Origin of the sequence: Neisseria sp. P0020.S003 (assembly GCF_051957095.1) — a bacterium.
GTDB lineage: Bacteria > Pseudomonadota > Gammaproteobacteria > Burkholderiales > Neisseriaceae > Neisseria > Neisseria subflava.
Genome location: NZ_JBQCWU010000017.1, coordinates 1 through 45,868 on the forward strand (window position 1 = coordinate 1; position 45,868 = coordinate 45,868).

A 45,868-nucleotide genomic window follows, 5' to 3' on the forward strand; every position below is an offset into this window, starting at 1 on the left:
TTATCGAAAATTTCAACCAACTGTGTTATACTGTCTGCTTCGTTTTCTTCACCGCGTCAGCAGCGAAGAACCGAACTATACGCCTCACAACAAAACCAGTCAACACCTTTCGCAAAATTATTTCTAGAAATTTAATCACCACCCTGTTTTAACAGGGTTTTTATTTTATGAAAAATACAATCAAACTCCCTATACAATCCATACATACAAAAAAATACATAAAAAAGGCCGTCTGAAATTTTGGTCTCAGACGGCCTTTTGAGGTTTCTATATCTATATTCTTAGTCGGCGAACTGTTTTTTCATTCGTTCGCGGCGCTCTTGCGCTTCTACGGACAATGTCGCGGTCGGACGTGCCAGCAGGCGTTTGAGGCCGATGGGTTCGCCGGTATCGGCACAAAAACCGTAATTACCTTCGTCGATGCTGCGGATAGTCGCTTGCACTTTATTGAGAAGTTTACGCTCGCGGTCGCGGGTGCGCAGTTCTAAAGCGTACTCTTCTTCTTGAGTAGCTCGGTCGGCAGGATCGGGGGCGGATTCGTGCTCTTGAAGATGGCCGGTAGTGGTGTTTGCATTTTCAATCAGCTCTTCTTGCATTTTAACCAGTAGTTCGCGGAAGAAGGCCAATTGGTCGCTGTTCATGTAGTCCTCTTCAGGACCATTCCAGTTTAAAATATCTTGTTCTGTCAGCTTTGCCATGGTGTCTGCTTTCGGTTTGTTGTTAATGATTTGGATGCTACGGGTTTGCTTTTATTGGGTTTTCTTAAATTTCCGTTTTGGAAATTGGGCGAATCATATCATGTTTTACCTATTCATTTGTTCTTTATATTTCGATTTGCACTTTTTTGCACTACCTTACACCTAAATGTATTAAAGCGCTTTTTAGGACGTTGTATTTTTGGTCGTTAATGCCTGCTGCGCTTTCAGACGGCCTATTGAAGCAACCATAAGTTGGTTTGCTGGATAAGTTGGGGAAACCATCGGGCCAGCCACAACCATAATAAGAGCGCTAACAAACTGCCTGAAAAATCGTATCGCCCTGCGCGCAAGAAGGAAAACGGTTTGAGCAATGGCTGCAGGATTCGTTCGATGGCATAAGTCAACGGGGAATAGCGGCCTTGTATGCTGGCCACCATTCTAATAATCAGACCGATAAGTAATGTATAGGCCGCGGCTTTCAGCATATGGAGTGCGGCAAACCAAAAGTTTGCCAAAATCAGCTTATTGCTGATGGACAGCGCCGGCGAGATGAAAATAATGGCGGTGCAGGCAAGGTAGTACACCAGAAAACCTGAAGGCAGGCAGTACCAATCGGTTTCCGCGCCGGATGGAAATGCTTTTTGCCAAGGTTTGGTCAGCCAGCCCGTAGCCTGTATGCTGAATTTGAGCAGGGGATATTCTGCTGCCAATCCTGCGTATCGGAGCAAAAAGCGTGTGATACACAGGATGGCAATAGCGTCTGCCAATAATAAGAGCAAGTCGCCGCGCATATTCAGACGGCCTTATATTGTTGCGCCATTTCTTGCGAACGTTTAACGCAGGCTTCTACGCCCTGTTCGATGGCTTCGGCAACGTGACGTGCTTTGAAGGTTTCGATGGCTTCGTGTGTCGTGCCGCCTTTGGAAGTCACGTTTTGCTGTAATTGTGCGAATGCTTCGCCGGTTTGTTCGGCCAAAGCCACTGCGCCTTTAAATGTAGCGAGGCTCAGTTCGCGTGCGTCTTGCTCGTTGAAACCTTGTGCCAAAGCCGCGTTTTGGAGCGCGCCCAAAAGATAGAAAACATAGGCAGGGCCGCTGCCGCTGATGCCGGTAATATTGTGGAGTTGCTCTTCTTCGTTCAGCCAAACGGTTGTGCCGACAGAGCGCATGATGCCGTCGGCGGCTGCACGGTCGGCTTCTGAAACGCCTGCATCGGCAAACATACCGGATACGCCCAAACCGATTTTAGCCGGCGTATTGGGCATGATGCGCACGATACGGCGTGTACCGCCCAGATAATGGCTGAGGGTATCGATGGACAAACCAGCCGCTACGGACAACACCAGCGCGCCATTCAAACGGATGTTTTGACAGGCTGCCTGCATGTCTTGCGGTTTGACGGCGAGAATGAGGACATCGTCCGTACTCAATTCGGGCAGGTTTTCAGAAGTGGCTACGCCCAATTCTTGCACCAGTTGCTCCCGTCTTTCTGCACCGCGTTCGACAATGTGGACACGATAACCGTCTTGTTTGACCAAACCGCCTGCAATGGCAGTCGCCATATTGCCGCCGCCGAGAAAATAGATATTCATATATATGTTACTCCTTTGTGATATCGATCAGGTCGTCTGAAACTGCTGTCTACCCTGTTCAGACGGCCTATTACTTTTATTGAGGATAATGCCGCTTGCCGAAAATCGCGCTGCCGATGCGGACATGGGTTGCGCCGCATTCTACCGCGATTGGCATATCGCCGGACATACCCATAGACAAAACATCTGCTTCGACGCCTGCCGCGTTCAGCTCAGCCAACAGCCGTTGCATGGTGTGAAACTGGCTGCGCAACTCATCGTCGCTGCTGTCGGCCTTGGCCACACACATCAATCCGCGCACTTTAATATTCGGCAACTGGGCCACCTCAAGGGCCAGCGCAACCGCTTCAGCGGGCGCCACACCGTGTTTCGCCTCTTCCGCGGCAATGTTCACTTCAATGCACACCTGCAACGGCGGCATTTCAGACGGCCTTTGTTCACTCAAGCGCCGCGCCGTTTTCAGACGGCCTATCGTATGCACCCAATATGCGCGTTCGGCCACAAATTTGGTTTTATTGGACTGCACATCGCCGATAACGTGCCAAACAATATCCGGCAAATCGGCCAACGTTTCCGTTTTTTCAAACCATTCTTGAATATAGTTCTCGCCAAAATCGCGCTGACCGGCCGCATATACTTCGCGGATGTCGTCTGCAGGAAACGTCTTGCTGACCGCTACCAGCTTCACCGCATCCGCAGGCCGTCCTGCAGCCTCAGCCGCCTGTTCAACCGCCCGGCATACGTCCTGATAGTTTTGTTGCAATACCGACATGGTTTTCTCCTTTAACCCGTTCATCACTCGGTATTTTGAAAATTTTACTTGGTTGAACGGGTTTATCTATTTAAAATAAAGCAATTTTATTATTCTAAACCAAAACAAGGCCACATTATGCAGATTACCGACTTACTCGCGTTCGGCGTGAAAAACAAAGCCTCCGACCTCCATTTGAGTTCGGGTATTTCCCCTATGATACGCGTACACGGCGACATCCGCCGCATCAACCTGCCCGAGATGAGCTCGGAAGAAGTCGGTACCATGATTACCTCGGTCATGAACGACCACCAGCGCAAGCTCTATCAACAGGATTTTGAAGTCGATTTCTCATTTGAGCTGCCTAATGTTGCCCGTTTCCGTGTCAACGCCTTTATGACCGAACGCGGCCCGGCCGCCGTATTCCGTACCATTCCGGGCACCGTCCTGACGCTGGAAGAATTACGTGCGCCGCGCATTTTCCAAAAAATTGCCGAAAATCCGCGCGGTTTAGTCTTGGTAACCGGCCCGACCGGTTCGGGTAAATCCACCACGCTGGCGGCGATGGTCAACTACATCAACGAAACCCAACCGGCACACATTCTGACCATCGAAGACCCGATTGAGTTCGTCCACCAAAGCAAAAAGGCGCTCATCAACCAGCGCGAGCTGCATCAGCACACCAACAGCTTTACCAACGCCCTGCGTTCCGCCCTGCGCGAAGACCCCGACGTGATTTTGATCGGTGAGATGCGCGACCCTGAAACCATCTCCCTCGCCCTGACCGCCGCCGAAACCGGCCACTTGGTTTTCGGTACGCTGCACACGACCGGCGCCGCCAAAACCATCGACCGTATTGTCGACGTATTCCCTGCAGGCGAAAAAGAAATCGTGCGCTCCATGTTGTCCGAATCCTTGCGCGCCATCATTTCCCAAACCCTGCTGAAAACCCGCGACGGCAACGGCCGTGTCGCCGCACACGAGATCCTGATTTCTACACCGGCCGTGCGCAACCTCATCCGCGAGAACAAAATCGCCCAAATCAACGCCGCCCTCCAAACCGGTCAGGCCCACGGTATGCAAACCCTCGATCAAGCCCTGCAAACCCTTGTCCGCCAAGGCACCATCAGCCCCGAGCTGGCACGCAGCAAGGCGCAAAACATCGAAAACCTCTCTGTTTTCTAAACCATACTCAGGCCGTCTGAACCCCATCATCCCGTTTTCAGACGGCCTTTCAGCCTGACCGAATACCCGTTTTAAAGAGAATCATCATGAGCGACCTCGCCCCTCTGCACGACCTGTTAAGCGAAATGGTGCAAGCCTACTCACAAAAAAACCAAGCACCGCACATCCCCACCCCGGCCGAAATCGGCACGCATCTTCACCCCCTGCTCGACCGCATGTGTGAAGAGGCCGAAAAACGCAACGCATCCGACATCTTCATCAGCGCAGACTTTCCCCCTGCCATCAAAGTCGGCGGCACCCTCACGCCCATGCCCCACAAAGCACTGACCGGTGCGGACACCGCCGCCATCGCCGAATCCACCATGAACCCCGACCAGCTCGAAGCCTTCAACCGCGACTGGGAAATCAACTATTCTGTCCAATCGCGCAGCAACACGCGCTACCGCGTCAACGCCTACCACGAGCAAGGCCGCGTCGGCATGGTATTGCGCCGCGTCAGCCAAGACATTCCCGAAATGAAGACCCTCGGTTTACCCGAAAAGCTCCAAGAGCTTGCACTCGCACCGCGTGGCCTGCTGATCCTCGCCGGCCCGAACGGTTCGGGTAAATCCACCACCATGGCCTCCATGCTCAACTACCGCAACCAAAAGCTGCCCGGCCATATCGTTACCATCGAAGACCCCATCGAGTTTATCTACAAACCTTGCCGCAGCATCTTCACCCAGCGCGAAATCGGCATCGATACCGACAACTGGAAAATCGCCGTTCAAAGCGCCATGCGTCAAGCGCCCGATGTCGTCTGTATCGGCGAAGTCCGCAGCGAAGAAAGCATGAAATACGCCCTCCAACTGGCTCAAACCGGCCATCTGTGCGTTTTCACCATCCATGCCAACACGGCTTCCCAAACCATCGAGCGCATCATCAACTTCTATCCGGAAGACCGCCGCCAACAGGTTTTGATAGATTTGGCGTTAAACCTCGTCGGCATTATCGGCCAACGCCTCACCATCAAGAAAAACCGCCAACGTACGGCCGTTACCGACCTCCTGCTCAACACTCCGGCCATGCAGGACTTGATTTTCCAAGGCGAATTGCTGGAAATCCGCGACTTGATGGCACGCTCCGGTAGCAACGGCATGCAGACGTTCGACCAAAACCTCTTCAACCTCTACGCACAAGGCCAAATCGAACTCAGCGAAGCCCTGCGCCAAGCGGTATCCGCCAACGATTTACGCCTGCGCATTCAAATGCACGACGAGGGCAACAATACCGAACGCCTCTACGACCGCATCAGCGACCTCAACCTGATGACCTAATAGCGCAAGCCAAAAAAGGCCGTCTGAACGGGTGTGGAAACGAAATCAAGTATTTCCCCGTATCCGTTCAGACGGCTTTATCTCATTTAAAGCATTCTGAAACCGACTGAAAATCCTGTTAAAATCCAATCATTCACCTCATAACGAATAATAAACAACAACATCATGAAAACTCCGCCGCTCAAACCTCTGATCATTGCCTCCCTGCCCGTCTTCGCCAGCGTGTTCATCGCCGCCACCCTCGTTTGGCACTTCGACACGCCCAAACTGGTTATGCCATTCGTGCTCGGCATTATTGCCGGCGGTTTGGTCGATTTGGACAACCGCCTCACAGGCCGTCTGAAAAACATCGTCATCACCGTTGCCCTGTTTACCCTCTCCTCATTGCTTGCCCAAAGCACCATCGGCACAGGCGTTCCCTTCATCTTGGCCATGACCCTGATGACTTTCGGCTTCACCATCCTCGGCACCGTCGGCCTCAAATACCGCACCTTCGCTTTCGGTGCGCTTGCCGTCGCCACCTACACCACGCTGACCTACACCCCCGAGACCTACTGGCTGACCAACCCCGTCATGATTCTGCTGGGTACTGTCCTATACAGCGTCAACATCCTGATCTTCCAAATCATCCTGCCCCACCGCCCCGTCCAAGAAACCGTCGCCAATGCCTACGATGCACTCAGCAACTACTTCGATGCCAAAGCCGACTTTTTCGACCCCGACGAAGCCGCATGGTTGGGCAACCGCCAAATCGACTTGGCCATGAGCAACACCGGCGTGATTACCGCCTTCAACCAATGCCGCGGCGCCCTTTTCTACCGATTGCGCGGCCAACACCGCCATCCGCGTACCGCCAAAATGCTGCGCTACTACCTCTGCGCGCAAGACATGCACGAACGCATCAGCTCCGCCCACGTCGATTACAGCGAAATGGCCGAGCAGCTCAAAAATACCGACCTTATCTTCCGCATCCGCCGCCTGCTCGAAATGCAAGGCCAGGCGTGCCGCAACGTTGCCTCCTCCCTGCGCAACAACAAACCCTACGCATACAGCAAACGCCTCGGCCGCGCCATGGAAGGCTGCCGCCAATCCCTCAGCCATTTTGCCGAGACCCATGCCGACAATGCCAACCTCCACAATATCCGCCGCCTGCTCGACAACCTCAGCAGTGTCGATTACCAACTGCGGCAACTGCAAAACGATGCGTCCCTTGCCGAAAACGACAACGCCGATACCCGCATCGCCGCCCTTGAAAACACCAAGTTCCGCAATATCGGCGAGACCGTCCTCAGCCAGCTCAATTTCGACTCCGGCGTCTTCCGCCATGCCACCCGCCTCTCCATTGTCGTGGCCGCGGCCTGCATCATTGTCGAAATCCTCCATCTCAACCTCGGCTACTGGATTCTGCTGACCGCCCTTTTCGTCTGCCAACCCAACTACACCGCCACCAAAAGCCGCGTGTACCAACGCATTGCCGGTACAATTCTCGGCGTGATTGTCGGTTCGCTCGTCCCCTACTTCACCCCGTCTGTTGAAACCAAGCTCTGGATTGTCATCGCCAGCACCACCCTGTTCTTCATGACCCGAAGCTACAAATACAGCTTCTCCACCTTTTTCATCACCATCCAAGCCCTGACCAGCCTCTCGCTTGCCGGTTTGGACGTGTACCACGCCATGCCCATCCGCATCATCGACACCATCGTCGGTTCCGTTATCGCATGGGCCGCCGCCACCTACCTCTGGCCCGATTGGCGTTACCTCACCCTCAGCCACACCGCCGCCCAAACCATCACTGCCAACGGCCGCTATCTCGATGCCATCCTCGACCAGCTGCAAAACGGCAGCCGCGACGATTTCGACTACCGCCTCACCCGCCGCCAAGCACACGAAAGCACCGCCGCCCTCAGCAGCACCCTGTCCGACATGAGCAGCAACCCGAAAAAATACCAAGACCGCCTGCAAGACGGTTTTACCCTGCTCAAAACCAGCTATGCGCTGACCGGCCACATTTCTGCGCTCGGCGCATACCGCGACCAAGTCCGAATCGACGGCAACGACGGCTTTGCACCCTATGCCAAGCTGACCCACCACATCGCCGAGTTGCTGACCCAAATGCCCCAAACCGACCCCGAGTCTTTTGAAACGGCCATGACCCAAATCCGTCAGGAATTTGCCGAGCTTGAACAAAACACACAAGCGCAGCAAGACCACATCCTCAAACACCAGCTCGACCTGATTATCCGCCAGCTTACCCCGTGCTATCAGGCATTGCACCGACAAGCCGACGTAGAGGCCGTCTGAAAAGAGCCGAATGCTTTCCAGCCTGTTTAGCAACAAGTCTGCCAATCATCGGCGTTAAATACAGCTAAACACTTCCTCGAATAAAAACCAAAACAAAAGGCCGTCTGAAACCTGATTTCCAGATTTCAGACGGCCTTTATTTTTAACAATCGATTTTAAAACCGATTATGCGCCGCGTTTTTCCAAAGCGGCTACGGCAGGCAACTCTTTGCCTTCCAAGAATTCGAGGAACGCACCGCCGCCGGTAGAAATGTAGCTGATTTGATCGGTTACGCCGAATTTGGCAATCGCCGCCAAAGTGTCGCCGCCGCCGGCAATCGAGAACGCATCGCTTTGGGCAATCGCTTCGGCCAATACTTTAGTACCGCCGGCAAATTGGTCAAACTCAAACACGCCGACCGGACCGTTCCATACAACCGTACCGGCGGCTTTGAGCAGCTCGGCCAAAGCAGCGGCGGATTTCGGGCCGATGTCCAAAATCATGTCGTCTTCGGCAACGTCGGCAATGTCTTTCACCACAGCTTCGGCATCGGCGGCAAAGGCTTTAGCGACAACCACATCGGTCGGCAGCGGAACAGAGCCACCTTTGGCCGCCATTTTCGCCATGATTTTTTTGGATTCTTCCACCAAATCGTGTTCGGCCAAAGATTTACCGATGGCTTTGCCTTCTGCCAACAGGAAGGTATTGGCAATGCCGCCGCCGACGATGAGTTGGTCGACTTTGTCGGCCAAAGATTCGAGGATGGTCAGTTTGGTAGACACTTTGCTGCCGGCGACAATCGCCACCATCGGGCGCGCAGGCTGTTTCAGGGCTTTGCCCAAAGCGTCGAGTTCGCCCGCCATCAATACGCCGGCGCAGGCAACGGGTGCGGCTTGGGCGACGGCTTCGGTCGAGGCTTGGGCGCGGTGGGCGGTGCCGAACGCGTCGTTGACGAACACGTCGCACAAGGCGGCATAGGCTTTGCCCAGTTCCAAATCGTTTTTCTTCTCGCCTTTGTTGATGCGCACGTTTTGCAGCATGACGACATCGCCCGCGTTCAGGGCGGGTTTGTTTTCACGCCAGTCGTTCAATACTTTCACGTCTTTGCCCAACAGTTTGCCCAAATGCGCGGCAACAGGCGCTACATCGTCTTCAGGATGGAATTCGCCTTCGGTCGGACGGCCGAGGTGGGTCATCACGATCACAGACGCGCCGTTGTCCAAGCAGTATTTAATGGATGCGAGCGAAGCGCGGATACGGGTGTCGTCGCTGATGTTGCCGTCTTTAAACGGTACGTTCATATCGGCGCGGATCAGAACGGTTTTGCCTTGAACATTTTGTTCGGTCAGTTTCAAAAATGCCATGATGATTCCTTTGTGATGGTTGGAAACGGGAATGTTTGGGATTATCCGCGAATGAGGCGCGACGGTAAAGATTGGCAACGGCCGCGCTTGATGTGAATCAGCAGATAAAGCCCAGGCCGTCTGAAACATTCGGCCAATCTTTCAGATTTTCCGCTATACTTTGGCGATTGATTTTCATTTTACGGATTAAACCATGTTACGCCGAATTGCTTTAATGCTTACCTTCGCGCTGCCTGCCGCCTCATGGGCGCAGACGCTTTCTGAAACCCTGCCCAACGGTCTGAAAATCATCGTCAAAGAAGACCACCGCGCGCCCGTAGCCGTTTCGCAGATTTGGTACAAAATCGGCAGCGTGGATGAAAAACCGGGCAAAAGCGGCCTGAGCCACGCTTTGGAACACATGATGTTTAAAGGCACGAAAGACGTTCCCTCCGGCGAGTTTAACCGCCGCGTGTCCGAGCTGGGCGGACAAAACAATGCCTACACCAACCGAAATGAAACGGTGTATTACGAAAACGTCGCCGCCGCCAACCTGCCCGAGATTCTGAAGCTCGAAGCCGACCGCATGCACAACCTCAACTTCAGCGACAAAGAATTCCTCAACGAGATGAACGTCATCCGTGAAGAACGCCGCCAGCGCACGGAAGACACGGCCGACGGCAAAATGTGGGAGCAAGCCTATCTTGCCGCCTTTACCCAACCGTCGATGCGCGCCTCCGTCATCGGCTACATGAAAGATTTGCACACCCTAAAAGCCGACGACCTGCGCGCGTGGTACAAACAGTATTACGCGCCCAACAATGCCGTATTGGTCATTGTCGGCGATGTCGATGCCAAACAAACGCTTCAGACGGCCGCCAAACTCTTTGGCGATATTCCGGCCAAAGCCCAGCCGCCGCGCAACAAACTCCATACCGAACCCTATTTGCGCAAGCCTGTTACGGTCAAAGCCACTTCTCCGGTTACACACCAGCCGCTGATTGCCATCAACTTCCGTGTACCGAAACTCCAAAAACTCGATGACACGATGCCTTTCGCCCTCGACATCCTCTCCGATATTTTGGCAGGCAACGCATCCAGCCGTTTTGATAAAAACCTCGTGCGCGGCAAGCAAACCGCATTGAACGCAGGAACGCATTACGACATCATCAGCCGTGAAATGCCGCTGTTCAGCGTCATGGCCATGCCTGCCGAAGGCGTGAAAACCGATACTCTGATTGCCCAGCTGCGCCAAGAAATCAAAGACATTGCCGACAACGGCGTTTCCGAAGAAGAATTGCAGCGCGTCAAAACCCAGGCAGCAGTCAACGAAATCTACGCCAAAGACTCCATGTCTTCCCAAGCCTCCATGATGGGGCGCCTCGAAGCGCGCGGTTTCCAATATACCGACGAACAAGAAATCCACCGCCGCTTACAGGCAGTCAGCGCGCAAGAAGTACAGGTCGCCGCCCGGATGTTGACCGACGAGCGCATGAGTACCGTCATCATCGAGCCGCAAAAAACAGCCACCGCGCCAAGCAAAAAAGCTGCCAAACGCCGATAAACATCAGGCCGTCTGAAAGCCCATACCCTTTCAGACGGCCTTAACAGAAAGCCACAACATGAAACCCATCCTGCTCGCCCTTGCCCTACTCCTGCCCTTAAGCGTCCAAGCCGCCACCGACATCCAACGCTGGCGCAACCGCGACGGCACCCAAATCCTCCTTGTCGAACGCCACGAAAACCCCATCATCGACCTTGAAATCAGCTTCAAGGGCGCAGGCAGCGTCGCCAATCCGGACGGCAAAAGCCAAGTTGCCGAATTTACCGCCGCCCTCCTGACCGACGGCACCCAAGAGCTGGACGAAGAAGCCTTCAATGCCGAAGCCGACAACATCGGCGCACAAATCAGCAGCGACAGCAATACCGAAAGCGCATCCGCAGGCTTCCGCAGCCTCAGCAAAGCCGACATCCGCGACAAAGCCGCCAACTTGCTCAACCACTCGCTGACCCGTCCGCGCTTTGACGAAGCCGTTTTCCGCCGCCGCCAAACCCAATCCATTACCGGCTTGCAACAACAGGAAACCACCCCCGACTACACCGCCACGCGCGAACTGACCAAACTCATCTACCCGAACCACCCCTACGGCAGCGGCGCAAACATAACCGTTGACAGCCTCAAACGCGTCAACCTCGACGACATCCGCGCCTTCCACCGCACCCACTACGGCAAAGACAACGCCATCGTTGCCATCGTCGGCGACCTCAACCGTAAACAGGCAGAGCAACTGGTCGAGCGCGTCCTCAAAGACCTGCCGGCCAAAGCCACCGCAACCCACGCCATCCCGCCCGTTCTCAAACAAACCGCCCAACGCCGCGACATCCCCTTTGCCGGTACACAGGCACAAGTCCTGCTCGGCACCTCCCTCATCAAACGCCACGACCCCGACTATTACGCCCTCGTTGCCGGCAACTACATCCTCGGCGGCGGCGGTTTCGACAGCCGCCTCATGAAAGTTTTGCGCGACCAACACGGCTACACCTACGGCGTATACAGCAGCCTCGCCCCGGCAACAGAAGAAGGCACGTTTGCCGTTTCCTACTCCACCCAAAAGAAAAACACCAAAGCCTCACTGGCTGACACCCAAGCCGTCATTGAACAGTTTATCGCCGAAGGCCCAACCGAAGCCGAGCTGAAACAGGCCAAAGCCAACATCGTCGGCGGCTTCCCCCTGCGCTACGACTCCAACGACAAACTGCTCAACTACCTGAGCCTGATCGGCCTCTACGACCTGCCCAACGACTACTTGGAAGCCTACCCCAAAGCCATCAACAGCCTGACCGTCGAACAAGTCCGCGACGCATGGCAACGCCGCGTCAAATTCAAAGACCTCAACACCGTCGTTGTCGGTGCAGAATAAAACGCTTTAAAACGACAGGCCGTCTGAAAGATTTTTCAGACGGCCTGTTGTCATTCTGTCGGTTTGCTGATCTTGTCATCAGAGGCAACTTTAATCAATAAAATATTGGTCACAATCAACTGTTGTTGTACATTTATAATGAAAGCAAAGACATCATAAATAGCATTTCTATTACTGAAACCGACAAATAAAAAGGCCGTCTGAAACCTTAAAACAGGTTTCAGACGGCCTTTTTTAATCGGTTTATTGTTTATTCAACCGTTACCGATTTCGCCAGGTTGCGCGGTTTGTCCACATCCGTGCCGCGTGCGAGGGCGGCGTGGTAGGACAGGAGCTGCACGGGGATGGTATGCACGATCGGCGAGAGTACGCCGACGTGGCGCGTGGCGCGGATGACGTGCACGCCGTCGGTGGCGTTGAAATTGCTGTCCAAATCGGCGAAGACGAAGAGTTCGCCGCCGCGTGCGCCGACTTCCTGCATATTGGCTTTGACTTTGTCCAACAAACCGTCGTTCGGCGCGATGACGACGACGGGCATGTTTTCGTCCACCAATGCCAGCGGGCCGTGTTTCAATTCGCCTGCGGGATAGGCTTCGGCGTGGATGTAGGTGATTTCTTTCAGCTTCAACGCGCCTTCGAGGGCAATCGGGAAGTGGATGCCACGGCCCAAGAAGAGTGCGCTGGTTTTCTTGGCGAATTTTTGCGCCCACGCGGCGATTTGCGGCTCAAGGTTGAGGGCGTGTTGGATGCTGCCGGGCAGTTGGCGCAGTTCTTCGACGTATTCATGCGCTTTTTCGGCGGAAACCAAGCCGCGCTGTTTGCCCAGCGTTACCGCCAAGCCAAACAATACAACCAGTTGCGTAGTGAACGCTTTGGTGGAGGCGACGCCGATTTCCGCGCCGGCGCGGGTGTACAGCACCAATTCGCTTTCGCGCGGCAGGGCGGATTCCATGACGTTGCAGATGGACAGGCTGTGTTTGTGTCCCAAAGACTGCGCGTATTTCAGGGCTTCCATGGTGTCCAAGGTTTCGCCGGATTGGGAAATGGTGATGACCAATTGTTTCGGATCGGCAATCACGTCGCGGTAGCGGTATTCGCTGGCGATTTCGACGTCGGTCGGGATTTTGGCGATGGATTCGAGCCAGTATTTGGCGGTCAGCGCGGCGTAGTAGGACGTGCCGCAGGCGAGGATTTTGATGCTGCGGATGTCGTCAAACACTTCGCGTGCGTTCGCGCCGAAGTTTTCGGGTTCGAAGCCGCCGTCAAGGAAGACTTCGGCGGTATCGGCGATGGCGCGCGGCTGTTCGTGGATTTCTTTTTGCATGAAGTGGCTGTATGGACCCAATTCCAGCGACGCGAGCGACAGTTCGGATACTTTGACGGTGCGTTGGGTATCGGCACCGGTTTTGTCGATCAGTTTTTCAATACCGTTCGCGCTCAATACGGCGATGTCGCCGTCTTCCAAATAGGCGATGCGGCGGGTAAAGGCGATGACGGCGGATACGTCGGAGGCGATGAAGGTTTCTTGATCGCCCAATGCCACCAACAGCGGGCAGCCCATGCGTGCAACCACCATTTCTTCGGGTTTGTCCTGCGCCATCACGGCGATGGCATACGCGCCGTGGAAACGGGCGGTGGCGGCGCGGACGGCTTCAAACAGTTTGCCGCCGTTTTGGGTGTATTCGTGATTGACGCTGTGGGCGATGACTTCGGTGTCGGTTTGCGATTCGAAGGTGTAACCCAAGGCTTTGAGGCGTTCGCGTTCGGCTTCGAAGTTTTCGATGATGCCGTTGTGGACGACGGCAATCATGCCGCCGGAGATGTGGGGATGGGCGTTGGGTTCGGTTACGCCGCCGTGGGTCGCCCAACGGGTATGGCCGATGCCGATGTGTCCGAACACGCCTTTTTCGCGCGCGGCGTCTTCCATCAGTTGCACGCGGCCGACACGGCGCACGCGCTTGATTTTGCCGTCCATGTTTACGGCAATACCCGACGAGTCATAGCCCCGATATTCAAGGCGTTTGAGACCGTCGGTCAGAAAATCGACTACATTGTGATTGGCGCGGATGGCGCCTACGATACCGCACATATAAGTTCCTTAGTATCAAAAGATTAACGAAATAACTGCCGTTCCGGCTCCCGGAGGCGGCAGCGGTAAAAAGCCGTTTTACATTATCCGAACGGCGCGGATTTGGGTTTCAGACGGCCTTTTGGTTTTGAAGGCCGTCTGAAAAAGATAGAAACCGGCCGAACCTTATTTCTTATCGCCCTTTTCCGGACGCACCCAGCCTTCGATGACGGTTTGGCGGGCGCGGGCGAGGGCGAGTTTGTTGTCTTCGACGTTTTTGGTAATCGCGCTGCCTGCGCCTGTGGTTACTTTGTTGCCGAGGGTGACGGGGGCGACTAGGACACAGTTGGAGCCGATGCGGACTTCGTCGCCGATGACGGTTTTGTATTTGTTCACGCCGTCGTAGTTGGCAATGATCGTGCCTGCGCCGAAGTTGGTTTTGCTGCCGACTTCGGCGTCGCCGATGTAGGTGAGGTGGTTGGCTTTGGTGCCTTTGCCGATGGCGGCGTTTTTGATTTCGACGAAGTTGCCGACGTGTACGTCGTCTGAAAGGCGGGCTTGCGGACGCAGGCGGGCGTAGGGACCGATTTGGTTGTTTTGTCCGACTTCGCAGTCTTCGAGGTGGGAGAAGGGGGCGATTTTGCTGTTTGCGCCGATTTTGGCGTTTTTGATGAAGCAGTTTGCGCCGATTTCGACGTTGTCGCCGATTTCGATGTCGCCTTCGAGGACGACGTTGACGTCAATCACGACGTCTTGTCCGTGTTTCAGACGACCTCTTAAGTCGAAGCGGGCGGGGTCGCGCAGGGTGACGCCTGCTTTGAGCAATTCTTGCGCTTGTTCGGTTTGGAAGATGCGTTCGAGTTCGGCGAGCTGGAGTTTGTTGTTCACGCCGGCGGCGAGGTGGGAGGCGCGCACTTGGACGGGATGGACTTTGATGCCGTCGGCAACAGCTTTGGCGATGAGGTCGGTCAGGTAGTATTCGCCTTGGGCGTTGTTGCTGGAGAGGCTGTTCAGCCAGTTTTCGAGTTTGGCGTTGGGCAGGACGAGGATGCCTGTGTTGATTTCGCGGACGGCTTTTTGGGCGGCATCGGCGTCTTTTTCTTCGACGATGGCGGTTACGCTGCCTTGGCTGTCGCGGATGATGCGGCCCAAGCCTGTCGGGTCGGCGGGAACGTCGGTCAACAGTCCGACTTCGCTGCCGGCGGCTTCGAGCAGGGTTTCGAGGGTGGCGGTGTCAATCAGGGGAACGTCGCCGTACAGCACCAGCGTGCGGCCTTCGGCGGCAAGGTGGGGCAGGGCGGTTTTGACGGCGTGGCCGGTGCCGAGTTGTTCGGTTTGTTCGACCCAGACGACGTTGCGTTTGACGGTGTCTAAGACTTGGTCTTTGCCGTGTCCGATGACGACGCAGATGTTTTGAGGATGGAGCGCAGCGGCGGTGTCGATAACGCGCTCGACCATGGGCTTGCCGCCGATGCGGTGCAGCACTTTGGGCATTTTGGAATACATGCGCGTGCCTTTGCCGGCGGCGAGGATGACGATGTTTAAAGCTGTCTGAGCCATGATACGGTTTCCGTTGTCGTTGTTTGAGGCCGTCTGAAAAGTGTGGCAACAAATGTTGATTGTTTTTCACTCCGTTTCAGACGGCCTTGGGGATATTGTTATTCGGTTACTGGCTGTTGGTTGGCAAATTGCGGTTTTTGCCAGTGCTGGCCGCGTTCGCCGTGTTCAGCATGATCCGCTTGGTTGGATTGGACGGCGCGGCGCTCAGGACGGAATTGGTTGTAATTCATGTTTTTAGAATAAGTACCGTCCTGATAAACGATAGGTGTGCCGGTAGCATATTTTTGGCGTACGGCGGTACGGCCGGATTCGTTGGTGTAGGTTTCCCAAGAGCAACCGGCCAAAACAGCGGCGGCGGTCATAATTAAAGCGAGTTTACGCATGATGTTGTCCTTGTTTTTAAATGTCGGCAATACCGTGTATTGTACTTGTTTTTGCAAAACTTCACGGCAGTTTTGTGCAAACTTCAAGCAAACCCTGCATATCTTTCGCTATGCCGTCGGCAAATGGCAACGGATGGGCTTTTTCGCCGTACCAAACGGTCTTCATGCCCAAGGCTTTGGCTTGGTGCAGATTGTCGGCGCTGTCGTCCACCATAATGCACTGTTCGGGTTTGACGCCCAACAGGCGGCAGACGTTGAAATAGGCCTGCGGATTGGGTTTGTAGAGCAGGCCGAAGTCGTCCGTGCCAAACAAGCCGTCAAAATGCGCTTCCAAGCCCAACTCCTCAACCAATGCGCGGACATAAAACGAAGGCCCGTTGGAAAATACGGCTTTTCGCCCTTTCAGACGGCCTAAAACGTCATCAGTTCCATCCATACCCTCCACCTTTGCCAAAATTTGCTTAAGCGGGTGACTTTCACGCAAAAATTCATCGATATCGACTTCAGGATGGTGGATTTGCAAACCGGCAAGCGTCGCGCCGTATCGGTGCCAATAATCTTGGCGCAGGTGGGATGCGGCTTCTTCGGAAAGTTTCAGACGGCCTGTCATGTATTCGGTCATGGCGCGGTTGATGATGTAGAAAATGCCGGCTTCGGCATTGTGCAAAGTATTGTCGAGGTCAAACAGCCAAACAGGAGAATGATTCATATCGTGCCTTGATATGCAGATTTTGTTATGATATTTCGTATTTTACCCGTACAAAGGAAAGAGAATGAAACTGAAATTGTCCGCCGTGGCTCTGTTGCTGGCTTCGGCAAACCTGTACGCCCAAACCGAAGTGCGTTTGGCCGTGCACAAATCCTTCAGCCTGCCCCAAACCGTCATCGCGCAATTTGAAAAAGCCAACGATGCCAAAGTGTCCGTCATCAAGGCAGGCAGCGGCAACGAAATGCTCAACAAGCTGATTTTGAGCAAGGCCAACCCGATTGCCGATGCGGTTTACGGTTTGGACAACGCCAACATCGGCAAAGCCAAAGCCGCCGGCATCCTTGCCGCCAACCAACCCAAATCCGCACCCGTAACCGCCTCCCTGCCCGATGCGCTGGCCGTCGATTACGCCTATGTCGCCATCAACTACGACAAAAAATGGTTTGAACAGAAAAAACTGCCCCTGCCGCAAACCCTGCAAGATTTGACCAAACCGGAATATAAAAACCTTCTGGTGACCCCGTCTCCCGCCACATCCTCGCCCGGCCTCTCCTTCCTCTTGGCCAACATCGGCGGCATGGGTGAAGAAGGCGCGTTCAAATGGTGGGCACAAATGCGCCAAAACGGTGTGAAAGTTGCCAAAGGCTGGAGCGAAGCCTACTACACCGACTTTACCCAAAACGGCGGCGCCTATCCCCTCGTGGTCAGCTATGCCACCAGCCCGGCGGCCGAAGTCCACTACTCCAAAGGCAAATACAGCACCCCGCCCACCGGCAACCTCTTCCTCAAAGGCGGCACATTCCGCCAAGTTGAAGGCGCGGCCGTTTTGAAAGGCGCAAAACAGCCCGAGCTGGCGGCCAAACTGGTGAGCTGGCTGCAAAGCGGCGAAGTGCAACAAGCCCTGCCTGCCGAAATGTGGGTCTATCCGGCTGCCAAAAACACGCCGCTGCCCAAAGTATTCGAGTTTGCCCAAACCCCAAAACACAGCGATTCCCCCAATCGCGCCGACATCAACACCAAACAAAAACAATGGGTGAGCCGTTGGAGCAAAACTGTTTTACGTTAAACCGAAAAACTTAAAAACACATCAAGGCCGTCTGAAAAAACAAATCATTAGTTTTTCAGACGGCCTTGTTTTACAATAACCTTTTAAACAACTTCACACGCACACACAATTATGAATTTCGATCTTCAAGTCCTCTCCTCCTTCTCCGGTTGGGAACAACTCGCCCAAACTGGCATGTCTTTCGGCATGAACCTGCTGGCCGCCTTGGCCATCTTCTTTATCGGCCGCTGGATCGCCACGCGCGTGGTGACACTGATGAAAGCCGCGTTGACACGCGCCAAAGTCGATAAAACGCTGGTTAGCTTCCTCGGCAACGTTGCCAACATCGGCCTGCTGATCCTCGTTATCATCGCCGCACTGGGCAAACTCGGCATCCCGACCACTTCCGTGACCGCCTTGATCGGTGGCGCAGGCTTGGCCGTGGCTTTGTCTTTGAAAGACCAACTGTCCAACTTCGCCGCCGGCGCGCTGATTATCCTGTTCCGCCCGTTTAAAGTCGGCGACTTTATCCGCGTCAACGGTTTTGAAGGCATCGTCCGCGAAATCAAAATGGTGCAGACCTCTTTGAGTACGCCGGACAACGAAGAAGTCGTCCTGCCCAACAGCGTGGTCATGACCAATAGCATTACCAACCGCTCCTCCCTACCCCTGTGCCGCGCCCAAGTCGTTGTCGGCGTCGACTACGCCTGCGACTTGAAAGCCGCCAAAGCCGCCGTATTGAGAGCGGCAACCGAGCATCCATTGTGTGTTCAAACCGAAGAACGACCTGCCGTCGTATACATTACCAACCTTGGCGACAGCGCCATCGAAATCACCCTTTGGGCGTGGACGCAAGAAGAAAATCTCGGCCCGTTCCGATTCGCCCTGAACGAGCAAGTAGTTGAAAACCTGCGTGCTGCCAACATCAACATCCCGTTCCCGCAACGCGATGTCCACCTCATCCAGCCGAAAGCCTGATTTCAGCTTTCAGGCCGTCTGAAACCCGGCGGGTCAAACGCCCGCCCCATTCCACCATTTCCATAAGGAGCCTCCATGTCCCATCTGCAAACCATCGCCGAACACCTGACCAGCCGCCGTCAAACCGTTACCTGCGCCGAGTCCTGCACCGGCGGCCTGCTTGCAGGTGCGCTGACTTCCATTCCCGGCAGCTCGCAGTGGTTTCATCAAAGCTTCGTCACATACAGCAACCAAGCCAAACAGGAGCGCCTCGGCGTCATGCCCGACACCTTGCTGAAACACGGCGCAGTCAGCCGCGAGACCGTCTATGAAATGGCACGCGGCGCAAAAGCCGTGGCGCAGGCAGATTACGCCTTGAGTATTTCCGGCATTGCCGGCCCTAGCGGTGGCAGCGCGGCTAAACCGGTCGGCACAGTCTGGTTCGGCCTGGCCACGCCCGAAGGCTCGTTTGAGCAAACCGCGCTATTCACAGGTGACCGTGAAGCAGTAAGGGCGCAAGCCGTCGAATACGCATTGGCTTTCTTGGCGGAACATTTGGTTTGATAGAAAAAACTCAGGCCGTCTGAAATCTGGAAATCAGGTTTCAGACGGCCTTTTTATCTATTCAAACCATCGGCGGATTTATACGCCCAAAAGCTCTTTGCCGAGGAAGCTGCCTTTTTCGACACCCGGCAGAACGAAGAAATAGCCGCCGCCAAACGGGCTGATGTATTCCTCCAGAGGCTCGCCGTTGAGCAGGTTTTGCACGAAGATGAAGCCGTCGGTGAGGTTGGCCTGATAGCAGATGAAAATCAGGCCGACATCGAGCTGGCCGTTGGCGGCGAGGCCGCGCGAGTAGTTGAAGGCGCGGCGGTAGAGCAGGTGTTTTTTCATGAACTCCGGATCGCGCGGATTGGCAAGGCGCATATGGCTGTCTTTGGGCGTGATTTTGCCGTCGGGGTCTTTGGCGAAATCGGCGGTGTCGCCCTCTTTTTTACCGTCCATGGGCGCGCCGCTGTATTTGCGCCGGCCGAAAATATCGGTTTGTTCCTGCATCGGGGTGCGGTCCCAAAACTCGACAAAGTGGCGGATGAGGCGGACGGCCTGATAGCTGCCGTTTTTCGCCCATGCCGGTTCGTCCAAGCTGTTGGCGGCAACGCCTGTCCACAGAACCTGATCGGCGACTTTGGGATCTTCGACTTTGGGATTGCCGGAGCCGTCGCGGAAACCTAAAAGGTTCCGCGCGGCAATGGCGCCGGGTTCGGCTTTAGGGAGCCAACCGTCTATGCTCCAGCGGATCACGGCAAACTGGGCGGTGTTTTTGATGATGTCGCGCAGGGCTGCTTGGCAGGTTTCGGGGGAGAATGCGCAAATTTGCAGGCTGAGGTCGCCGTCGCACCAAGATTTTTGGAGTTTGTCGTTGGGGAAGTCGCGCATTTCCTGCAGGTGTTTCGGCTTTTTGTCTTTGAGGCCGAAGCGGTCGTCGAAGAGGCTGCTGCCGACGCCGACGGTAACTGTCAGTCCGTCAGGGCGGAATTGTTTGCCGAGGATGCCGCTGCCCGCAGGCGGGAGTTTGTCGTCGCCGTCTTGGTATTCGCCGCCTTGGGTAAGGAATTCGATGCGGGCGGTCAGGGCGCGGAACAGGTTTTCAAGTTGTTTGGCGTCTTTGGCGGTAACATCAAAGGCACACATGATGCCGAAGAGCTGGTGTGGCGTGACAATGCCTGCTTGATGCTCGCCATAACACGGATAGGCCAGCTCGGAATGTTGGTTGTTTTGGGTTTCGGCGGCGGCTTCGCCTTGTTTTTTACCGGCAAAATAACCGGCAACGCCGATGGCGCCGGCGGCAAGGGCAGTTTTGAAAAGGGTTCGTTTTTCGGGTTGTGCCGGTTGTTTGTTTTGGCTCATGGTCTGCTCCTTGGCAGGGAACGGAAAGATTGCAATCGTGTGAAGTAAGGTCGGTTTTCAAGCATATTTATGGGGCGACAATAAGATTCAGACGGCCTTTCAATATCCAAAGGCCGTCTGAAAACGCGTTATCTTATTTCAAACCCAAAATGCCGCGCAGTTTGGCCAAGTCTTCTGCCAAGGCATTAATCGGCGCCTGCAGGGCTTTGCGGTCTTCTTCGCTCAGTTTGTCATACAGCTCGAAACCGTTCGGGGTTTTGTATTTCGCCAAAATGTCTTCAACCTGTTTGAAGTTGGCATCGGTTTTTTCCAACAACGCTTTGTCTTTGGCTTCGATCAGCGGACGGAACAAATCAACGATTTTTTTGGAGCCTTCCACATTGGCTTGGAAGTCGCTCAAGTCGGTATGGCTGTAACGGTCTTCTTCGCCGCTGATTTTGCTGCCGGCCACTTCTTCAATCAGTTCGGACGCGCCGCCGACCACCTTACCCGGAGGGAATGCCAATGCGTCGATTTCTTTTTGCAGTGCTTCGACATCGGTCATCAGTTTGGCTGCAATTTCCTTCACGCCGGATACGTCTTTTTCTACCCAAAGGGCGTGTTCGATACGGTGGAAGCCGGTAAATCCGGCATCTTTCGCACCGTCTTTGAAGTCGTCTTCACGCGCATCGATGACGGGGTCGAGTTCGCTGAAAAGCTCGGCAATCGGTTCGATACGTTCGTAATGGACGCGGGTGGCGGCAAACAGGGATTTGGCCTTTTCAATGTCGCCGGCTTTAACGGCTTCGGTAAAGGTTTTGGTTTTCGCCACCAGCTCTTTAACCTCGCCTTGAACGTAAGCTTTATAGTCGGCGAGCGGTTGGGACAGTTTTTCCAAATCCGCTTCGTTGGCAGTGTCTTTGAAGCCGCTGTCGGTAACAATCAGCTTACCGCGCGGATTGGTCAACAGGCCGCAAGTCATTTCGTATTCGCCCGGCAGTAGGGTAACGGTCATTTTGTCGGATAAACCCGGGGCGATGTTTTCACGCTCGTCCACCACCATCACGCCTTTCAAGATTTCCCATTCCAGCTTGCGGCCGCTGTCGTTTTTAATGTTGAACACGACTTGGCCGCTGGGGACGGTCAATTCCATTGGTTCACAAGCAGTATCGTTCACGCCGATATTGACCGAACCGTCGGCATTAGCGGCAGCGGATGCGCCTGAAGCGGCAGGCGCGGCTTTTTCGGCTTCAGGCGGCTGACACGCGGTCAAACCCAGAGCCAACATTACGGACAAAGCAGTTAGATTGAATTTTTTCATTTTCATTCCTTTTTATTTAGTTAACGTTTTTGCCGGCGCGCTGCCGCGCAAAAACCAAATCATGACGGGAACCAGATACAGCAGCCAAATCAGGACTTCGCCTTCGGTTGGGTGGTCGGTATAGCCGAAGAAACCGCCGAGCAGCACGCCTAAAGGGCTGTCTTCATGCAAATATTTCGATGTGTCGAAAGCAATATCCTGCATCACATTCCATACGCCGGCCTCATGCAGCGCGCGAAACGAACCGGCCAGCAGACCGGCCGCCACCACAATCAGAAACGCGCCCGTCCAACGGAAAAACTTCGCCAAGTTCAGGCGCATACCGCCCTGATAAATCAGCGTACCGATGACAACTGCCACCAACAGCCCCAACACCGCGCCTATCGGCATAGACCACGTCGGGCTTTGCTGGAACACGGCAAGCAGGAAAAACACGCTCTCTAAACCTTCGCGCGCCACAGCCAAAAACGCCATGCCGACTAAGGCCCACCCCTGGCCGCTGCCGCGGTTCAAGGCCGACTGAACAGAATCCTGAAGATGTTGTTTCATCGAACGCGCGGCCTTCTTCATCCACAAAATCATGTACGTCAACATCGCCACAGCCACCAGGCCGATGACGCCGACCACCAATTCCTGTTCTTTTTGCGGAATCTCGCCCGTAACGGAATGAATGCCGTAACCAATACCCAAACACATGACCGAAGCCAAAAACACGCCCAGCCAAACCTTCGGCATCAGCTCGCTGTGTCCCGACTGTTTCAAAAAACTGGCAACAATACCGACGATCAGGGCGGCTTCGATGCCCTCACGCAGCATAATCAATAAAGCAATCAGCATAAAAAACTCTAAAGTGAAACGTTCATTTGTTAACGCATTTATAACGCTTTATGTTTAATAATGCAAATTATTTTTATTTTTTAATAACCCTATATTTATTAAGATTTTTTAAAAGAAAATAACGAACGTAATCAATAAAAACTAAAAGGCCGTCTGAATTTTATTTTTTCAGACGGCCTTAAAAACAGTAACTAATTGTAAATAAATAATAAAAAAGTTCCATAGTATAAAATTCTCTATCAGTTATATTTTCAAAATTTATCAAATTTAAAAGGTTGATTTACAACAAAAATTAAAACCGCCTTATCTTTTATAGTTGGCATATTGCTGGTGCAATCAGCAATCCATGACATAACAAACGCATAACAAAGGAACCCTCCTATGCCACGTTTAAAATTCCACCAAATCGCTTTGGCTTTGGCCGTTTCTGCCGCGCTGACCGCCTGCGGCGAGAAAACGGCTCAAACAACCGAAACCCCTCAAGCGGCTTCTGCCGCGAGCGCTGCCGATGCTGCCGCAAGCACCGCCGCTGTTTCGGCCCCTCAAAATTCCGCCGATGTTTCTGCCGAAGACAAAGCCCTGTTGGAACGCGCGCAAACCGTGTTGAAATGGCCAACGCGACCGAAGCCGATGCCGCCGCAAAAATCGCCGGTATCCCTGAATACCAAGAGAAATTCAAAGCCGCATTCCCTGAAGACGGCGCGGTTTCCTTCAAAAACATCACCGCCGCATTGGGCGCGTTTGAACGTACCCTGCTGACTCCGACCCGTTGGGACGACTACCTGAAAGGCAACGTATCTGCCCTGAGCGAACAAGAACGCAAAGGCGTACGCGCATTTATGGACAACGGCTGTATCGCTTGTCACAACGGCGTCAACTTGGGCGGTACCATGTTCCAAAAATTCGGTTTGGTGGATGGTCCTTACTGGAAACACATCGACGATCCAAAACACGACAAAGGCCGTGCGGACGTAACCAAAAAAGCCGAAGACGAATTCTTCTTCCGTGTTCCCGGCTTGAGAAACGTTGAACGTACCTATCCATACTTCCACAACGGCAGCGTTTGGGAATTGGATAAAGCCGTCAACATCATGGCGAAAGCCCAATTGGGTAAAACTCTGGCTCCGGAAGAAACTGAAAACATCGTTGCCTTCTTGAAAGCCCTCTCCGGCAATGTTCCTGAATCTGCCCGAACCATGCCTGAGCTGCCTGTATCCACCGATGTCAAATCCCGACCTGACAACAAATAAGGTTTAGCACAAAACAAAGGCCGTCTGAAAATCCGTTTCAGACGGCCTTTTTGTTGCCGGGCATATAGTCGGCTTTGTTTCACGATTCCGCACAATATGGTAATCTTGAGCCGATTTTCACCATACATCCGAAAGGAACATCATGAGCCTGATTATTGAAGACTTGCAAGAAGGCCACGGCAAAGAAGCCGTCAAAGGCAAAGAAATCACCGTACATTACACCGGCTGGTTGGAAGACGGTACCAAATTCGACTCCAGCCTCGACCGCCGTCAACCGCTGACCATCACTCTGGGCGTCGGCCAAGTGATTAAAGGTTGGGACGAAGGCTTCGGCGGCATGAAAGAAGGCGGCAAACGCAAGCTGACCATTCCTTCCGAAATGGGCTACGGCGCACACGGTGCCGGCGGCGTGATTCCTCCGCACGCGACTTTGATTTTTGAAGTCGAGCTGCTGAAAGTGTACGAATAAGCATTTGACGCTTCAAAAGACCGAGGCCGTCTGAAACCCTGTTTTTCAGGTTTCAGACGGCCTGTTTTTATCAAGATTCGGTATAATGCCTGTTTTACAAACAAACCATTTCCCAAGGAACCCTCATGCTTTTACCCGAACAAGTCAAAACCCTGATTGAAGGCGTTACCCCTTGCGAACACGTCGAAGTCGAAGGCGACGGCCATCACTTCTTCGCCGTAATCGTTTCCTCTTCCTTTGAAGGCAAAGCCCGCCTCGCCCGCCACCGCCTGATTAAAGACGGACTCAAGCCGCAACTCGAAAGCAACGAATTGCACGCGCTGTCGATTTCCGTTGCCGCCACGCCGGCCGAATGGGCGGCCAAACAGGCTTAATTCGGAATCAAGCAAAAGGCCGTCTGAAACTTCAGACGGCCTTTTTGCATTCAAACCCAAGCAGCCTCAGCTTCCGGCCTGCATCTGTTTTTTCGGGAAAAACTGCACCACGTTCTCCCCTTGCGGCAACACCAATTTCTTCACGGCATGGCCGTACACGGTTTCAAGCGTGATGTTCAGACGGCCTTCGTTGGCAAAAATCTTATCCACAGCTTCCTTGGCCGCCTGCGGATTGCTGAACTTCAACGCATTCCACAATCCCAAGGTTTCCATGTCCTGCCAAAACGTCCCGGCTTTTTTATAGCTCAACTCAAGCTTGGCCGTGTCGGTTACCGGATCGTAAAAGCCGTTGTCGGCGAGCATATCGCCCAAGTCGTGCATATCAATCAGCGTGGGCGCTTCGCATTCGATGCCTTCATGGTTCAGACGGCCTGTCAGCTCAGTCAGGCTGTCGCGGCCAAAGTGCGTGAAAAACAATAATCCGTCGGTTTTCAAAGCAGCGGCCCAGTTTTTCAATACCGGCAAAATATCGTCGGCGCGGCTGAGGCTGAGGTTGGCCCACAGCATATCGGCGGCGGCTTCAGGCAGCGGCGCGGTCAGGGCTTGGCAATGTTGCGGAATGGTTTTGCCGGTCAGCTTCTGCCAGAAACCGCCTTTGCGCGCGGCGGCGGCGGTTTTCAAAAAGTCGGCATTCGGATCGTATTCTTCAAACACGGCGTCGGGATAACGCGCGGCCAGCAGGCTGCGGCTGATGTCGGCATCGGCACCAATCAGCATGATGCGTTTGGGTGCATTGCGGACCAGCTGCAGGCGCTCGTCGGTGTCTTGGGCGAGATGGCGGTGAATTTGCCAGCGTTTGTCTTGTTCGGTCATGGTGGGTCGTGTCAGCGGGCTTTGCCCGACAATATTCTGTTTTTATGGTTGATGTCTGTTTCAGACGGCCTTTTCGACAAAATTGCGGTAGGTTTCGGCAAATTCGTCGGCATGGCTTAAAAAGGGCGCGTGTGCGGCTTTGTCGATAAGGACCAGCTCGCTGTCGCTCAAATGGCGGTGTAAATATTCGCCCATGCGCGGCGGCGTAATGGCATCTTTCTGTCCAAACACCAGCAATGACGGCGTTTGAATACGCGGCAACAGCGGACGCGCGTCGGCATGGTTGACCGCTTCAAGCGCGGCCTGTAAGGCGGAAGGCGTGCCGCAACGCGCCAAATCGGGCAGCACCCGGTTTAAGATTTCGCCGGAATTCGGCGTGTGCAGCAGTTGCAGTTGTAGAAACTGTTTAATATGTTTGGCATAATCCTGCTGGAATGCGCCGACCATCTTGCCCAAGGCAGGTTGCGCCAAACCTTCGGGATAATCCGTGTCGGCAGTCAATCGGGCAAAACTTGCCGTCAGGCAGAGCGATCGGATTTTGTCGGGATAAAGCGCGGTCAGATACAGGGCAACCAGTCCGCCCAGCGACCAGCCGAGAATGTGTGCCGGCGTGTCGATTTGTCCGGCGAAGGCTTCGGCAACGGCGGCAATATCAAACGGCTCGGTAAAAGGCGCATCGCCGTGTCCGGGCAAATCAAGCGCGCGGACGTCCCAACCGGCAGGCAGGCGCGGTATCAAATCGTCGAATACATGGCGGTTCGCTGCCCAACCGTGTATCAGATAAACTTTTTTGGTGGAGTGTGGCATGAATGTTCTTTCTTGGTGGCGCAATTTGAAACGGCTCAATGCGCGACGTTGCGTATTATGCCACGATTCCGTTTCAGACGGCCTTTGCCGAGGCTGCGCAAACGATTTGACGGAATATTTTATCGACGCGGCACAAAGCTGTCCTTTGTGTTTCCGCCCTGTCGCGGGCAGGGCGGTGTGCGGCAGTTGCCAGAAAAAGCCGCCCGCATTTGATAGAATGTGGGCCTCGCTGTATTACGAACCGCCTGTCAGCAGCATGATACGCGAGCTGAAACACTTGGCCGACTTGGGCATGAGCCGTCCGTTGGCGGATTTGATGTGCCAAAACGCACCGGACTGGCTGGCGACGGAACACTTCGATTTCGTCCTACCCATGCCTTTGAGCAAAGAGCGGCGGCTCAAGCGCGGATTCAACCAAAGCGAGGCGTTGACGGATATTTTGGCAAAACGCTACGGCTGGACGCTGCTGCCGCGCCACGCGGTTTTCAGACGGCATGGCGAGCCGCAAAGTACGCTGAAAAGCGACGAACGTCGGCGAAATATCAAGAATGCATTTAAAATCAAAGCCGAATTGCCGAAGGCGTGTAATATTCTGTTAATTGACGATGTCTTCACCACCGGTTCGACTTTGGACGAATTGGCGAAAACGCTGAAAAAATCAGGCGCAGGTAAGATTTTTTGCTGGAGCTTGGCGCGGCCGCCAATGAAAAAATAGCTTAAAGTTTTTGACACCCATGGAACATTTCGGCATTATGCCACTCTATAAGTGATTGATTTATATGTTTACCATAGTTTTGTACCAACCCGAAATCCCGCCCAATACGGGCAATATCATCCGCCTGTGCGCCAATACCGGTGCCGATTTGCACTTGGTCAAGCCGCTTGGGTTTCCGCTGGATTCATCCAAAATGAAACGCGCGGGCTTGGATTATCACGAGTTTGCCAAACTGACGGTACATGAGAATTTCGAAGACTGCCTCAAGGCACTCGAAGGCCGCCGCATTTTCGCGCTGACCACCAAAGGCTCTACCCGCCCCGACGAAGTTTCCTTCCGCGAAGGCGACGTGTTGCTGTTTGGTCCCGAAACGCGCGGCCTGCCTGCCGAGATTCTCGACAGCCTGCCTGCCGGACAAAAAATCCGCCTGCCGATGATGCCCGGCAGCAGGAGCATGAATCTTTCCAATACTGTCGCCGTTATTCTGTTTGAAGCATGGCGACAAAACGGTTTTGCCGGCGGCGTATAGCAGGCCGTCTGAAACCGCTGCGTTATCAACTCAAGAACGGAACCCGTTTTGACTTTTACCAAAAAAACCCTCCTTTCCTTAGCCGCCGCCACCATCGGCGTCCTTTCCATCAATGCCGCCGTCGCCGACAGCGTGGTCCGAGTCGAAAAACTGCATCCTTCTGCCAACCGCAGTTATAAAGTTGCCGGCAAACGCTACACGCCGCTGACCAAAGTTTCCTCTTTCAGCCAAACCGGCAAAGCCTCATGGTACAGCAGCCAATTCCACGGCCGTAAAACTTCCAGCGGCGAGCGTTACAATATGAACGCCCTTTCCGCCGCCCACAAAACCCTCCCTATTCCCAGCTACGCACGCGTGACCAATATGCAAAACGGCAAAAGCGTCATCGTCCGCGTCAACGACCGAGGCCCTTTCCACGGCAACCGCGTCATCGATGTTTCCAAAGCCGCCGCCCAACAATTAGGTTTCATCAACCAAGGTACGGCCAACGTCAAAGTTGAGCAAATCATCCCCGGCCAAACCGCTGCTCAAACCATTATTTCCCCAAACAACAAAGAATTTTTTGTTGATTTGAAATCCTTCGGTACCGAACGCGAAGCACAGGCTTATTTGAACCAAACCGCACAAAGCCTGCCGTCGGACAGCAAAGTCATGCTTGAAAAACGCAACTACGAATACGTTGTCAAAATGGGTCCGTTCAGCAGCCAAGAACGTGCCGCCGAAGCAGGCGAACGCGCCCGTCATCTGAACCTGGCATCCGCCATCTGATTTCGTCCGCGTTACCGCTGAAGTTTGATACAATACAAGGCCGTCTGAAACCCGATTGCAAGGTTTCAGACGGCCTTTTTTAATCACAGGGGAACACCATGATCAGCAGGCTCACAGGCAAATTGATTGAGAAAAATCCGCCGCAGGTCGTTATCGACGTCAACGGCGTCGGTTATGAAGCCGACGTTTCCATGCAGACTTTCTACAACCTGCCTCCCGTTGGCGAAACCGTCCATCTTTACACCCAGCTTGTCGTCCGCGAAGACGCGCATTTGCTGTTTGGATTCGCCTCGGCCGAGGAACGCGCCACCTTCCGCCAACTGGTCAAAGTTAGTGGCATCGGTGCCAAAACCGCATTGGGCATTTTGTCGGCCATGAATGCCGACGAGCTGGCGCAAGCTATTGCCGAAGAAGACGTCAAACGCCTCTCTTCCGCCCCCGGCATCGGCAAGAAAACCGCCGAACGCATGGTGTTGGAACTGCGCGGCAAACTCGTGTCCCATACCGTTTCAGACGGCCTGTTTGTCCCTGCTGCCGTTGCCGACGAAAGCCAAGACATCATCAACACCCTGCTTGCCCTCGGATACAACGAACGCGAAGCCAAAGCCGCCACCAAAGGCATTCCCAAAGGTACGGAAGTCGGCGAAGGCGTGCGCCTGGCCTTGAAAAACCTGCTCAAATAAGGCCGTCTGAAACATGAAAACCGCCGTCCTGAGTGCCGCTTTGCTTCTAAGCGCGTGCGTTTATACCGAGACCCCGTACGGGCGCACCGCCGTCTTAGATCTGCCCGTCCACTCGCAAACCACCGTCAACAAAACCGTGACCATCAACGCCCCGCCCGGGACGACCGTCATCTATCAAGACAGCGAACCCGTTCACAACAATCCGGCCTATCCCGTTTATCCCCGCCGGGTTTATCGTTATCGATAAACAATGCTGACCGTTTGAAACCATAGGTTCAGACGGCCTGTTGAGAGACCAGCCATGAAATACATCCTTCCCCTGCTTTTACTCCTGAGCGCCTGCACACCGGACACCAAGACCACGGATGCCGCATCCGCCCCCAAAACACACGGCTTTGCACACCGCCTGACCGAAGGCGAAAAACTGCTGACCCAAGCCCTCATCAAACAAGACCTCGCCGCCTACTTCAAACACGAAACCGGCGGCGCATTTGCCGAACAAGCCCCCTTATTCTCGGCCCAACAACTTGCCGAACAGAAAAACATCCCCCAAAACGATGCCATCGGCGTTTACGGCAAAATCATCAAAACCCAAGGCCGCACCGCCTGGCTGCAAACCGACAAGCAAACCCTCAAACTCGATTTGGCCGAACCGCTGCAAGAAGCAGAAGGCGAAGTTACCCTCGTCTGCCAACATGAAAACACCGCATTCCAAGACTGCCAAACAGAAGCAAATTTCGCCCGACGCTTTACCGAACAAATCTTCTCGGCGGTCGAGTCCGGACGCGTATCCGCCCAAACAGACGCACCGGCCGAAGAAATCATGGCCGGCCGCCTCATCCCGTTTTTGAGTGCCGCCAGCGACTTTACCGGCAACTTCAAAGCCTGCGCCACCACCATGACCGAATACTGCACCAGCCGCCTGGCACGCGAAATGCCCGAATCCGCAGTCCGCAAAAAAGCACAGGAATTGGGTTTGACCGAAATAGCATTTAAAAAGAAAAAATAAATATTTAGGCCGTCTGAACCCTATGGCGGCTGTGTTATAATCCGCACCTCATACAGGTCGGACAGACAGTCGCCGCGTATCGCGTAAGGCATACGGGGAGGAAAGTCCGGGCTCCACAGAGCAGAATGCCGGCTAACGGCCGGGCGCGGCAACGCGACGGAAAGTGGAACAGAAAGCAATACCGCCGATGATTGCCTTCGGGCAAAACAGGTAAGGGTGAAAAGGTGCGGTAAGAGCGCACCGTGCATTTGGTAACAAAGCGCAGCAGGCTAAACCCCATTCGGAGCAAGACCAAACAGAACGCGATGACGCTGCTCGCCGAGCGTTCGGGTAGGTTGCTTGAGCACACCAGCAATGATGTGCCTAGAGGAATGACTGTCCGCGACAGAACCCGGCTTACCGTCCGAGCTGTATGTCCCCATACCGCGGCAGGTTTTAAAAACCTACCGCATTTTTATAGAAATAAAAAGGCCGTCTGAAACCTGAATCTTGGTTTCAGACGGCCTTTTTTTAAACCACTGTTTATGGACGGTATTCCGGTTTCATGCCGTTGGGCAGGAGTTGCCATACATAGCCGGTGGTTTTCATTTTGCCGGCCACTTCGCCTGCTTCGTCGCCATAGCCCCAGAAATAATCCACACGGACCGCGCCTTTAATCGCGCTGCCGGTATCTTGCGCCATAATCAGGCGGTTGAGTGCTTTTTGGGTGGTCGGGTGGGCAGTGGCGACAAATAATGGTGCGCCAAGCGTGATGTAGTGGCGGTCTATGGCACCGGCGTATTCGCCCATCAACGGCGTACCCAATGCGCCTACCGGGCCGGAATCACTGCTGCCGGTCAGCTCGCGGAAGAAGACGTAGCTTGGGTTTTGTCCCAAAACTTCGGCAAGGCGGCCGGGGTTTTGCTTCATATAGGCCTTGATGCCCTGCATGCTGGTCTGACCCAGCGGCAGATAGCCTTTGTCCGCCATATAGCGGCCGATGGAAACATACGGATGTTCGTTTTTATCGGCAAATCCGACGCGGATGTATTTGCCTGACGGCGTTTTCAGACGGCCTGAACCTTGAATGTGCATAAAGAAAAGTTCGACCGGATCATCTGCGTAACCCAAAATTAGTGCTTTGCCGTTAAGCGCGCCGCCGTTAATTTGGCTGCGGGTGTAGTAAGGAACGAAACGGCTGCCTTCAAAACGGCCTTTCAGCGCAGTGCTGCGTGCTGTAATCGGGAATCTGGACAAGTCGGCCGTGTATGTGCCGCTATTGTCGATGACGCCGCTGTTTTGGCCGGTTTGGCGGATGCGGACGGTGGCTTTGCTGCCTCTCAAGTTTGCAGCCAGCGGAACAGAAACAAAATCGTTCGGAATGCCGTAAATAGGGAAACGGGATTGGCTTGTGGACTTGTCGTCGCCGTGAAGGACCGGTTCGTAATAGCCGGTAATGGTGCCGGCAGGATTGCCGCCGTTATCGACGCGCCATGCGGTGAAATAGCGTTCAAAGAAGTGTTTGGCTTGGAAATGGTGCGCCGGCGTTTGCATGGCTTGGATACAAACGTCCTGCCAGCCTTGGCGATTTTTAAGTTTTTCACAACCTAAGCGGAAAGATTGCAGGCTTTGGGCGAAGTGTTGGGTGCTCCAGTGCGGCAGTTCGTTGTAGGAAACAACGGTGTAGTTTGCTCCTCCCCCGCTCACTGTCGTACCGATGGGGTCAGGCGTACCGGTGGAGCGGTCAGGGCCTTTGATAACGCTGGTGTCGGTTTCGGGAAGGTTTTTAATGCTTTTGCTCGGACAGGCGGCAAGAATGGCCGCGGCAATGCTGACGAGCGTAATGCGGTACAGGTGTTTTTTCATGGAATCAATAGCGTGTCGAAAGGCCGTCTGAAAACTATTTTTCAGACGGCCTATGTTGGAAAGTGCTGATTTTAACACAAAAAAGTCATTTATCGGCGCGGCGGTAATTGGACGACAACCGTATCGGCCAGCATATCGTAGAGCGTGCGGCGGTCGCGTTTGACGGAGAAGAGCATGATAAAGTTGATGAAAGTCATAAGCAGAGAAACCAAATCTCCGCCTGTTTCATTTACTGCCAACATTACCGCAATGACTATAATACCGACAATAAATGCCCAAGCCACTTCGCGTATCAAAACCGTACCACCGAAACCCGGATTGCTCCCGTCACTTTTTAACACCCGTATGCCCATAATTTTTTTACCTAAAGACTGACCGTCCCGGCTCATGTAATACAGTTGGAAGATACCAAAAACCAAATAGACAGCCAAAGAAATAAAAAATGTTATAACAGCATATTCAGGGGTATTAGAAAGAGAAGATTCCGAAACCAATTCTTCGCTTTCATCAAAAGTGAAAACTACCATCACAATGAATGGTACCCATATCAAAACATTAAATAAATTATTCAACAAATATGCCGTAACCCTCGCCCCCGGCGAAGCAATATGGACATCCACTATTTCCGTTTTAGGCAAATCCGACAAATTGATTTCGCTCATTTAATCTTCCTCTGTGCTATTTAATGAGATGCAATTTCATTGCCATCTTAACCTATTTTTCCATCATTCTAAAAAATTTCGATAAAAACCTTTACATTTTCCGCAGACGGCGTTAAAACACTTGTTTTCCCCTTTTTTATAGTGGGTTAACAAAAATCTGAACAAAGCGGCAGGCGATGCCGTTCCGATTTTTGTTAATGCACTATAAAACTTATCAGGATTTTCTTCTTAAGGAGTAGCACATGAAAGTAGGTTTCGTCGGCTGGCGCGGTATGGTCGGCTCTGTTTTAATGCAGCGTATGAAAGAAGAAAACGACTTCGCCCACATTCCCGAAGCGTTTTTCTTTACCACTTCCAACGTCGGCGGTGCTGCCCCTGATTTCGGTCAGGCAGCCAAAACATTGTTGGATGCCAACGATGTTGCCGAATTGGTAAAAATGGACATCATCGTTACCTGTCAGGGTGGCGATTACACCAAATCCGTCTTCCAACCCCTGCGCGACAGCGGCTGGAACGGATACTGGGTTGACGCGGCTTCTTCCCTACGCATGAAAGACGATGCGATTATCGTCCTCGACCCTGTCAACCGCAACGTCATCGACAACGGCCTCAAAAACGGCGTGAAAAACTACATCGGCGGCAACTGCACCGTTTCCCTGATGCTGATGGCTTTGGGCGGTTTGTTCCAAAACGATTTGGTCGAATGGGCAACCAGCATGACCTACCAAGCCGCTTCCGGCGCGGGTGCGAAAAACATGCGCGAACTCATCAGCGGCATGGGCGCGATTCACGCCCAAGTGGCAGACGAGCTTGCCGACCCTTCCAGCGCGATTCTCGACATCGACCGCAAAGTGTCCGATTTCCTGCGCAGCGAAGACTATCCGAAAGCCAACTTCGGCGTACCGCTCGCCGGCAGCCTGATTCCGTGGATTGACGTGGATTTGGGCAACGGCCAGTCCAAAGAAGAATGGAAGGGCGGCGTGGAAACCAACAAAATCCTCGGCCGCAGCGACAATCCGACCGTAATCGACGGCTTGTGCGTACGCATCGGCTCTATGCGATGCCACAGCCAAGCCCTCACCCTGAAGCTGAAAAAAGACCTGCCTGTTTCTGAAATCGAAGCCATCTTGGCAGGTGCAAACGACTGGGTGAAAGTCATCCCTAACGAAAAAGAAGCCAGCATCCACGAGCTGACTCCTGCCAAAGTTACCGGTACGCTGTCTGTTCCTGTCGGCCGTATCCGCAAACTGGAAATGGGCGGCGAATACATCAGCGCGTTCACTGTCGGCGACCAACTCTTGTGGGGCGCTGCCGAGCCGTTGCGCCGCGTATTGCGCATTATCTTGGGCAGCCTGTAATTTAGGTTGGCATGAAAAAAGCAACAAGGCCGTCTGAACCTTTTCAGACGGCCTTGTTTCCTATTCTTTCTTACCGGCCAAACCGATTTCTTTGGTGGAATCGCCAACTTTGATTTGCGCCTTACCGGCAATTTCTTCAGCCTGCGGACCGAAGAGTTTCAAATCATAACGGCCGTTTTCCACGCCGTTCAAACTGGTTTTACCGCTGATGGCGGCTTTACCATTGTTATTGGCAATGCCTGCGGCAAGCAGGTCGACATTATTGTGGGAAGCCATGCTGCTGATTTTGCCGTAACCTTGTTTTTTATCGAAATCGACGGTGTATTTCAGACGGCCGCTGCGGTCATCGCCGTTAAACGCAATGCCCGAATACTGATAGCTGCCTTGTTTGGGCAAATTGCGGTAAGCGGTTTCATCGCCTTGGACTTCGCCGACGGTGAATGTGTATGTATCGAGGTTTTGCAGCTTGCCCGCGTTATCGGCTTTTTGTTTGGCGTAACGCGCGGCAACAGCGGAATAATTTTGTTTATACACTTGGAAGTCGCCCGTTTCCAAAGTGATGACTTGGCCTTTTACCTTAATTTTTTGGGCGTAGTCGTAAGAGGACACTTTATCGGTTTTCAAAAAGCCGGTATCGAGTTTGCCGCCTTTTTGCAGGGTTTGCGTTTTACCGTTGGCCGTCAGCTCCAACGTACCGTTTTCAGGGACAGATTCGTTCAATTCAATGGACAACACGCCTTTCGGATGCGGATTGAGCGGTTTGGTCAGGGCATTCGACAAGCCGCTTGTTGCGCCACCGCAGGCAGCCAACATCAAAGACAGGGAAGCAGTCAAAGCAGAAATGCGGAGGGTTCTCATCATTTTTTCCTTTCCTTTTTATTTGGTATGATATTTATTATATACCTAAAAAAATAAACAATAAATGATTTTTGTCAAAATTAAGCATTTTAAATATCTATTTCATAAATATTGAAACATTTTTAAAACAACGGATATTCCCTTAATCCAGCATCCATTCCGCTATAATCATTTTATTTTGCAAACGGACTTCATTATGCCGAAAATCACCCTTATCGCCGCCTACGCCGCCCGCCGCTGTATCGGCATCAACAACACCATGCCTTGGCATTTGCCCGAGGATTTTGCCTTTTTCAAATCCTACACCATCGGCAAACCCGTCATTATGGGCCGCAAAACATGGGAGTCGCTGCCGCGCAAACCGCTGCCCGGCCGTCAAAACATCGTCATCACCCGCCAAGATTATCAGGCCGAAGGCGCGCAAACGGCGGCTTCTTTGGAAGATGCGCTGGCTTTGTGTCAGGGGGTTGAAGAAGTCATCATCATGGGCGGCGCGCAAATTTATGCACAAGCCCTGCCGATTGCCACGGATTTGCGTTTGACCGAAGTCGGTTTGGATGTGGACGGCGATGCGTTTTTTCCTGAGTTTTCCACAGAAACATGGCAAGAAGCCTCTCGGGAAAACCATGTTTCCGCCAAAGGCATAGAATACGCGTTTGTGCATTATGTGAAGGCATAATCCGACAACGCAAAGGCCGTCTGAAACCCTGTTTTTCAGGTTTCAGACGGCCTTTTTATTTCGTTTGTTTACGGCATACCTTTAAGCCGTTTTGTTCTTCAAAGGCAGCTTGATATGCGGTTTGGCCGGCTTGGGCGCTTCTTTCAGTCCAAGTTCGATTTGCTGCTCTTCGCTCAACAAATTGCTCCAGTCGCCTTTTTTATACCAGTCGCGGCCGTCCAACTCGATGGGATGTTGGATGCGTTCGCAGCCGTTGCCGCATTGTAGATCGTCTTCTTTGCAGTATTTGTCGCAACCCCAGCAGATACGCTCGGGATTTTTCGGGAAAATGGGAAATTTCTTGGCCATGGTGTTCTTCTTTTGTTTGTGTGCGGTACGGGCAGAATTATAAGTGATTTAAATGGGGCTGGCGGCGGGTTTATCGTGTTTTACGCTGATTTTTTAAGATGTGTTAACCTTTCAGACGACTTATACTATAAAAACTATCCCTATGCGGTACAACAAGAGGATCTGATATGAATATATGCCGTCTGAAGCCTGAATTTGTCGAGCCTTTAGCCTTCGCGCTGTTTGAAGAATGGCACGATTTTGCGCCGTGGTCGTCTCTGGACAAAATCCGTGCGTATTACGCGCAGTGCCTCGATGGGGATGATTTGCCGATGGCGTTTGCGGCTGTGGATAAGGAAGGGCGGCTAATGGGTTCGGCGGCATTGAAGCGATTTGATATGGCGTGTTTTCCCGAATACGAATATTGGCTGGGCGATGTGTTCGTTTTACCGCAATTTCGCGGTTTGGGTGTGGGCAAACAGCTGGTTTCGTTTTGTCTGGATAAAGCACGCGAACTGAGTTTGCCGCATCTGTTTCTCTATACGCCGGATGTGCAGGCCGTGTATGAAAAGTTCGGCTGGAAAGAAATCACCCAGACTTGGCACAACGGGGAAACCGTATCCGTCATGAAATTGGATTTATAGCTTGAAAAGAATAAAAGGCCGTCTGAACATTTGGTTTCAGACGGCCTTTGTTTTTTTAAATTATCCACAACTACCCTATCCGTTTAAACGGCGGCAGACAGGCCAATAATTGTTGGCCGTAGCGTTGCGTTTTGACGCGGTTGTCAAGGATAGTCACGCGGCCGTAATCCTGTTCGGTACGGATAAGGCGGCCGACGGCTTGGATCAGTTTGATGCTGGCTTCGGGAACGGTGATTTCGATAAAGGGATTGCCGCCGCGTTGTTCAATCCAACGGTTTTGGGTTTTCTCGATGGGATTGTCCGGCATGGCAAACGGCAGCTTGGCAATAATGACTTGCACGCATGCCGTACCGGGCAGGTCGAGGCCTTCGGCAAAACTGTCGAGGCCGAAAATAATGCTGGCTTTACCTTCGGCAATGGCTTGATGGTGTCTTTGTAAAAGAACGGCCTTGGGCAACTCGCCTTGTACAAGCAGAAGCGGCAAGTATTCGTCAGGCAGTCGCAAGGCGACATCCTGCATTTGCTTGCGCGAGGAAAACAACACCAGCGTGCCGATGGCTTCAACCGGCGAAACCAGCTTCGGCAACCATTCGACAATGGCGGCCGTATGCGCATCAGGGTCTTTCGGGCTGGCATGAACCGGCGGAATATACAGCTCGCCTTGCGCATCGAAATTAAACGGGCTTTCCAAAGCAAGCGTGGTGGTTTCGGGCAGCCATAATAGGCCGGTTTGGCGCAAAATCAGGTTGAAGCTGCCGAGCGATTGCAGGGTGGCCGAAGTCAGCACCGCGCCTGCCGCGCGCCGCCACAGGCTATTGGCAAGGTGGGATGCGCTGCTGATGGGGCTGGCGTTGAAAATATAGTCGTTTTTGTCGTCGGCACGGCGGGTTATCCATTTTGCCAACGGCTCTTCGCCTTCAATGGGAACGGTGGAAAGCAAATCCCAAACCGCGCTGATTTGTTCAATACGGGCGATAAAAAGGCCGAATTCGCTGGTCAGGCGGTCGAGGAGCGCGCCGTCCTGCTCTTTTTCGCGGCGCGCGGCGGAAAGCGCATCGTTCAGCCCGACAACGTGTTTGAGCAGGCTGCGCGCGGCAATAGCCGTATTGGAAACTGTGGTTTCCAGGCCTTCGGGGATTTTGCCGTCTTCCCACAGCCAAGTCGGTTCGTTGTGTTTCCGCCTGTCGTTTTCAGACGACCCCAGACTTAAAGATGGCTCTTCCGCCAAATGGAACTGCCATTCGTGCAGGCTGTCGAGCAAGGATGTGGCAGCTTCGTCGGCAAGGTTGGCAAGTTCGGCTTTATCGGTAAGCGCGGCAATTTTGCCGGTCAGCTGCGGCAGTTTTTCCAGTGTCCAAACGGCAATATTCCATGAATGTTCGGCGGCAAAGCGGCTGAGGGCTTTTTTGGGCAGGTGGTGCGCTTCGTCTATGCAATAGAAACTGTTTTCGGGCGCAGGCAGAATCACGCCGCCGCCCATGCTGATGTCGGCAAGCAGAAGGTCATGGTTGGCAACGACGACATCGACGGTTTCCAAGACATCGCGCGCCAGGTAAAACGGACATTCCGCACGGTTGGGACAGGCGGATTTCAGGCAGCCGTGGCGGTCGTTGGTAACTTTGAGCCAAATCGCGTCATCGATTTTTTCCGGCCAAGCGTCGCGGTCACCATTAAAACGGCGGGCAGAAAATTCATCGGCAATGTCACGCAGCAGGTTCAATTCTTCCGGCTTGGGTTTGCTGTCCCACAACACTTCCGTCGCTTCAAAACCAAGCAGGTTTTGCTGGGCGTTGTTTTGCGTCAGTTGATAGAGTTTGTAAGGGCAAAGATAACGGCCGCGCCCTTTGGCAAGCGCAAAGGTCAGCTCCAAACCGCTTTTTTCGACCAGAAACGGCAAATCGCGGTCAACCAACTGCTCCTGCAAGGCCACCGTCGCGCTGCTGACAATCAACCGTTTGCCGCGTGTTTGCGCCATAATGCCGCCGGCCAAAAGGTAGGCCAATGATTTACCCACGCCGGTCGGCCCTTCGATCACGGCAATGCTCTCGCCCTCGCGTTTGGGCGCTTCTTCGCCTTCTTCACGCGTCAACGTCCGCGAAAAAGCGTTGGCAATCGCCGCAATCATTTCCCGTTGCGAAGCGCGCGGACGGAAACCGGGCAGGTTTTTGCCGATATTTTGGTAATGGTCGCGGATGGCGTTTTTTTCTAAATCGGTGAGCATGGTGTTTTGTACGGCGGTAGAAGTGGGCTTATTTTAACATTGCACGGAAGCGGTACAATATCGTTGTCGGAATGGGGGAAGGTAAACCGTGTGGACGTGGTTGGTTTTTTGGTTGCAGCGTTTGAAATACCCGTTGTTGCTTTGGATTGCGGATATGCTGCTGTACCGGTTGTTGGGCGGTGCGGAAATCGAATACAGCCGTTGCCCTGTGCTGCCAATGACGGATTGGCAGCATTTTTTGCTGGCGATGGGAACGGTGTCGGCTTGGGTGGCGGTGATTTGGGCATATCTGATTATTGAAAGTGAAAAAAGCGGAAGATATTGAGTCATTCGGACACAATGCCGTCTGAAACGGAAGTTCAGACGGCATTTGTTTTAGGTTGCCGTACCGCTTAGGGAATACCGGCGACAGGATAGGTGGGACGGCTGCGATGGCCTCTAAGGTAACGGGTTCTTTGACGATTCAGGTACTGTTCGATCAGCTGCCAATCAATCACTTGATCCAGCTTCAATAGTGGGAAGCGGTCGATGTGTTTGGCAATCATGGCTTGGGCGGTTTGTTGGAAGAAGGTGGTCATGAGAAATCCCCTAAATGTCTTGGTGGGGATTTAGGGGATTTTGCAAAGGTCTCAGGTTGGCGTTCAGACGGTGTTTCTATTAAAAACGTACCTCAAGTTTGAAACGCATTGCAAAAAACACCGCTGTATATCCGTTCAAACAGCACTTTTTTTGATGAAAAATCAATATAGTAAATCATTGCATGGCGTGTTTTACCTTGCCTTCTATGATAAAATACACGCATTTTTTGCAGAGCAGTTGTTTCAACTCATCATAAATATGAACAAAAAACCCACCTACATCAGTTTATTTAGCAGTGCAGGCGTTGGTTGCTATGGTTTTAAAACCAATGGTTTTGAATGTGTAGCAACCAACGAACTTTTAGAAAAACGCCTAAAAATCCAAAAATATAATCAAAAATGCCGCTTTGATTCAGGTTATATTGCTGGCGATATTACCCTGCCTGAAACCCAAGCCAAACTGTTTGCCGAAATTCGACGCTGGAATACTGAAATTGATGTTGTGATTGCCACACCACCTTGCCAAGGAATGTCGGTTGCCAACCATAAAAAAAATAATGAAATGGCAAGAAATTCTTTGGTCGTGGAATCAATCAAAATCGTTCGGGAAGTTCAGCCCAAATTTTTTATTTTTGAAAACGTCAAAGCCTTTTTAAATACACCCTGCACCGATACCGATCATCAAGAAAAGCCGATTGAGGAAGCCATTTGGTCAAATTTGGGCGGACATTACAACATTCTATCCAACGTACTAAATTTTAAAGATTATGGTGCAAATTCCAGTCGTACCAGAACGCTGGTGATTGGCGTACGAAAAGATATTCATCACATTACGCCGTACGATATTTTCCCCAAGCAAACACCGCCAAAAACCTTGCGTACATTGCTGGCTGACCTACCGCCTTTAATGCAAATGGGCGAAATTAGCGATGATGATATTTACCATAGCTATCGCGAATTTGATCGCCGTATGTTGTCATGGATTGCACAGCTTAAAGAAGGCGAGTCAGCTTTCCAAAATACTGATCCTGCACGCATTCCCCATCAAATTAAAAATGGTGAAATTATCTACAATCAAAACAAAAATGGAGACAAATACGCCCGTTGGTTTTTAGATCGTGAGGGTCCGTGCATCCATACCCGTAATGACATTTTAGCCAGCCAAAACACCATCCACCCCACTGAAAACCGTGTATTTTCCGTGCGTGAACTCATGCGTATGATGTCAATTCCGCCATCATTTAAATGGACGGCACAAGATGAAAAACAGCTTAATGCACTGTCATTTGATGAGAAAAAAACCTTTTTGAAAAAAGAAGAGCTGAATATCCGCCATTGTATCGGTGAATCTGTGCCAACCGCTGTTTTGGCCAATGTCGCACAAAACATTCAGGCAGCCTTGCAACAGTCCGAACTGTCAATGACGGAAATTCAAAATTTAATCAAACGAGAAAATTTATCCCTTGCCGATAATCTCTACCGATTTATTGAGCAACATTTTGACGCATATCCATTCAGTCGGCTTTTGCAAATTGCTGAATACGCTAATGCTGCCCGTAGCGAAACGGCTGCTTATTTTACCCGTATTGATATTGCTTTCGGACTGGTTAATGCTCTTCCTGATTTCAAAAAGAAAAAAAACTTACGGATTTTAGAACCCTCTGTCGGCATTGGTAATTTCATTCCACTACTGGCAAAAAAATATGCAGACAAAGAAAAAGTTATTTTTGATTTAGTGGATATTGACTCAAACAGTTTAAATCTCCTGTCATTGCTGCTGAAAAAATTAAATTTAGGCAGTAAATTTGAGTTCAATATTATTCATCAGGATTTTTTAACCGCAACGCTGCCTGAAAACTATGATCTAGTCATCGGCAATCCACCATACGGCAAAGTTAAGGCAAGTGATAAAAATTTGGCACTATACCGTAAAAATGCTACCAATAAAGATACGCAAAATATTTTTTCATTTTTTATTGATAAGGCTCTGACGCTCAGTAAAACCGTGGCTTTGGTTGTTCCCAAAAGTGTGATTAACGCCCCCGAGTTTCAAATAACCCGACAACAACTTATCACAGCCAATATCAACCGCATTATTGATTACGGCGAGAAAGCATTTAAAGGCGTAAAAATAGAGACGATTGCCTTTATTGCCGATCAAACCGACAAAGACAATCAACATATTACGATAGAAAGCCATATCCAAGAAACGTTGATACAAAACTGTAAAAACTATTTTTTTTCTGATAATTTCCCTTATTGGTTGATTTATCGTAATAGTGAATTTGATCAAATTGCACAAAAATTGGAATTTAATGTATTTCAATCATTCCGAGATCGCCAAATTACCAAATCGCATACACAGAATAGTGGCAATGTTCGGGTTTTAAAATCCCGTAATATCGGTAACAACGAGATTATTGATATTGAGGGCTATGATAGTTATGTGGATTCAGTTGCCCCTTTTTCTGTCGGCAAATTTATTAACCGTAAAAATGTCGTGATGATTCCCAATCTGACTTACAAACCTCGGGCAGCATTTTTGCCTGAAAACAGTATTGCTGATGGCTCGGTTGCCCTACTGACAATGAAAAAACACGAAAAAATCCTAACCCAACGAGATCTCGCATACTATGCAACTCCCGAATTTGAGCAGTTTTACCGTGTTGCCCGTAATTATGGTTCTCGTTCAATGAATATAGACAATCATTCTGTGTTTTTTTTCGGATTGCTAAAAGATTAGAGGAGTAAAAAATGAATATGGAAAATTATTTTTCTAACTTAAATTTAGATATCAGAACACATAAACTCGGCACATTTACCGATCAAAAAGTAACCCCGGATGTATTATGTGCCGTAGCAGAATGTATCAGCGAATATGTTGAAAAGATTGGAGAAATATTTAGTATTAACGATATTCGTTATTCAGATTATGCCGAATATATCGCCACCGCCGTATTTAAAAAACCATCCATTGAAAATGCCGGTAGCGAATACAATAAATTTTTTTCACAACCGATTAAAATGCTGAGCTATTGTGGCGTATTAAGCGAAGAAAAGTTTTCTAGATACTATCGGTACGGCGTACAGAATAATAAAATCCTGCAATATATTGCCAATCGTGAAAGAAATGCCCTAAATTTCATCCAAGCATTTAGTGAAAAATTATTAAAAGACAGTGGTATTTATCCAAAATTTGCCGATTTTTTTGCCCAGCCTAATAAAAATACGTTTGAAAGTATGAAAACGGCGTTTACCGATCTTGTTATCCAAAACACACCCAAAAATACCGAAGTAGAAGTTCGCCGTATTTTTACCAAAATCATTAATCCATTGGCTTATAAACATAATACTTTTGGCACAAGAAAAGGGAGTATTTCCAATACCCCCATTACATTAGACGAGCTTTATTACAATCGCCTAAACTGGCGAGATAAAGGCAAAGAAAAATCGCTCACTCGCAAAGAAGCTCAAGCTCTATTTGCCGATAGTGCAAATGCCGCAAATTTGAATTATTTAGTTAATAAAGCCAAAAAATTTGTCAAAACGCTACACAAAACCAGCGAAGTTCAACGTTTTGATCCCACAGAAGCCAATCAGGCACATCATATTTTTATGGCAAGCGAATTTCCTGATTTAGCATCGCTGCCTGAAAATCTGATTTGCCTGACACCAAACCAGCATTTCAATTTTGCTCACCCAAGCAATAAAACCGCCGTTATTGACAAACATTACCAGCGTATTTGCCTGATGGCGAAATTGGACAGTATTGAGCAAGATAACCGTGCTAATACAGGCAATTACGATTACCATGAATTTATTCATGTACTCAATACAGGATTTAATACAGATCAGTTTGATGTTTCTATGAGTTACGAAACATTGAAGCATCGTATTTTAATGTTTGATTTTTAAATAAATATTTTAAAAATAAAAAACACGAATCTCATGAAGCGGATTCGTGTTTTAAATTAGAATTTACATATTCGCACCAGCATCAAATTCTGCATGAAATTGAGACGGAATATTTGCTTTTATTGTTGAAAGATTTTGTTTTCCACCAGAAACAAAACCTAACTGAGATAGCATTTCAAAAAGCTCATTACAATTTAGCCTATATGCAATATTACCTACGCCTGCCGTAAATTTAAATCCTAGTGGCACAAAAATATTTTGTGCTTTACTTGAGAAAAACTGTATACGTCCCTCATCACCCCAAGCACCTTGCACACTATTTTTTTCAAAAACCAAATTTACATCATTAGGATGATTTGCCAAATAGCCGATAAACTTGTAAAGGTCCTTTTCATCACAATTGATTTGATGATTTCGACCTAATGTAATATTCATTAATTATCTCCTTAATAAATTAATTTTAATGATAGATTCCCCAAGATTTTCATCTTATCAGTATCTATTGCTGAATTATAAGAATTGAAACTCCTATGTCAACGTCCGACCAAAAAATTCTCCGAGCTTGTCGCTGATTTGGTTGACATATTCAGGTTGAGACCTTTGCAAAGTACCTCTCTTCACCTTTTCGCTGACAGTCGAAACCCAAACACAGGTTTTCGGCTGTTTTCGCCACAAATCACTCCTAATTCTACCTAAATACCCCCTTAATCCTCCCCGGATACCTGATAATCAGGCATCCAAGGGGGATCAGGGTAGAATCAGTGGATATTTGAAACAAAAACAGCCGAAAACCTGTGTTTGGGGTTTCGGCTGTTGGAAGGAAAGGAATTTTGCAAAGGTCTCATGCTGTTTTCCTAATACATTGATGTTTAAATCGCTATATAATAATTATTATCAACTAACGCGTATATTTTAAATCCTTTATCCTGATTTAGATTTTATAAATCGATATTTTATTTTTGATAGGAATTTTATGAACCCGCTCCATATTGTCGTCCTCGACCGCGATACCCTCGTCAACCGCCCGTTTGATTTTGATTTTCCACATACATTGAGCAGCTACGGCACAACCGAAGCGCACGAAACGCTGGAGCGCATCCGCGGTGCGGACATTGTGATTACCAACAAAGTCGTGATTTCCGCCCAAGCATTTGCCGAAAATCCACAACTCAAGCTAGTTGCCGTTACCGCGACAGGCGTCAACAATGTGGACGTTGAGGCTGCCAAACAAAATGGCACGGCAGTATGCAATATCCGCGCTTACGGCAATGAATCCGTGGCAGAACACGCGTTTATGATGATGATTACCCTGATGCGCAACCTGCCTGCCTATCAGCGAGACGTTGCAGCAGGCTTGTGGGAAAACTCGCCGTTTTTCTGCCACCTCGGCGCACCGATGCGCGATTTAAACGGTAAAACGCTGGCGATTTTCGGTCGCGGCAATATCGGTAAAACGCTGGCAACTTATGCTCAGGCTTTCAAAATGAATGTCGTTTTCGCCGAACATAAAAATGCCCAAAGCGTCCGCGACGACTATGTTTCCTTTGATGAAGCCATCCGTTCTGCCGATGTCGTATCGCTTAATTGCCCACTTACGTCGCAAACGGCCAACATGATAGGCGAAGCCGAATTGCAGCAAATGAAACCCGGCGCCATCCTCATCAACTGCGGACGCGGCGGCTTGGTTGATGAAGCCGCTTTGGTTGCGGCGTTGAAATACGGCCAAATCGGCGGGGCAGGTTTTGACGTATTGACACAAGAGCCACCGCGCGACGGCAACCCTCTGCTGAAAGCCCGACTGCCCAATCTCATCGTCACGCCACACATTGCATGGGCAAGCCAAGAGGCCGCCAACCGCCTGTTTGACATCCTTGTGGACAACATCAACCGCTTCGTCGCAGGCAATCCGCAGAATCTGGTTTGATGCCGAATATGCGAGAGGCTTGTTGATAATTTTGTGAACAATTTAAAAGGTCGTCTGAAAATTTTCAGACGACCTTTTTGTATATTGATATTTTTCAATAGATTAGGTTTGATTTGATTAAATTGGAGCGGGGTTCGGATTGTGGATAAGTTGTGAACAATCCGTGGATTTTATTAAAAACCGATGTTTTGAAACGGCAAAGGTCGTCTGAAACCTGAATCTTAGTTTGAACTGGCCCCCAAATCTTGGACACTCATAAAAGCCTATTCAGGCACTTTGTGTAAGCTGGGTTCTATATGCGACAGGACTCAGCTTTTTCAATTTCAAACTGCAACGCTCCCGGTTGTAGTAATCCATATAGTCATCTATCTGTTTCATCAATTCGTCCACCGTCAATTCACCTGCGTTATAGAAACACTCCGTCTTCAACACCGCAAAGAAACTCTCCATCGGCGCATTGTCCCAACAATTCGCCTTTCGCGACATGCTTTGAATCATGGAATGCTCCGCAAGCAATTCCCTATACC

The 45,868-nt window shown here is 51.5% G+C and carries 44 protein-coding genes, 1 other RNA gene and 2 pseudogenes; 25 read left to right on the forward strand and 22 right to left on the reverse strand.

Features of this window, described 5'->3' with window-relative positions; translation table 11 throughout:
* Positions 1 to 281 precede the first annotated feature (281 nt).
* From dksA to ACTHTQ_RS08995, 4 genes are all read right to left on the reverse strand, one after another.
* Complete coding sequence (dksA, locus tag ACTHTQ_RS08980) at positions 282 to 698, reverse strand: RNA polymerase-binding protein DksA (RefSeq protein WP_003682872.1); 417 nt, start codon at positions 696 to 698, stop codon at positions 282 to 284.
* Positions 699 to 931: 233 nt separating this feature from the next.
* A complete protein-coding gene (locus tag ACTHTQ_RS08985) occupies positions 932 to 1,489 on the reverse strand; it encodes a YggT family protein (RefSeq protein WP_440363702.1) in 558 nt (185 codons plus the stop codon).
* A 2-nt stretch (positions 1,490 to 1,491) separates the two neighbouring features.
* On the reverse strand, positions 1,492 to 2,289 hold the full coding sequence (gene proC / locus ACTHTQ_RS08990; protein WP_440363703.1) for a pyrroline-5-carboxylate reductase: 798 nt from the start codon (positions 2,287 to 2,289) through the stop codon (positions 1,492 to 1,494).
* A gap of 76 nt (positions 2,290 to 2,365) precedes the next feature.
* Positions 2,366 to 3,061, reverse strand: a complete 696-nt coding sequence (locus ACTHTQ_RS08995) for a YggS family pyridoxal phosphate-dependent enzyme (protein ID WP_440363704.1) — start codon at positions 3,059 to 3,061, stop codon at positions 2,366 to 2,368.
* 117 nt (positions 3,062 to 3,178) lie between these two features.
* Here ACTHTQ_RS08995 and ACTHTQ_RS09000 point away from each other — a divergent pair, with 117 nt between their 5' ends.
* From ACTHTQ_RS09000 to yccS, 3 genes are all read left to right on the forward strand, one after another.
* On the forward strand, positions 3,179 to 4,225 hold the full coding sequence (locus tag ACTHTQ_RS09000) for a type IV pilus twitching motility protein PilT (RefSeq protein ID WP_314053795.1): 1,047 nt from the start codon (positions 3,179 to 3,181) through the stop codon (positions 4,223 to 4,225).
* An 86-nt stretch (positions 4,226 to 4,311) separates the two neighbouring features.
* Positions 4,312 to 5,541: a PilT/PilU family type 4a pilus ATPase gene (locus tag ACTHTQ_RS09005; protein ID WP_003682885.1), complete on the forward strand. Its 1,230-nt coding sequence runs from the start codon at positions 4,312 to 4,314 to the stop codon at positions 5,539 to 5,541.
* 165 nt (positions 5,542 to 5,706) lie between these two features.
* Positions 5,707 to 7,842: a YccS family putative transporter gene (gene yccS / locus ACTHTQ_RS09010; protein ID WP_440363705.1), complete on the forward strand. Its 2,136-nt coding sequence runs from the start codon at positions 5,707 to 5,709 to the stop codon at positions 7,840 to 7,842.
* 165 nt (positions 7,843 to 8,007) lie between these two features.
* On the opposite strand, the gene ACTHTQ_RS09015 is transcribed toward yccS, so the two are convergent.
* Complete coding sequence (locus ACTHTQ_RS09015; protein ID WP_440363706.1) at positions 8,008 to 9,186, reverse strand: phosphoglycerate kinase; 1,179 nt, start codon at positions 9,184 to 9,186, stop codon at positions 8,008 to 8,010.
* A gap of 193 nt (positions 9,187 to 9,379) precedes the next feature.
* Here ACTHTQ_RS09015 and ACTHTQ_RS09020 point away from each other — a divergent pair, with 193 nt between their 5' ends.
* On the forward strand, positions 9,380 to 10,729 hold the full coding sequence (locus tag ACTHTQ_RS09020; protein WP_440363707.1) for a M16 family metallopeptidase: 1,350 nt from the start codon (positions 9,380 to 9,382) through the stop codon (positions 10,727 to 10,729).
* 58 nt (positions 10,730 to 10,787) lie between these two features.
* The gene (locus ACTHTQ_RS09025) at positions 10,788 to 12,086 is read left to right on the forward strand and encodes a M16 family metallopeptidase (RefSeq protein ID WP_440363708.1); all 1,299 of its coding nucleotides are present in this window, start codon (positions 10,788 to 10,790) and stop codon (positions 12,084 to 12,086) included.
* A gap of 250 nt (positions 12,087 to 12,336) precedes the next feature.
* Here ACTHTQ_RS09025 and glmS read toward each other — a convergent pair whose 3' ends face one another.
* The 4 genes from glmS to ACTHTQ_RS09045 form a co-directional block, all read right to left on the reverse strand.
* Entirely contained in the window at positions 12,337 to 14,175 is a 1,839-nt protein-coding gene (gene glmS / locus ACTHTQ_RS09030) for a glutamine--fructose-6-phosphate transaminase (isomerizing) (protein ID WP_440363709.1), read from the reverse strand.
* A gap of 165 nt (positions 14,176 to 14,340) precedes the next feature.
* Positions 14,341 to 15,714 carry a bifunctional UDP-N-acetylglucosamine diphosphorylase/glucosamine-1-phosphate N-acetyltransferase GlmU gene (glmU, locus tag ACTHTQ_RS09035; protein ID WP_440363710.1) on the reverse strand — a complete coding sequence of 458 codons (1,374 nt, stop codon included), beginning with the start codon at positions 15,712 to 15,714 and terminating at the stop codon, positions 14,341 to 14,343.
* Positions 15,715 to 15,812: 98 nt separating this feature from the next.
* Positions 15,813 to 16,097, reverse strand: a complete 285-nt coding sequence (locus ACTHTQ_RS09040; RefSeq protein ID WP_440363711.1) for a hypothetical protein — start codon at positions 16,095 to 16,097, stop codon at positions 15,813 to 15,815.
* A gap of 61 nt (positions 16,098 to 16,158) precedes the next feature.
* Positions 16,159 to 16,806 (reverse strand): pyrimidine 5'-nucleotidase, encoded by a 648-nt coding sequence (locus ACTHTQ_RS09045; protein WP_440363712.1) that lies wholly within the window; start codon positions 16,804 to 16,806, stop codon positions 16,159 to 16,161.
* A gap of 64 nt (positions 16,807 to 16,870) precedes the next feature.
* Between ACTHTQ_RS09045 and ACTHTQ_RS09050 the strand changes: the two genes are divergently transcribed.
* The 3 genes from ACTHTQ_RS09050 (at position 16,871) to ACTHTQ_RS09060 (ending at position 19,372) form a co-directional block, all read left to right on the forward strand.
* On the forward strand, positions 16,871 to 17,872 hold the full coding sequence (locus tag ACTHTQ_RS09050) for a thiamine ABC transporter substrate-binding protein (protein WP_440363713.1): 1,002 nt from the start codon (positions 16,871 to 16,873) through the stop codon (positions 17,870 to 17,872).
* Between the two features lie 111 nt (positions 17,873 to 17,983).
* Positions 17,984 to 18,829, forward strand: a complete 846-nt coding sequence (locus tag ACTHTQ_RS09055) for a mechanosensitive ion channel family protein (RefSeq protein ID WP_440363714.1) — start codon at positions 17,984 to 17,986, stop codon at positions 18,827 to 18,829.
* 75 nt (positions 18,830 to 18,904) lie between these two features.
* A complete protein-coding gene (locus tag ACTHTQ_RS09060; protein ID WP_440363715.1) occupies positions 18,905 to 19,372 on the forward strand; it encodes a CinA family protein in 468 nt (155 codons plus the stop codon).
* Between the two features lie 78 nt (positions 19,373 to 19,450).
* On the opposite strand, the gene efeB is transcribed toward ACTHTQ_RS09060, so the two are convergent.
* From efeB to efeU, 3 genes are all read right to left on the reverse strand, one after another.
* Positions 19,451 to 20,716 (reverse strand): iron uptake transporter deferrochelatase/peroxidase subunit, encoded by a 1,266-nt coding sequence (efeB, locus tag ACTHTQ_RS09065; protein ID WP_440363716.1) that lies wholly within the window; start codon positions 20,714 to 20,716, stop codon positions 19,451 to 19,453.
* Between the two features lie 133 nt (positions 20,717 to 20,849).
* Entirely contained in the window at positions 20,850 to 22,016 is a 1,167-nt protein-coding gene (gene efeO, locus ACTHTQ_RS09070) for an iron uptake system protein EfeO (protein ID WP_049335642.1), read from the reverse strand.
* Positions 22,017 to 22,028: 12 nt separating this feature from the next.
* Positions 22,029 to 22,853 (reverse strand): iron uptake transporter permease EfeU, encoded by an 825-nt coding sequence (gene efeU, locus ACTHTQ_RS09075; protein ID WP_063068631.1) that lies wholly within the window; start codon positions 22,851 to 22,853, stop codon positions 22,029 to 22,031.
* 584 nt (positions 22,854 to 23,437) lie between these two features.
* On the opposite strand from efeU, the pseudogene ACTHTQ_RS09080 reads away from it, so the two are divergent.
* From ACTHTQ_RS09080 to ACTHTQ_RS09090, 3 genes and pseudogenes are all read left to right on the forward strand, one after another.
* A pseudogene (locus ACTHTQ_RS09080) lies at positions 23,438 to 24,103 on the forward strand (cytochrome-c peroxidase); the annotation flags it as partial.
* A 139-nt stretch (positions 24,104 to 24,242) separates the two neighbouring features.
* On the forward strand, positions 24,243 to 24,572 hold the full coding sequence (locus ACTHTQ_RS09085) for an FKBP-type peptidyl-prolyl cis-trans isomerase (protein ID WP_094192864.1): 330 nt from the start codon (positions 24,243 to 24,245) through the stop codon (positions 24,570 to 24,572).
* Between the two features lie 125 nt (positions 24,573 to 24,697).
* Positions 24,698 to 24,946, forward strand: a complete 249-nt coding sequence (locus ACTHTQ_RS09090) for a BolA family protein (protein WP_003686612.1) — start codon at positions 24,698 to 24,700, stop codon at positions 24,944 to 24,946.
* A 66-nt stretch (positions 24,947 to 25,012) separates the two neighbouring features.
* On the opposite strand, the gene ACTHTQ_RS09095 is transcribed toward ACTHTQ_RS09090, so the two are convergent.
* Positions 25,013 to 25,819 (reverse strand): methyltransferase, encoded by an 807-nt coding sequence (locus ACTHTQ_RS09095; protein ID WP_314513172.1) that lies wholly within the window; start codon positions 25,817 to 25,819, stop codon positions 25,013 to 25,015.
* A gap of 60 nt (positions 25,820 to 25,879) precedes the next feature.
* Positions 25,880 to 26,626, reverse strand: a complete 747-nt coding sequence (gene bioH, locus ACTHTQ_RS09100) for a pimeloyl-ACP methyl ester esterase BioH (RefSeq protein ID WP_440363717.1) — start codon at positions 26,624 to 26,626, stop codon at positions 25,880 to 25,882.
* Between bioH and ACTHTQ_RS09105 the strand changes: the two genes are divergently transcribed.
* From ACTHTQ_RS09105 to rnpB, 7 genes are all read left to right on the forward strand, one after another.
* Positions 26,625 to 27,341 carry a ComF family protein gene (locus tag ACTHTQ_RS09105; RefSeq protein WP_440363718.1) on the forward strand — a complete coding sequence of 239 codons (717 nt, stop codon included), beginning with the start codon at positions 26,625 to 26,627 and terminating at the stop codon, positions 27,339 to 27,341. The genes bioH and ACTHTQ_RS09105 overlap by 2 nt on opposite strands.
* A gap of 64 nt (positions 27,342 to 27,405) precedes the next feature.
* Entirely contained in the window at positions 27,406 to 27,870 is a 465-nt protein-coding gene (gene trmL, locus ACTHTQ_RS09110; RefSeq protein WP_036492475.1) for a tRNA (uridine(34)/cytosine(34)/5-carboxymethylaminomethyluridine(34)-2'-O)-methyltransferase TrmL, read from the forward strand.
* Between the two features lie 48 nt (positions 27,871 to 27,918).
* Positions 27,919 to 28,638, forward strand: a complete 720-nt coding sequence (locus tag ACTHTQ_RS09115; RefSeq protein ID WP_440363719.1) for a septal ring lytic transglycosylase RlpA family protein — start codon at positions 27,919 to 27,921, stop codon at positions 28,636 to 28,638.
* 98 nt (positions 28,639 to 28,736) lie between these two features.
* Positions 28,737 to 29,321 (forward strand): Holliday junction branch migration protein RuvA, encoded by a 585-nt coding sequence (ruvA, locus tag ACTHTQ_RS09120; RefSeq protein ID WP_440363720.1) that lies wholly within the window; start codon positions 28,737 to 28,739, stop codon positions 29,319 to 29,321.
* Between the two features lie 13 nt (positions 29,322 to 29,334).
* Positions 29,335 to 29,568 (forward strand): methionine-binding protein, encoded by a 234-nt coding sequence (locus tag ACTHTQ_RS09125; RefSeq protein ID WP_440363721.1) that lies wholly within the window; start codon positions 29,335 to 29,337, stop codon positions 29,566 to 29,568.
* Positions 29,569 to 29,622: 54 nt separating this feature from the next.
* Complete coding sequence (locus ACTHTQ_RS09130) at positions 29,623 to 30,330, forward strand: hypothetical protein (protein WP_440363722.1); 708 nt, start codon at positions 29,623 to 29,625, stop codon at positions 30,328 to 30,330.
* 53 nt (positions 30,331 to 30,383) lie between these two features.
* An RNA gene (gene rnpB / locus ACTHTQ_RS09135) (RNase P RNA component class A) lies at positions 30,384 to 30,745 on the forward strand.
* A gap of 107 nt (positions 30,746 to 30,852) precedes the next feature.
* Here rnpB and mltA read toward each other — a convergent pair.
* Positions 30,853 to 32,175, reverse strand: coding sequence for a murein transglycosylase A (gene mltA / locus ACTHTQ_RS09140; RefSeq protein WP_440363731.1), 1,323 nt, complete (start codon positions 32,173 to 32,175; stop codon positions 30,853 to 30,855).
* An 89-nt stretch (positions 32,176 to 32,264) separates the two neighbouring features.
* Positions 32,265 to 32,837: an RDD family protein gene (locus tag ACTHTQ_RS09145; RefSeq protein WP_440363723.1), complete on the reverse strand. Its 573-nt coding sequence runs from the start codon at positions 32,835 to 32,837 to the stop codon at positions 32,265 to 32,267.
* A 242-nt stretch (positions 32,838 to 33,079) separates the two neighbouring features.
* Here ACTHTQ_RS09145 and asd point away from each other — a divergent pair, with 242 nt between their 5' ends.
* Entirely contained in the window at positions 33,080 to 34,195 is a 1,116-nt protein-coding gene (gene asd, locus ACTHTQ_RS09150; RefSeq protein WP_308904913.1) for an aspartate-semialdehyde dehydrogenase, read from the forward strand.
* Positions 34,196 to 34,255: 60 nt separating this feature from the next.
* On the opposite strand, the gene ACTHTQ_RS09155 is transcribed toward asd, so the two are convergent.
* On the reverse strand, positions 34,256 to 35,053 hold the full coding sequence (locus ACTHTQ_RS09155) for a factor H-binding protein (protein ID WP_440363732.1): 798 nt from the start codon (positions 35,051 to 35,053) through the stop codon (positions 34,256 to 34,258).
* 196 nt (positions 35,054 to 35,249) lie between these two features.
* Between ACTHTQ_RS09155 and ACTHTQ_RS09160 the strand changes: the two genes are divergently transcribed.
* The gene (locus ACTHTQ_RS09160; protein ID WP_440363724.1) at positions 35,250 to 35,732 is read left to right on the forward strand and encodes a dihydrofolate reductase; all 483 of its coding nucleotides are present in this window, start codon (positions 35,250 to 35,252) and stop codon (positions 35,730 to 35,732) included.
* A gap of 81 nt (positions 35,733 to 35,813) precedes the next feature.
* Here ACTHTQ_RS09160 and ACTHTQ_RS09165 read toward each other — a convergent pair whose 3' ends face one another.
* The gene (locus ACTHTQ_RS09165) at positions 35,814 to 36,080 is read right to left on the reverse strand and encodes a DUF3079 domain-containing protein (protein ID WP_003686685.1); all 267 of its coding nucleotides are present in this window, start codon (positions 36,078 to 36,080) and stop codon (positions 35,814 to 35,816) included.
* A 167-nt stretch (positions 36,081 to 36,247) separates the two neighbouring features.
* On the opposite strand from ACTHTQ_RS09165, the gene ACTHTQ_RS09170 reads away from it, so the two are divergent.
* A complete protein-coding gene (locus ACTHTQ_RS09170; protein WP_440363725.1) occupies positions 36,248 to 36,703 on the forward strand; it encodes a GNAT family N-acetyltransferase in 456 nt (151 codons plus the stop codon).
* A 70-nt stretch (positions 36,704 to 36,773) separates the two neighbouring features.
* Here ACTHTQ_RS09170 and dinG read toward each other — a convergent pair whose 3' ends face one another.
* On the reverse strand, positions 36,774 to 38,924 hold the full coding sequence (dinG, locus tag ACTHTQ_RS09175; protein WP_440363726.1) for an ATP-dependent DNA helicase DinG: 2,151 nt from the start codon (positions 38,922 to 38,924) through the stop codon (positions 36,774 to 36,776).
* An 88-nt stretch (positions 38,925 to 39,012) separates the two neighbouring features.
* On the opposite strand from dinG, the gene ACTHTQ_RS09180 reads away from it, so the two are divergent.
* Positions 39,013 to 39,249, forward strand: a complete 237-nt coding sequence (locus tag ACTHTQ_RS09180) for a hypothetical protein (protein ID WP_440363727.1) — start codon at positions 39,013 to 39,015, stop codon at positions 39,247 to 39,249.
* Between the two features lie 82 nt (positions 39,250 to 39,331).
* Here the strand turns inward: ACTHTQ_RS09180 and ACTHTQ_RS09185 are convergent.
* Positions 39,332 to 39,502 (reverse strand): annotated as a pseudogene (locus tag ACTHTQ_RS09185) (IS5/IS1182 family transposase); the annotation flags it as partial.
* Between the two features lie 154 nt (positions 39,503 to 39,656).
* Here ACTHTQ_RS09185 and dcm point away from each other — a divergent pair.
* Together dcm and ACTHTQ_RS09195 are read left to right on the forward strand one after the other, a co-directional pair.
* Positions 39,657 to 42,245 carry a DNA (cytosine-5-)-methyltransferase gene (dcm, locus tag ACTHTQ_RS09190; RefSeq protein ID WP_440363733.1) on the forward strand — a complete coding sequence of 863 codons (2,589 nt, stop codon included), beginning with the start codon at positions 39,657 to 39,659 and terminating at the stop codon, positions 42,243 to 42,245.
* An 11-nt stretch (positions 42,246 to 42,256) separates the two neighbouring features.
* Entirely contained in the window at positions 42,257 to 43,417 is a 1,161-nt protein-coding gene (locus tag ACTHTQ_RS09195; RefSeq protein WP_440363728.1) for a restriction endonuclease, read from the forward strand.
* Between the two features lie 63 nt (positions 43,418 to 43,480).
* Here the strand turns inward: ACTHTQ_RS09195 and ACTHTQ_RS09200 are convergent, their stop codons facing one another.
* Positions 43,481 to 43,852, reverse strand: a complete 372-nt coding sequence (locus ACTHTQ_RS09200; RefSeq protein WP_002215695.1) for a hypothetical protein — start codon at positions 43,850 to 43,852, stop codon at positions 43,481 to 43,483.
* A gap of 538 nt (positions 43,853 to 44,390) precedes the next feature.
* On the opposite strand from ACTHTQ_RS09200, the gene ACTHTQ_RS09205 reads away from it, so the two are divergent.
* Positions 44,391 to 45,341: a D-2-hydroxyacid dehydrogenase gene (locus ACTHTQ_RS09205; RefSeq protein ID WP_440363729.1), complete on the forward strand. Its 951-nt coding sequence runs from the start codon at positions 44,391 to 44,393 to the stop codon at positions 45,339 to 45,341.
* A 267-nt stretch (positions 45,342 to 45,608) separates the two neighbouring features.
* On the opposite strand, the gene ACTHTQ_RS09210 is transcribed toward ACTHTQ_RS09205, so the two are convergent.
* Positions 45,609 to 45,868, reverse strand: a 260-nt coding sequence (locus ACTHTQ_RS09210) for a transposase (protein WP_440363730.1), incomplete at its 5' end; no start/stop codon positions are given.

Coding starts and splice junctions, on each gene's coding strand:
- dksA (WP_003682872.1), bottom strand. CDS start 698: ATGGCAAAGCTGACAGAACAAGATATTTTAAACTGGAATGGTCCTGAA.
- ACTHTQ_RS08985 (WP_440363702.1), bottom strand. CDS start 1,489: ATGCGCGGCGACTTGCTCTTATTATTGGCAGACGCTATTGCCATCCTG.
- proC (WP_440363703.1), bottom strand. CDS start 2,289: ATGAATATCTATTTTCTCGGCGGCGGCAATATGGCGACTGCCATTGCA.
- ACTHTQ_RS08995 (WP_440363704.1), bottom strand. CDS start 3,061: ATGTCGGTATTGCAACAAAACTATCAGGACGTATGCCGGGCGGTTGAA.
- ACTHTQ_RS09000 (WP_314053795.1), top strand. CDS start 3,179: ATGCAGATTACCGACTTACTCGCGTTCGGCGTGAAAAACAAAGCCTCC.
- ACTHTQ_RS09005 (WP_003682885.1), top strand. CDS start 4,312: ATGAGCGACCTCGCCCCTCTGCACGACCTGTTAAGCGAAATGGTGCAA.
- yccS (WP_440363705.1), top strand. CDS start 5,707: ATGAAAACTCCGCCGCTCAAACCTCTGATCATTGCCTCCCTGCCCGTC.
- ACTHTQ_RS09015 (WP_440363706.1), bottom strand. CDS start 9,186: ATGGCATTTTTGAAACTGACCGAACAAAATGTTCAAGGCAAAACCGTT.
- ACTHTQ_RS09020 (WP_440363707.1), top strand. CDS start 9,380: ATGTTACGCCGAATTGCTTTAATGCTTACCTTCGCGCTGCCTGCCGCC.
- ACTHTQ_RS09025 (WP_440363708.1), top strand. CDS start 10,788: ATGAAACCCATCCTGCTCGCCCTTGCCCTACTCCTGCCCTTAAGCGTC.
- glmS (WP_440363709.1), bottom strand. CDS start 14,175: ATGTGCGGTATCGTAGGCGCCATCCGCGCCAATCACAATGTAGTCGAT.
- glmU (WP_440363710.1), bottom strand. CDS start 15,714: ATGGCTCAGACAGCTTTAAACATCGTCATCCTCGCCGCCGGCAAAGGC.
- ACTHTQ_RS09040 (WP_440363711.1), bottom strand. CDS start 16,097: ATGCGTAAACTCGCTTTAATTATGACCGCCGCCGCTGTTTTGGCCGGT.
- ACTHTQ_RS09045 (WP_440363712.1), bottom strand. CDS start 16,806: ATGAATCATTCTCCTGTTTGGCTGTTTGACCTCGACAATACTTTGCAC.
- ACTHTQ_RS09050 (WP_440363713.1), top strand. CDS start 16,871: ATGAAACTGAAATTGTCCGCCGTGGCTCTGTTGCTGGCTTCGGCAAAC.
- ACTHTQ_RS09055 (WP_440363714.1), top strand. CDS start 17,984: ATGAATTTCGATCTTCAAGTCCTCTCCTCCTTCTCCGGTTGGGAACAA.
- ACTHTQ_RS09060 (WP_440363715.1), top strand. CDS start 18,905: ATGTCCCATCTGCAAACCATCGCCGAACACCTGACCAGCCGCCGTCAA.
- efeB (WP_440363716.1), bottom strand. CDS start 20,716: ATGAGCCAAAACAAACAACCGGCACAACCCGAAAAACGAACCCTTTTC.
- efeO (WP_049335642.1), bottom strand. CDS start 22,016: ATGAAAAAATTCAATCTAACTGCTTTGTCCGTAATGTTGGCTCTGGGT.
- efeU (WP_063068631.1), bottom strand. CDS start 22,853: ATGCTGATTGCTTTATTGATTATGCTGCGTGAGGGCATCGAAGCCGCC.
- ACTHTQ_RS09090 (WP_003686612.1), top strand. CDS start 24,698: ATGCTTTTACCCGAACAAGTCAAAACCCTGATTGAAGGCGTTACCCCT.
- ACTHTQ_RS09095 (WP_314513172.1), bottom strand. CDS start 25,819: ATGACCGAACAAGACAAACGCTGGCAAATTCACCGCCATCTCGCCCAA.
- ACTHTQ_RS09105 (WP_440363718.1), top strand. CDS start 26,625: ATGAATGTTCTTTCTTGGTGGCGCAATTTGAAACGGCTCAATGCGCGA.
- bioH (WP_440363717.1), bottom strand. CDS start 26,626: ATGCCACACTCCACCAAAAAAGTTTATCTGATACACGGTTGGGCAGCG.
- trmL (WP_036492475.1), top strand. CDS start 27,406: ATGTTTACCATAGTTTTGTACCAACCCGAAATCCCGCCCAATACGGGC.
- ruvA (WP_440363720.1), top strand. CDS start 28,737: ATGATCAGCAGGCTCACAGGCAAATTGATTGAGAAAAATCCGCCGCAG.
- ACTHTQ_RS09125 (WP_440363721.1), top strand. CDS start 29,335: ATGAAAACCGCCGTCCTGAGTGCCGCTTTGCTTCTAAGCGCGTGCGTT.
- ACTHTQ_RS09130 (WP_440363722.1), top strand. CDS start 29,623: ATGAAATACATCCTTCCCCTGCTTTTACTCCTGAGCGCCTGCACACCG.
- mltA (WP_440363731.1), bottom strand. CDS start 32,175: ATGAAAAAACACCTGTACCGCATTACGCTCGTCAGCATTGCCGCGGCC.
- ACTHTQ_RS09145 (WP_440363723.1), bottom strand. CDS start 32,837: ATGAGCGAAATCAATTTGTCGGATTTGCCTAAAACGGAAATAGTGGAT.
- asd (WP_308904913.1), top strand. CDS start 33,080: ATGAAAGTAGGTTTCGTCGGCTGGCGCGGTATGGTCGGCTCTGTTTTA.
- ACTHTQ_RS09155 (WP_440363732.1), bottom strand. CDS start 35,053: ATGAGAACCCTCCGCATTTCTGCTTTGACTGCTTCCCTGTCTTTGATG.
- ACTHTQ_RS09160 (WP_440363724.1), top strand. CDS start 35,250: ATGCCGAAAATCACCCTTATCGCCGCCTACGCCGCCCGCCGCTGTATC.
- ACTHTQ_RS09165 (WP_003686685.1), bottom strand. CDS start 36,080: ATGGCCAAGAAATTTCCCATTTTCCCGAAAAATCCCGAGCGTATCTGC.
- ACTHTQ_RS09170 (WP_440363725.1), top strand. CDS start 36,248: ATGAATATATGCCGTCTGAAGCCTGAATTTGTCGAGCCTTTAGCCTTC.
- dinG (WP_440363726.1), bottom strand. CDS start 38,924: ATGCTCACCGATTTAGAAAAAAACGCCATCCGCGACCATTACCAAAAT.
- dcm (WP_440363733.1), top strand. CDS start 39,657: ATGAAAAATCAATATAGTAAATCATTGCATGGCGTGTTTTACCTTGCC.
- ACTHTQ_RS09195 (WP_440363728.1), top strand. CDS start 42,257: ATGAATATGGAAAATTATTTTTCTAACTTAAATTTAGATATCAGAACA.
- ACTHTQ_RS09200 (WP_002215695.1), bottom strand. CDS start 43,852: ATGAATATTACATTAGGTCGAAATCATCAAATCAATTGTGATGAAAAG.
- ACTHTQ_RS09205 (WP_440363729.1), top strand. CDS start 44,391: ATGAACCCGCTCCATATTGTCGTCCTCGACCGCGATACCCTCGTCAAC.